The following is a 57,671-nucleotide window of genomic DNA, read 5'->3' on the forward strand; positions in this document are numbered from 1 at the left end:
ATTGTAGACTATATTGATTATTACAACAACAAACGAATTAAGGTAAAACTAAAAGGACTCAGTCCTGTGCAATACAGAACTAAATCCTTTGGATAAATTAATTGTCTAACTTTTTGGGGTCAATACACAATTATCCTAGCTTTTTGTTTATCAGTGAATCATGTTTCTACTTCTCAGTTTTTCGCTTTTTTATTTGTCTCCATTCATAGAGGAAAAAGAGAATAATTCCAACGAAAAAGGCAATGAGTCCCTCTATGAAGCCTTGAGGAACAAATGTTAAAGTAACTGTTCCTGATCCTTTCGGAACACGAACTCCCATCAATCCTTTCTGGATACGTTGAATTTTGATAGGTTTTCCATTTTGTTTAGCTGACCAACCTTTATCATAAGGCAATGTAAAAATAAGGGTAGTATCTCTATTTGCGTTATAAGCTGCTACCACTTTATTCTTCTTTTTGTGAATAGCAACTTCTTGCTGACGAATGGTGGTGATAGCTTGTGTATATTGGTCGAGATTTAGAGCAAAAAATTCTGGTGTATCAAAGGAAACCGTCGAATTTTCTGGAAAACTTATACGAATAGTAACCGTTTCCTCTGTGTCAAAATGGCCAATCGAAAAGAATGGAAAGGCATTATCAATGGTATAGCGTTGGGTCTGTCCATTGTAGCTGATTTCAATATCTTTTCGATCATCATTTGAAAAATGTAAATTTGGAACATTGACATACAGTTGACTATGGGCAGGAACCGTTACTTCATATTGAATACTTGCGTAAGATAGATGACTATCTTCTTCAATTTTTGCAGTTTGCAACGAAGATGTAGTATTTTGTGAAGTATGCGAGAGAATATTTAATTTCTTATAAAATTTATATTTTTCATCTGTGATTTGGTGGATGAATCGTGTTTGGTTATCAAGTGTTAAATTTGTAAAGGAAGTATGTTGATAAGGCTTAGCTGTCAAAAATGCGATTGGTAAGGCATATTCATTTTCTGAAAGTGAGATTCCATTTTTCGTTGCAATCTCTTTAAATCCAAATTTTTGAACAGGTTGTTGGCTTAAGTTATAGCGAACACCAAATAGACTATCCATTAAAATGGAATTGTTTTGGTATCGAAGGTTGAGGTTGGTTCCTTCAGATTTAAATCCAAGCTTGTCCAATGTTGAGCTAGTATCCGTATTTCGTACAGATGAAAATTGAGAGATACCATTATAACCATACTTCATACTATCATTACCAGTTTGGGGATGTAGAATCTCAGTCCGATAGTTTGAGTCTGTGTTCCCACTTACCAAGGTTTGAATAGATTTTAAGTCGCGATCGTAGGATGATCGAGAAGCAAATACCCATTCGTTTGCAATACCTTTCATTTGATAATAGCTATTTACCGATAATTCAAAGATGGAGAAAAAAAGAATCGAAAGATAGAAAAGTCTTGGTGGTATTTTTTTAAGAATGAATCCTAAACAGACTAAATAGAAGGCGACTAAAAATTCAAAAGTAACAATGAAATTGACAGCATCCAAAAATTTATAGTGATTTCTGTAAAGGACAGTTGCTCCAAATCCTAGGAAGAGGACAAAACTAGCGAGACTAAACCGAATCCAGGTAAGCTCTTCTATTCGATTTAAAACTTCTCCTGCCATCAGAATAATCGTTAAAGAAAAGATCCAGGAGTATCGATGAAGAAACATATTTGGCGCGTGCATACCTTGCCAAAGGAGATCTAATAATTGAAAACGAAAACTCAAAATAAGAATGGTCAAGAGTATAAAGTAAGAAAGTTTCACGTGAAACTTGATCGACTTTACAAAGAAAAAGGTAATCGCTAGTAAAAGCGGGAATAGTCCCACATAGATCATTGGGATTGATCCATATTTGGTAGTGTCAAAGCTGCCAATAAAATTTTTAGCAAAGACGTCGAGATACCAGCTTTTTTCTGTAAAGATAGTGTCAACCTTTGAAAAATTTTCTCCATGAGTTCGTAAATCTAAGAAGGTAGGATATAACATTACTAGACTTGTGATAACCGATAAAAGGGATACCATCACAAAGTGAAAGAAACGTTTCCCAATTTTTTTGATATGCCATGACAATTGTGTCAAGTACCATAAAATAAGAAAAATAGACATCATGAATCCAAAATAATAATTTTGGATAAACAAAATAGTCAAACTAACAAAGTAGAGAATCTCTCCTTCGCTATAAATTAGTTTTTTGAATCCATAAAGAATTAATGGTGCTAGGATAAAAACATCTAACCAGGTTTTTATTTCAAGCTGACTGATAGCAAAGCTCATCAAAGCAAATGATGTTGAAAGGGTAAGAACCAGGAATCTAGGGATTTTAGAAAACATTCCATGTAGACTAACATAGGTGCTTAACCCAATTGCTCCAAATTTCAGAAGTGTGACGAGATAAACAGCATCTGGCATGGATTGCGCATCAAAGAAGTATACAAGAGGAGAAAAGAAACTTCCTAGATAATAGCTACTGAGTGCATAGAAATTAATGCCTAATCCACTTTGAAAACTGAAAAATAGGCTATCTGTCCCATGTAAAATATTTCGAAGTGTGGTATCAAAAATGACATACTGATGATACCCATCTCCTAATAATGGGGATGTATCACTGTTCCAGTAGATTCCTTGTGAGAGGTAAATAAAGAACATAATAATAGCTGGAATCAGGAAAGAAGATACTATAAAAAGGGATGTTTTTAGCTTTGTTTTATTCATATATTTCTACTGAAAGAGCCTGAAATTATTATTTCAGGGCTCTTTATTTTTATTATTGACTCCAAAGTTCTTTCACTTTTGCTTGAACTTCTTCATTTTCAAGAAACTCATCATAGGTTTCATCAATGCGGTCAATCACACCATTTTTTGAGAGAACGATAATGTGATTGGCAAGTGTCTGAATGAATTCATGGTCGTGGCTGGCAAAGATAATGGATTCTTTAAAATTCTTTAATCCATCATTCAAACTTGAGATAGACTCCAAATCTAAGTGATTGGTAGGATCATCTAAAACTAGAACGTTTGATTTAAGGAGCATCAATTTTGACAACATGACACGAACCTTTTCTCCTCCTGACAAGACGTTGACAGACTTGTTAACTTCGTCACCAGAAAATAGCATGCGTCCTAGGAAACCACGAAGGAACGTGTTGTCATCTTCTTCTTTACTTGCAAATTGACGAAGCCAATCGAGAATGCTTTCTCCACCCGCAAAGTCTCGACTATTATCTTTCGGTAGATAAGATCGACTAGTAGTGACTCCCCACTTGACAGTTCCCTCGTATTCAATATCATCCATCAATGCACGGATTAATGCAGTTGTTTGAATATCGTTTTGTCCGATTAGAGCAGTCTTATCACCAGGACGTAAGATAAAGTTGATATTGTCAAGGATGGTTTCTCCATCGATCTTGACAGAGAGATTTTCAACTGTCAAGAGATCATTCCCGATTTCTCGTTCCGCTTTAAAGTTAATAAATGGGTATTTTCGACTAGATGGTACAATCTCTTCTAGTTCGATCTTGTCAAGCATTTTTTTACGCGATGTTGCTTGTTTTGATTTTGAAGCGTTGGCCGAGAATCGTGCGACAAACTCTTGCAATTGTTTAATTTTTTCTTCAGCTTTTGCGTTTCTATCTGCTTGTAATTTAGCAGCCAGTTCAGAAGATTCTTTCCAGAAATCATAGTTTCCGACGTATAGTTTAATTTTTCCAAAGTCTAGATCCGCCATATGGGTACAGACTTTATTCAAAAAGTGACGGTCATGGGAAACAACGATAACAGTATTTTCAAAATCAATCAGAAAATCTTCTAACCATGTAATAGACTGAATATCCAGACCGTTGGTCGGCTCGTCCAAAAGAAGGACATCTGGTTTACCAAAGAGGGCTTTAGCTAAGAGAACTTTCACTTTCTCACCATTTGCTAACTCACTCATAGTCTGATAATGAAGGTCTTCTGAAATATTTAGATTTTGAAGCAATTGAGATGCTTCACTTTCTGCTTCCCATCCACCGAGTTCGGCAAATTCCCCTTCAAGTTCAGCTGCACGGACGCCGTCTTCATCAGAAAAATCTTCTTTCATGTAGATAGCATCTTTCTCTTTCATAATGTTGTAGAGCTTTTCATTTCCCATGATTACAACATCGATAACACGCTCTTCTTCATAGTCAAAGTGATTTTGACGCAGAACGGACAAACGTTCATCTGGACCAAGAGAAATATGACCAGTGGTTGGTTCGATATCTCCAGCTAAAATTTTTAAAAAGGTTGATTTTCCGGCACCATTGGCCCCAATGAGACCGTATGTGTTTCCCTCTGTAAAGTTGATATTGACATCGTCAAACAATTTTCGATCACTAAAACGTAGTGAGACGTCTGATACTGTAAGCAATGATTTTCTCCTCTTTCTATAATGTCTTCATTTTACTAGAAAAAAGAGGAAAATTCAACTTTTTTACTGTCAATTTATTTTTACAAACTTGTAAATTAAGTTGACAAGTTTGTAAAGAGTTATTTCATCACAAACATAGAGAAGAGACTAACATTTTCAACTAGAAAGTGCTATAATGATAAGGATAACGATTAAGGAGAAGAGTATGACAAAACCTATCATTTTGACAGGAGATAGACCAACAGGAAAACTTCATATTGGCCACTATGTTGGTTCTTTAAAAAATCGCGTTTTGCTACAAAATAAAGATGAATATAATATGTTTGTTTTTCTAGCAGACCAGCAAGCTTTGACAGATCATGCAAAAGATCCAAAAACGATTGTAGAATCTATTGGAAATGTTGCTTTAGATTATCTTGCTGCAGGATTGGATCCTGAAAAGGTTACAATTTTCATTCAAAGTCAGATTCCTGAATTAGCAGAATTAACCATGTATTATATGAATCTGGTATCTTTGGCACGACTTGAAAGAAACCCAACTGTAAAAACTGAGATTTCTCAAAAAGGTTTTGGTGAGAGTATTCCAACAGGATTTTTGGTATACCCTATTTCACAAGCAGCTGATATTACAGCATTTAAAGCAAATTTTGTTCCAGTAGGAAATGACCAAAAGCCGATGATTGAACAAACCCGGGAGATTGTTCGTTCCTTTAACCATGCATACAATACAGATACTTTGGTGGAACCTGAAGGAATTTATCCCGAAAATGAAGCAGCAGGACGCTTACCTGGTTTAGATGGAAATGCTAAAATGTCTAAATCCTTGAATAATGGAATCTACCTAGCTGATGATGCGGATACTTTAAAGAAAAAAGTGATGAGTATGTATACCGATCCTGATCATATTAAAGTAGAAGATCCAGGGAAAATAGAAGGTAATATGGTGTTTCATTACTTGGATGTATTTGGTCGACCAGAAGATGCAGATGAAATTGCAGAAATGAAAGAACACTATCAACGTGGTGGGCTTGGTGATGTAAAGACCAAACGGTATCTTTTAGAAATTTTAGATCGTGAATTAAGACCGATTCGTGAAAGACGCCTTGAGTTTGCAAAGGATATGGGGGAAGTATACTCTATTCTTGAAAAAGGAAGTGAGCGCGCTCGAAATGTAGCAGCTCAAACATTGGATGAAGTAAAATCTGCGATGGGAATTACCTATTTTAAAAAATAAAACGACTTCATTAATAGCGAACATTTCTTTACTGTTCATTGATAATTTACCAATAAATGATTGACAAATTGCGATAGAATGGTATGATATTAACAATAAAAATTCGAGCCTTGCTCAAAAAAAAGAAAAGAGGATCCAGCTAATGTCTAATTGGGACACAAAGTTTTTAAAAAAAGGGTTTACATTCGATGATGTGCTTTTGATTCCAGCAGAAAGTCACGTATTACCTAATGATGCAGATTTAAGTACACAATTAGCAAGTAATTTACGCTTGAACATCCCAATCATTACTGCTGCTATGGATACAGTGACGGAAAGTCAAATGGCAATTGCTATGGCACGTGCTGGTGGACTTGGTGTGATCCATAAAAACATGTCAATTGAGCAACAGGCAGATGAAGTACGGAAGGTAAAACGTTCTGAAAATGGTGTTATTATTGATCCTTTCTATTTGACCCCGTCTCATACAATTTCAGAAGCAAATGAGCTTATGGGACGATACCGAATCAGTGGTGTTCCAGTCGTTGAAACACTTGAAAATCGTAAATTAGTTGGTATTCTTACGAATCGCGACCTGCGTTTTATTTCTGATTACAATCAACCTATTTCAAATCACATGACAAGTGAAAATTTGGTGACTGCACCAGTTGGTACTGATTTGGAAACAGCTGAGCGTATTCTACAAGAACACCGCATTGAAAAATTACCATTAGTAGATGAAAATGGTCGTCTTTCTGGTTTGATTACGATCAAAGATATTGAAAAAGTTATTGAGTTCCCAAATGCGGCTAAGGATGAATTTGGTCGTTTGCTTGTAGCTGGTGCTGTAGGGGTTACTTCGGATACCTTTGAACGTGCAGAAGCCCTTTTTGAAGCAGGTGCAGACGCAATTGTTATCGATACTGCTCATGGACATTCTGCTGGGGTTCTTCGTAAAATTGCAGAAATTCGTGCTCATTTCCCAAATCGTACCTTGATCGCTGGAAATATTGCAACAGCTGAAGGCGCTCGTGCGTTATTTGATGCAGGGGTAGACGTTGTTAAAGTCGGAATTGGACCAGGTTCTATCTGTACAACTCGTGTTGTAGCAGGGGTTGGTGTTCCTCAAGTGACTGCAATTTATGATGCAGCTGCCGTAGCTCGTGAATATGGTAAAACTATCATTGCTGATGGTGGTATTAAGTATTCAGGAGATATCGTCAAAGCTCTTGCAGCTGGTGGTAATGCGGTTATGCTTGGATCAATGCTTGCAGGCACAGATGAAGCACCAGGTGAAACAGAAATCTTCCAAGGTCGTAAATTTAAAACCTATCGAGGTATGGGTTCTATTGCAGCAATGAAGAAAGGTTCTAGTGACCGTTATTTCCAAGGATCTGTCAATGAAGCTAATAAATTGGTCCCTGAAGGAATTGAAGGACGTGTTGCTTATAAAGGTTCCGTAGCAGATATGGTCTTCCAAATGATCGGTGGTATCCGTTCAGGTATGGGATATGTTGGTGCAGCAACTATTCAGGATTTACACGATCATGCTCAATTTGTTGAAATGAGTGGCGCAGGATTGAAAGAAAGTCACCCTCATGATGTACAAATCACAAATGAGGCACCTAACTACTCAGCACAATAAGTTTACAAAAATGTAAATATAATTAACAACACCTTGACAATATTGTCAAGGTGTTGTTTTGATATGTCCAGATTGAATGGTGAAGATTTTTAATTCTTCGGGTAGCTCTTTTAAATGATCAAGAGTTGTCGTTGTAATAAATGTCTGAATACTATTGGAGATAGTTTCAAGAAGTTGAAGTTGACGATAATTGTCAAGCTCACTCATAACATCGTCAAGTAGTAAAATCGGCTTTTCTCTAGTGATTTCTTCCATTAATTCGATTTCTGCTAATTTTAGAGAAAGAACAACACTCCGATGCTGGCCTTGACTACCAAAATTTGCATTCATTTCATTAATAAAGAATGCCAAATCATCTCTGTGGGGTCCAATGCTTGTTGTTTTTCTAAAAAGGTCCTTTTGGCGATTTTTTTTCAACATACGGAAAAATTGCTCTTCTAAATCATCTACTTCTTCTGAAAAAACAGATGACTGATATTGAATTGTCAGGTCTTCCTTGTTGTTAGAAAGTAGAGCGTGTTTTTCTTTGGATTTAGCTTCTAATTTTTGAATAAAATCCAGTCGATGGTGGATGACGCGACTTCCAAAACTAGCGAGTTGTGAATCTAATACGTCCAAAAATGTTTCATCAATTTTTTCGGAATTTTTTAGATAGCTATTTCTTTGTTTCAGAACATGGTTGTATTGAGATAAATCGGATAGATAAATAGGTTTCATCTGTCCCAATTCAATGTCAATAAATTTTCGACGTCCTGCAGGCGCCCCTTTGATTAACTGTAAATCTTCCGGTGCAAAAAGGACGACATTCATATGGCCAATATAGTTTGATAATTTAGCTTGTTTTAGATGGTTGACTTTAGTCATCCGGCCTTTTGGTGTTAAGGAAATTTCTAATGGAAGCGGTCCAGTTTCTCTTTGTAATAGACCAGAAACTTTAAAATCTGTGGATTCGAAGTAGACGAGATCTTTATCATTTCGTGTTCGATGGCTTCTGGTTAAGGCCAGAAAATAAATCGATTCGAGAATATTGGTTTTTCCTTGAGCATTTTGTCCTAAGAAAATATTCAAGCCAGGATGAAATTCAACTTCAAGTTCTTGGTAATTACGAAAATGTTGAATGGATAACTGTTTTAACCACATTACGAGATACCAGGAAAGCGAATTGCTTTTTCTTTTTTGTTAGTCTTTGTCGGTTGTTTTTTTTGTTGTTGATTGAGTTGCTTGACAAGTTTAGCCACACGTTCCTTTTCTTCCTTCTCTTTAAGATGCTCTTCTATTTCTGCTGGAGAAGGTTCAAGAATGGTGATAGTCATGCTCAGTTCAGGGATGTCAATTTTATCATTGACACGAAGTTTACGGCCTCTCCGTTGTTCTAATTCACCATTAACAAAGACTTCTTTTTCTTGAAGAAAGGCTTTGATTGCACCACCACTCTGTATAATACCGAGTTCTTTTAAGATTGCTTGTAATGTAATAAAGTCATCAAATAATTTGTAATTCATAGTTCACCTCTTTGCGTGTTATTATACCATATTTTTAGTTTTTCTAGGGTAGAGAATCTTGAGTGAAGTGAGAACCTTTTTTCTCAGTTTGAATTAGGATTTTAGCGTGATTTCGTGTTATAATGAAAGTTACTATTGATTAGAACGAGGATGAAAATGGAATTAGTTAAGGGTGTGAATCTTCACTTTCTTCAGTCGAAAAAATTTAAAACAAATAAAATTAAGGTCCGGTTTACAGCGCCATTGAATGAAAATACAGTGGCTGCACGTGTTTTAGTAGCTTGTATGATGGAAACTGCAAACCAAAAATATCCAACCTCACAATTATTCCGTGAAAAATTAGCGAGTCTGTACGGAGTAGAATTGTCTACTTCAATTTCTAAAAGAGGGCCCGTTCACTATGTTGATTTGAATATTTCCTTTGTACGCGATGATTTTTTGAGTAAGAAAAATGTACTGACAGATGAGATTTTGGATATTCTAGAAACTGTCTTCTTTTCACCTTTAGTAGTAGATGATCACTTTGATTTTGAGACTTTTGAAGTTGAAAAGAAAAATACGATTTCAGACTTGGAATCTGAGATTGAAGAGCCTTATTATTATGCGCATGGACAATTGAATCAACTATTTTTCGAAGATGAAACTATCAGAATGTCAAGATTGGGAAAAGTTGATTTAGTAAGACAAGAGACCGCTCAAACCACACTCTCACAGTTTCATCAGATGCTTCATTTCGATAATATTGACTTCTTTTTCGTAGGTGATTTTAATGAAGTTGCTATTGTGGATCGAGTAAACCAGTTTGAATTCAAACCACGTGATAACAACTTGTCTATCAACTATCAACAAACTTTTTCAAATGTAGTTCGCGAGAAATTAGAGCAAAAGCAAAATCAACAATCTATTTTAGAATTAGGCTACCATTTTTCTACCCAGTATGGAGATCCTCTTCATATTCCCTTAGTTGTGTTAAATGGGATGTTGGGAGCTTTCTCGCACTCGAGACTTTTTCAAATAGTTCGTGAAAAAGAAGGTCTTGCTTATACCATCTCTAGCCATTTCGATATTTTTACAGGCTTTATGAGAATTTTTGCTGGTATTGATAAAGAACATCGCACCAAGGTAATGACCATGATTATGAGGCAGTTGAATGATTTAAAACGAGGAAAGTTTACAGAATCTGAACTTCAATTGACAAAAGACATGTTGGTGAATACGACTTTATTAGCCCAGGATCGACAAAACACCTTAATCGAAAGAGAATACCTGAAAACGATCCTAGGAACAAAGGTTCTTTCTTTAGAGGAATGGTTAGAAGCTATCAATAAGGTTAGTAAAGAAGAAATTATCGAAACGGCAAAAACCATTAATTTGCAGTCGGTTTATTTTATGGAAGGAAAGTAGTGTAAAGATTGAAAATTAAAGAAAAATATTATGAAGCCGTAGGTGAGCAGGTTTACTTTACACGTTTGTCAAACGGCTTGACCATTCATTTAATTCCAAAAGAAGATTATTATGAAACCTATGGGATGCTTACAACCAAGTTTGGTTCGGTGGATACACGAATTTTAGTGAATGGTGAAGAAAAACAATATCCTGCAGGAATTGCTCACTTTTTGGAACATAAAGTGTTTGAAGATGAGAAAGGTCAAGATTTTCTAAAAAAATTCGTTCAATTAGGATCGGAAAGTAATGCCTTTACAAGTTTTACAAAAACCAGCTATCTTTTCTCAACAACCTCAAGGGTCTCTGAAAATATCAAGTTGTTATTGGAGATGGTCTCAAAAGCTTCCTTTACAGAAAAATCAGTTGCTAAGGAAAGAGAGATTATTCAACAAGAGATAGGAATGTATCAAGATAGTCCAGATTATCGATTATTTTTTGGTGCCTTAGAAAACCTATATCCTGGAACACCGTTAGCAGATGATATTGCTGGAACAAGAGAGTCAATTTCTGACATTACAATAGACAATCTCCGTGAGAACTTTGATTTATTCTATCATCCAACTCAGATGCATCTATTAGTGATTGGAAACTTTGATCTTGATGCAGTATTACAAGTTGTAAACGAATATGATCAACTTCCCCTTCAGCCTTCAATCCAGGTAGAACGATTTCCTGTAGAAAAAAACGAAGTAAAATTGAATCAATCCTGTAGAATGGATGTTGCCAGTCCTAAGTTGGCAATTGGAATTCGAGGGAATGATGTCATCAAGGAAGAGGAAAAATTTCGTTATAAATTAATGCTGAAATTATTATTTTCGATGATGTTTGGGTGGACTTCACAACGTTTTCAAAGTTTATATGAAGCTGGTAAAATTGACAACTCCTTGACACTAGAAGTAGAGGTTGAGGAAGTCTTTCATTTTGTTATTTTGACAATGGATACCCAAGAACCAGTTTCTCTATCTCATCAATTTAGGTCAGCCATCAAACAATTTGATAAGGATCCAGATGTGAATCAGGAACATTTAGATACGATTAAAAGCGAAATGTTTGGTGATTTTTTACAGGGTTTAAATTCGCTTGAGTATAGTGCGACTCAGTTTGAATATTTTTCAGATGGTTGCACTTCCTATGATCTTCCAAAGATTTTACAGAGTATTAGTTTACAAGATATCATCAAATTAGGACATCAATTCATTGATCAGTCTGAGATGGTTGACTATATGATTTTTCAGAAGTAGTAAACAATGTGTCAAGAAGGGAAAATATGAAGAAGAGAACGATTGGTCAAGTGTTGAGATTGTCAAGAGTTAATTTACATTTAAGTTTACAGGATGTGTCAAAAAAGACAGCTATAGAAGCTCCGTATATAGAAGCGTTGGAAAACGATGAGTTTGATTTACTACCGAGTCCCTTTTACGCCCAAATCTATTTAAAGAAGCTATCGTGGGCTTTGGGATTAGATGAATCCATTTTATTGACAGCTTTTCGTGAAGGAAAAGAGTTGTTATTTGATGAGGAAATCTTAGTAGATGATGAAGAGCTTCATTCAAGAAAATTAAGGCAGAAAACAAGCTGGTTACCGATCTTGTATTATCTACTAGTTAGCTTTGCTATTCTTGGATTTGTGATTTATATCGTATATTTTTATAAGTTTACAGCGTGAGTAAAACAGCTGTAAAGATAGTTTATTTTTTGGAGGAAGTATGAAAAAAGAAAATATTCCTAATGCGTTGACATTAATTCGAGTTGTGATGATTCCTATTTTTATTGCCATTTTAAGTCTAAGCCATTCTTATCTTGGCCATATTGTAGCAGCAGTTATTTTTGCTATTGCAAGTATTACAGATTATTTAGATGGCTTCCTTGCACGAAAATGGAATGTAGTGAGTAATTTTGGTAAATTTGCCGATCCAATGGCAGATAAATTATTGGTCATGTCAGCCTTTATCATGATGATTGAATTAAAGATGGTTCCTGCTTGGATTGCGGCCGTTATCATTTGTCGTGAGTTAGCTGTCACTGGTTTGCGTCTTCTACTTGTTGAGACAGGTGGTACAGTTTTGGCTGCAGCCATGCCTGGTAAAATTAAGACCTTTAGCCAAATGTTTGCTATTATCTTTTTGCTTTGTCATTGGACCCTTCCAGGGCAAGTATTACTTTATATCGCACTGATTTTTACAATTTATTCTGGTTACGACTACTTTAAGGGAAGTAGCTATCTCTTTAAAGACACATTTAAATAAATGAAACATATTATAGAGCTAAAAAATGTATCCTTTCGATACGATAAAACAATAGAAGAGTATCAAATTGACACTGTTTCGTTTCACGTGAAACAAGGGGAGTGGCTTTCAATTGTTGGGCACAATGGTAGTGGGAAATCTACCGTTGTACGCTTGATGGATGGTCTTTTAGAACCTGAGTCTGGTGAGATTTATATTGATGGGCAACAGTTGACTCGTGAAACGATATGGGAAATCCGCAGTAAAATTGGGATTGTATTTCAGAATCCGGACAATCAATTTGTCGGTGCAACAGTGGAAGATGATGTCGCCTTTGGCTTGGAAAACCAAGGAATTCCACGGGAAGAAATGATTCAACGTGTAGAGAAGGCTATTGACCAAGTAGGCATGCTAGAGTTTAAAGATCGAGAACCTTCTCGATTGTCGGGTGGTCAAAAACAACGAGTAGCCATAGCGGGTATTATTGCCTTGCGACCAACTATTATTATCCTTGATGAAGCAACTAGTATGTTAGATCCAGAAGGCCGAGAGGATCTAATGGCAGTAATGCGGGAACTCCAGAAAAAGTTTCAATTAACGATTATCTCCATTACTCATGATTTAACTGAAATCGCCCTAAGTGATCGAACACTCGTGTTTCAAAAAGGAACATTAGAGTCTTCTATGACGCCGCGGGAATTGTTTTCAAGAAATGATCTGCACGAGATTGGATTGGATAAGCCTTTTAGTAAACAAGTCCAAGAATCTCTGAGCTCGCATTTCCCGCTAAAACAGGATTATTTAACAGAAAGTGAGTTATTAGACCAACTATGGGAATTTCTTTAAAGAATGTCTATTATACTTATCAAGAGGGAAGTCCTTTTGAAGGACGAGCGCTTTCTGACGTCACTTTGGAAATACAGGATGGCTCTTATACTGCCATCATTGGACATACTGGTAGTGGCAAGTCCACTTTGTTACAATTACTAAATGGTTTACTTCGTCCGACTGAAGGAACGATTCAATTCGATGATTTTGTTTTAGATAATCATTCTGAGCCAAAAGAAATGAAGTACTTGAGAAAAAAAGTTGGCTTAGTTTTTCAATTTCCAGAAAGTCAGCTGTTTGCGGAAACTGTTCTAGCTGATGTAGCCTTTGGCCCACAAAATTTTGGGGTACCTAAGGATAAAGCGGAGGAAATAGCCAAAGAAAAATTAGCGATCGTTGGTTTAGAAGAGTCTATCTATGATAAAAGTCCATTTGAACTATCTGGTGGACAGATGAGACGGGTTGCGATCGCGGGTATTTTAGCTATCGAACCAGAGATTTTAGTATTGGACGAGCCGACAGCAGGGCTAGATCCTGCTGGAAGAAAGGAATTGATGGCGCTGTTTGAGACGTTGCATAAAAATGGGATGACTCTTGTTTTGGTGACTCATATGATGGATGATGTAGCAAACTTTGCTGATACTGTATTTGCTTTGGAAGCGGGAAAACTTGTCCTAAACGGATCCCCAAGGGAAGTGTTTCAACAGGTAGACTATTTACACAAACTTCAATTAGGAGTTCCACAAGTCACGAATTTTGCTCTTCAATTGAAACAAAGAGGAATGGATCTAGAGAGGTTACCAATCAAAATTGAGGAATTAAAGGAGATGTTACTTCATGAATAATATGATTTTAGGAAGGTATATCCCTGGAAATTCTATCATCCATCAACTGGATCCTCGTGGAAAATTGCTCTCGATGTTTTTGTTCATTTTTCTTCTTTTTTGGGCTAATAACCTGCAGACCAATATTCTTCTCTTTTGTTTTATCTTTGTTTTAATGTATCTAACAAGGATTTCTATCGGTTTTTATGTCAAAGGCCTAAAATCAATGATTTTTATCATTGCGTTTACAACTGTTTTCCAATTATTTGCTACCTCTCAAGGAACATTGTTATATCAATGGTGGTTTTTTAAATTAACAGATCAAGGATTGGCGCAAGCTGCAATCATATTTTGTAGATTTATCTTAATTATTTTTTATTCGACGATTCTAACCGTGACAACGACACCATTAAGTTTAGCAGATGCTGTTGAAAAGATCCTCACACCACTAAAAATTATTAAGGTTCCGGCTCATGAGATTGGGCTAATGCTATCTATGAGTTTGCGATTTGTTCCAACCTTAGTAGATGATACGAATCGAATCATGAATGCTCAAAGGGCGCGTGGTGTTGATTTTGGTGAAGGAAATCTATTAAAAAGGATCCGTTCCTTTATTCCTATTCTCATTCCTCTATTTGCTTCTAGTTTTAAACGAGCAGATGCATTAGCAATTGCGATGGAAGCGAGAGGTTACAAAGGTGGGGAGGGACGAACACGCTATCGGATACTTCAGTGGGGAGTGAAAGATACCCTAGCATTGCTCGTTATTCTGTGTTTAATGTTATTCGTTTTTTATCTAAAAAATGGATAGAAAAGCTCCTACCGGTTCAAAAATAAGGAAAAAGCGCTACACAAAGCGCTTTTTACATTAAATTCACATATTCTTGTAATATTTGTAATACATTCTACAAGAAACTGTAACATTTTGTGTGTATGATAGAATTATGTTCGAAAGGAGAATAAAATTCATGAACAGTAAAAAGTTCCAATGGACAGTCACTTCCTTGCTTTCAGCAGCATCGCTTTTCATTTCTGGTATTGCTACAGTGAATGCTGAAACTTACGAAGTGAAGTCTGGAGATACTCTATCAAAAATTGCACTTGAAAATAACACTTCAGTAGAAAATATTATTGCATCTAACAATTTGACCAATGAAGATTTAATTTATGCAGGTCAAATTATTGAATTGGGGGAGCGTTCTAAATCAATGCTTGATAAGATTGCTCCAAAAGAGCAAGCAAAACCTGCTGAAAGTGCAACTCCAGTAACTGAAGCAACCGCACAAACTGCTCAAAAACAAACAACTTATGCTGCGAATGCTACAGTCACTTCTACGCAACCAACAAGTGGTGGAATTGTTTTAGCAAATGGGAATACTGCTGGTGAGCAAGGCTCTTATGCAGCTGCTCGTATGGCTGAAATGACTGGCGTACCCGCTTCTACTTGGGAAGCAATCATTGCCCGTGAATCGAATGGACAAGTGAATGCAGCAAATGCTTCTGGTGCAAGTGGTTTATTCCAAACAATGCCAGGTTGGGGTTCAACTGCAACAGTTGATGATCAAATCCAGGCAGCATACAATGCATATAGCTCACAAGGTTTATCAGCTTGGGGTTATTAAAAAAATAGGTTTACAAATTTGTAAACCTATTTTTTTAATGTTTCGAGGATATCAAGTGGAGAATGACAAATATAATCCGGTGAGTAAAGGAGTAATTCTTCAAGATTTCCAAAACCCCAAGTGACTGCCATGGTTTTAATTCCAACTGTTTGACCTCCAATAAGGTCAAATTTCGTATCTCCAATAATCAGAGCTTCCTCTTTTGGAATGTTATTGATTGACAAGGTGTGTTGAATAACATCGGCTTTATGGACGCACACAGGACTTGAACCATAAATTCCATTAAAGTAGTCAGCTATTCCTAGATCTTGACACATTTGTAAAGCTACGGGTTCATATTTTGAAGTAGTTACATAGAGCTCAAAACCGTTATTTTTTAGAGATTCTAAGGCATCTACTATCTGAGGAAAGAGGGTTGTTTTGTATTGGCCCTTTTCATGATAATACTGGCGATAGATGGTTACTGCTTGATCTACTAAGGTTTCAGGAAGAGTAGACTCAAAACTAGAAATTAAAGGTGGTCCCATAAAACTTCGGATAGTTTCAAGATCAGGTTGGGAAACCTTTAAGGTGTCAAATGTGTGTTGAAAACTTTCGGCAATTCCTTTAGAACTGTCTACTAATGTCCCATCTAAGTCAAAAAATAAGGCTTGCATGTTATTCTCCAAATATCTCTTTCTGTAGGTTGCGTCCAGTAGGAGTCGCTGCCAATCCTCCTTCAGCTGTTTCTCTAAAGGCAGTTGGAAGACTAGAGCCAACTTGGTACATGGCATCAATGACTTCATCGACAGGAATTTTTGATTCAATCCCTGCTAAGGCCATATCAGCCGCAACAAAAGCATAGCTGGCTCCCATTGCATTTCGTTTGACACATGGGACTTCAACGAGTCCCGCTACTGGATCACAGATGAGGCCAAGCATATTTTTGATAACGAAACAGACGGCTTGACTGGCTTGATAAGGAGTTCCGCCAGCAGCTATTGTCAGTGCAGCAGCACTCATAGCTGAAGCAGAACCAACTTCTGCTTGACAGCCACCTTCTGCACCTGAAATAGAAGCATTGTTAGCGATCACTAAACCGAATGCTCCAGCTGTCAGTAGAAAATCTAATTGTTGCTGACGGTTTAACCCTAATTTTTGAGTTGCTGCAGTAAGTACGGCAGGAAGACATCCTGCAGATCCTGCTGTAGGTGTTGCACAGACTAGCCCCATTTTGGCATTGTGTTCGTTGACAGCAATGGCGTTTTTTGCAGCGGTCAAGACGGTTAAATCAGATAAGGTTTTACCAGATTTAATGTAGCGATCTAATTTTGCGGCGTCTCCACCTGTTAATCCACTACGAGAGTGGTTTTCATTTAACCCTAACCTTACAGAATCAATCATCACTTCTAAATTACGGGTCATTAATCGTAGGACTTCTTCGCGTTCACGACCTGTTAACTCGAATTCAGTAGCAATCATTAACTCTGCGACGTTTCCTTCGTATTGCGTACTTGCTTGTTCTACGAGGTCTACAATTGAATAAAACATACGAACTCCTTATTTGAAAAAGTTGACATTATGAAGATGAGGAATTTTACGAATATCTTCGATAGCTGCTTCACAACTTCTTGAATCAACTTCAATAATCATAATGGCTTTTTCTCCAGCTTTTTCCCGCGTCACATTCATTTGTGCAATGTTAATATCATAGCGAGAAAGGGCTTCTGTTACATGAGCGATCATCCCAGGGACGTCTTGGTGCACAATGATAATGGTTGGAGTATTCATATTTAGAGAGATGGCAAAACCATTTAACTCAGTAACCTGTATGTTCCCACCACCAATTGAGATTCCAGTGACAGAAATCGTTTTATGATCATTTTTTACAGTAATGGTCGTTGTATTTGGGTGAGGAGCATTGCTCTCTTTTTGAATAGACCAAACAATCCGAATGCCTCGTTCATGTGCAATTTTTAGACTATCTGGGATTCTAGGATCATCTGTGTCCATTCCTAAGATGCCTGCGACTAAGGCTAAATCTGTTCCATGACCACGATAGGTTTTTGCGAAGGAATTAAATAATTGGAACTCAACCTCTTTGGGCTCTTCTCCAAATATAGAAGAAACAATTTTACCAATTCGAACAGCACCTGCAGTATGGCTACTAGATGGGCCTATCATCACAGGTCCAATGATATCAAAAACTGATTGGAATTTTAAAGAGTTCATTCTTTGCTCCTTTGCGATCACTTTACTTCATTATATCAGATATGGCTGATGATTTCTTGTATTTCTCCCTAAATATGGTAGAAATCTTAAAGGGTGCTTAAAGCATTTATATTATCCTGAAATTTTAGTATTTCTAACATCTGATTGCAATAATTGACACACGATTTCAATAAATATGAAATATTTCTTTTGTAGGATAGAGTTATACCAATTAAGGAGTAAAAACAATGAATAAAAAACAGATGATGAAACAGATGGTTGGAATCGGATTACTTGCAGGACTTTTCTTTCCAATTGCAGTAAATGCGGATTCTTATACTGTAAAGTCAGGTGATACCTTATCAGCTATTGCTAAAGAGAAGAATACAACGGTTGATGCGATTGCTAAGAAAAATAAGATTAGCAATGTAAATCTCATTACAGTTGGTCAGGTTTTAGAGATTGAAGATGAGAAGGCAACAACTAATACTACAGAGCAAGCTGCGACTAGTAAAGCTAACACTACACAAGCAACAACTACGGTATCTGCTTCAGATGGCTTGAGTTCCGAAGATGCAGCGGCTAAAGAATGGATTGCCCAGAAAGAATCAAGTGGCAGTTACACAGCGCAAAATGGCCAATATTATGGTCGTTATCAGTTATCCCTTTCTTATTTAAACGGTGATTTATCCGAAGCAAATCAGGAAAAAGTAGCCAATCAATATGTTGTCAACCGCTATGGTTCATGGTCGGCAGCTAAAAACTTCTGGCTGGCCAATGGTTGGTATTAAAGTAGATGAAAGAGTTCAGCAATTGGACTCTTTTTGATTTACATACTTGTAAACGTCTAGATACAATAGTCAATAAGTAGAATGGCATGATGCTTGTTTTCTACTATAAAGCGTGTTACAATTGATAATGCTCAAAACGACCTTCAATCGTTGAAGCAAACCACGACCTTCAATCGTGAGAAACGAAAAGATGGGAGAAACCTATGAGTGATAACTCGAAAACACGTGTTGTTGTTGGTATGAGTGGCGGTGTCGATTCATCTGTAACGGCTTTGTTGTTAAAACAACAGGGCTACGATGTCATTGGCATCTTCATGAAAAACTGGGACGACACAGACGAAAATGGCGTCTGTACAGCTACGGAAGATTACAAAGATGTAGCAGCAGTTGCAGACCAAATTGGCGTTCCTTACTATTCTGTCAACTTTGAGAAAGAATACTGGGATCGCGTCTTTGAATACTTCCTTGCAGAATACCGTGCAGGCCGCACACCAAATCCGGATGTCATGTGTAATAAAGAAATCAAATTTAAGGCCTTCTTAGATTATGCCATGACACTTGGTGCCGATTATGTAGCCACAGGACATTATGCACGCGTGGCGCGTGATGAGGATGGCATTGTCCATATGCTACGCGGCGTTGACAATGGAAAGGATCAAACTTATTTCCTAAGCCAGTTGTCACAAGAACAACTTCAAAAAACCATGTTCCCATTGGGACATTTGGAAAAGCCTGAGGTTCGTCGTTTAGCAGAAGAGGCAGGATTAGCAACAGCTAAAAAGAAAGATTCCACTGGAATCTGCTTTATCGGAGAAAAGAATTTCAAAGAGTTTCTAAGTAACTACCTCCCTGCCCAACCAGGTCGAATGATGACCGTAGATGGACGGGATATGGGCGAACATGCCGGTTTAATGTATTACACGATCGGTCAACGGGGTGGTCTTGGAATTGGTGGTCAACAAGGTGGAGACAATGCCCCTTGGTTTGTCGTTGGTAAAGATCTGAGTCAAAATATTTTGTATGTCGGTCAAGGTTTCTATCATGAAGCGCTGATGTCAACAAGTTTACAAGCTAGTCAAGTTCACTTTACACGAGAGATGCCAGAAGAGTTTACACTGGAGTGTACAGCTAAGTTCCGCTATCGCCAGCCAGATTCCAAGGTGACGGTTCATGTCAAGGGTGACAAGGCTGAGGTTATTTTTGCAGAACCTCAACGGGCCATTACGCCAGGTCAGGCTGTTGTCTTTTATGATGGTGAAGAGTGTCTCGGTGGTGGACTAATTGACAATGCTTACCGAGATGGTAAAGTTTGTCAGTATATTTAAATTGACAAATATTCTCAATTTGCTACAATAATAAAAGCAATAGAAGTGATGGTCAAAGCTCATGGATGTTGCAGGCTTTTTTGTCCTGCGCTTCTCAGAGTTTTGACTATTTTTGTGTCGTTTCGAAAGGATGTAAAATGCAAAAACGGGATTTTCGGACCAAGTTGAATCAGACAGTTTTTGGTGTGAGAGCGACTGCTTTGATTGTAAAAGACAATCGCTTGTTAGTCGTAGAAGATGAAGACGGTTTTTATACAATTGGAGGTGCCATTCAAGTGGATGAAGCTACTGAAGATGCCGTAGTTCGAGAAGTAAAAGAAGAACTGGGTGTCGCGTCTAGAGCTGTTCAGTTAGCTTTCATTGTTGAAAATCGCTTTGAACAAGCTGGAATCCACTACCATAACATTGAATTTCATTATTTGGTGGACTTGCTGGAAGATGCACCGTTAACCATGCAAGAAGATGCGAAGTCATTACCTTGCAGATGGCTTGCTTTAGATGATCTACATACTGTAAATCTGAAGCCGGCATTTTTGAAAACTGCCTTACCAGATTGGGACGGACAATTACGACACATCCATCTTGAAGAATAGGAGAAAAAATGACTTATAATTTTATAGAAGAATACGATATTATTGTAATCGGAGCGGGGCATGCTGGGGTAGAAGCCTCCCTTGCTGCGAGCCGAATGGGTTGTAAAGTTTTACTTGCAACCATCAATATCGAAATGTTGGCGTTTTTGCCATGTAATCCTTCGATTGGTGGTTCTGCAAAAGGGATTGTTGTCCGTGAGGTAGATGCTCTCGGTGGAGAGATGGCCAAGAATATTGACAAATCCTATATTCAGATGAAGATGTTGAATACAGGAAAGGGACCAGCTGTTCGTGCGCTTCGTGCTCAAGCAGATAAAGAGCTCTACTCTAAGGAAATGCGTAAGACAGTTGAGAACCAAGAAAACTTGACCCTTCGCCAAACCATGATTGATGAAATTTTGGTAGAAGACGGGAAGGTTATTGGTGTTCGAACTGCGACTCACCAAGAATATGGGGCCAAGGCTGTTATTGTGACGACAGGAACAGCTCTCAGAGGGGAAATTATTATTGGGGATCTTAAGTATTCGTCAGGACCTAACCATAGCCTTGCTTCTATTAATTTGGCTGAAAACCTCAAAAATCTTGGACTAGAAATTGGACGGTTCAAAACGGGTACGCCACCACGTGTAAAGGCATCGTCAATCAATTATGAAGAAACGGAAATTCAACCTGGTGATGAGAATCCAAATCACTTTTCTTACAATTCGCGTGACGAGGATTATTTAAAGGATCAAATCCCTTGTTGGTTAACCTATACCAATAGTCAAAGCCACGAGATCATCAACAGCAATTTACACCGGGCCCCTATGTTTACAGGTGTTGTAAAGGGTGTTGGCCCTCGTTATTGTCCATCTATTGAAGATAAGATTGTTCGCTTTGCTGACAAGGAACGTCATCAGCTTTTCCTTGAACCAGAAGGACGCAATACAGAAGAAGTCTATGTCCAAGGCTTGTCAACCAGTTTACCAGAGGATGTGCAACGAGATCTTGTCCATTCTATTAAGGGATTGGAAAATGCTGAGATGATGCGAACGGGTTATGCGATTGAGTATGATATGGTTCTTCCACATCAATTGCGGGCAACTTTAGAAACCAAGAAAATTTCAGGTCTCTTTACAGCAGGCCAAACCAATGGAACATCTGGCTATGAGGAAGCTGCTGGCCAAGGAATTGTGGCAGGGATTAATGCTGCCCTAAAAATTCAAGGAAAACCAGAGCTCATCTTGAAACGGAGTGATGGTTATATTGGAGTCATGATTGATGACTTGGTAACCAAAGGGACAGTTGAGCCCTATCGTTTGTTAACAAGTCGTGCTGAATATCGTTTAATTCTTCGTCATGATAATGCAGATATGCGCTTGACAGAAATCGGTCGCGAGGTTGGTCTAGTTGATGACGAACGTTGGGCACGTTTTGAAACCAAGAAGTATCAGTTTGAAAATGAAATGAAGCGCCTTGACAGTATTAAGTTAAAACCTGTAAAGGAAACGAACGAGAAGGTTGCAGCGCTAGGCTTTAAACCATTGACAGATGCTGTCACAGCCAAAGAATTCTTGAGAAGACCAGAAGTATCTTATCAAGATGTTGTTAACTTTATCGGACCAGCTGCTGAAGAGTTAGATGATAAGATTATCGAGTTGATCGAAACTGAAATTAAGTACGAGGGTTATATCTCAAAAGCTTTAGATCAGGTTGAAAAAATGAAGCGAATGGAAGAAAAACGAATTCCTGCCAATATTGACTGGGATGATATTGACTCCATCGCAACAGAAGCTCGTCAAAAGTTCAAACTGATTAATCCAGAGACCATTGGTCAAGCTAGTCGGATTTCAGGTGTCAACCCAGCCGATATTTCTATCTTGATGGTTTATCTTGAAGGCAAGAGTCGGAGCATTTCAAAAAATAAATAAAATTACTAATCTCATGGGGCTGAAATAGTTTTTCAGCCTCAATTTTATAGTTTGCAATCCTTTCTGTTTGTTGACAAGTTTGTCAATGAGGTTTACAGATAAGTGGACTGTGAAAAAGCTTTTTGCCTGTCTATCTTCTCTTTAATAATAAAGAGAAACCTCGCTTTTTACCTCCATTTATGGTATAATTCCGTGAAGAGGTTTATGATGAAAAAATTTCGTTTATCGTTCATCCATTATGTGTTAATTGGTTTTATTTCATTTGCAATTTTAGCAATTTTTTTAAGAATCTTTGGCAAAGGCTATGTAACTCTTATTGCAATTTTTCTAGTCTTAGCTGCTTTGATTGCTTTATTTGAATACCAATTACAGATTTCAGAGTTAGATGAACTCGAACAAATACAGTATGTTAACCATCAGGCAGAAAGTGGATTAGCATCTCTACTTGATAAAATGCCTGTAGGTGTTATTAAGATTAATAAAGAAACTCAGGAAGTCGAGTGGTTTAATCCCTATGCAGAATTGATTTTTTCAACAGATGATGGTGATTTTAACGTTGAATTATTGAAAAAACTACTCAACACCTTGTTTGAAGATAAAGGCCATTATGTCACTGTAGCCGATAAGAAATATTCGGTTTACTTTGATCAGACATCAAGTGTTGTATACTTTTTTGATGTTTCAAGTGAGTATGAAGCAACTGTCGGATTAGTGACGACTCGGCCAGTGATTGGTATTATCTCTGTTGATAATTACGATGATCTAGAAGATGTCATTTCTGATTCGGATATTAGCAATATCAATAGTTTTATTGCCAATTTTGTGGAAGAGTTTACAGCTCACTACCATATGTTTTACAGACGTGTGGGGATGGATCGTTTCTATTTGTTTACGGATTACACGGTCTTGGAGCAATTGATGGAATCGAAATTTTCTGTTATTGATCAATTTCGTGAAGATGCCAAAAATCGTGAACTACCTATTACCTTAAGTATGGGATTCTCATATGGTGATGGAGAGCATGATGGTATTGGTAAAGTGGCTCTATTGAACCTGAACCTTGCGGAAGTTCGTGGTGGGGATCAAGCAGTTGTCAAGGAAAATAATGAACAGAAAAATCCTATTTTCTTTGGTGGGGGAACGGCCTCGGCTGTAAAACGCACTCGAACTAGGACACGCGCTATGATGACAGCCATTTCGGATAAGATCAAATCTGTTGACCAAGTCTTCATTGTTGGGCATAGAAATTTAGATATGGACGCATTGGGTGCCTCTGTGGGAATGCAATTTTTCTCTAGTAATATTTTGGCCTCATCCTATGTTGTTTATGACCCACATGCGATGGCCAGCGATATTTCACGAGCGATTGAGAAATTAGAAGATGAACAAGTTACGAAAATCCTTACCTTAGAGGAAGCCATGCAAATGGTAACGGATCGCTCCTTGTTGGTTATGGTTGACCATTCTAAGACAGCCTTGACTCTCTCTAAAGATTTTTATCAACAATTTCAACAGATTATTGTCATTGATCATCATCGTCGAGATGATGATTTCCCTGAAAATGTTCTGATCACCTATATTGAAAGTGGAGCAAGTAGTGCGAGCGAATTGGTAAGTGAACTTATTCAGTTCCAGAAGTCGAAGAAAAATCGATTGACGAAGATTCAAGCTAGTGTCTTAATGGCTGGAATCATGCTGGATACTAAGAACTTCTCCACACGTGTTACAAGTCGGACCTTTGATGTGGCTAGTTACCTTCGTTCCAGAGGTAGTGATAGTGTAGCTATTCAAGAGATCTCTGCTATCCAGTTTGATGAGTACCGTGAAGTAAACGAATTGATCTTAACAGGTGAAAAGATTTTGCCACATATCATAGTGGCTTGTGCCAACACGACTAAAGCCTATGATTCAGTAACCATTAGTAAGGCTGCTGATAGTATGCTAGCCATGTCTGAGGTAGAAGCAACCTTTGTCATTGCTTGTAATCAAAGTGGGACTGTCTCGATTTCTGCACGAAGTCGAAGCAAAGTCAATGTACAGCGTATCATGGAACAACTTGGCGGAGGAGGTCATTTCAATTCGGCAGCCTCTCAAATTGAGGGTCAAGATTTGATGAGTATTCGTCAACAACTGATTGAGACGATTGAAAACGAAGTAACTATTGAAAAGGAGAATGTAGAATGAAAGTTATTTTCTTAGCGGATGTAAAAGGTAAAGGTAAAAAAGGCGAAATTAAAGAAGTGCCTACTGGTTATGCACAAAACTTTTTGATCAAGAAAAATCTTGCGAAAGAAGCCAATGCCCAAGCAATCGGTGAACTTCGTGGAAAGCAAAAGTCAGAAGAAAAAGCGCATGCTGAGTTGTTAGCAGAAGCGCAAAAGATTAAAGCGAAATTGGAAGAAGAAGCAACTGTTGTTCAATTCACTGAAAAAATTGGGCCAGATGGCCGTACTTTCGGCTCTATTACTAATAAAAAGATTGCAGAAGAACTTGAGAAACAATTTGGCATTAAAATTGATAAACGTCATATCCAAGTTGCCTCCCCAATTCGTGCAACAGGTTTGATTGATGTCCCTGTAAAAATTTATCAAGATGTTACAAGTGTGATTAATATTCGTGTAAACGAAGGGTAAACACGATCGATAGAAAGGTTTTTTTATGGCTGAGATAGAGGAATTACGAACACAACCTCAAGATATCCAAGCTGAACAATCAGTGTTGGGAGCCATCTTTATTGATGAGGGAAAATTGGTCTTTGTTCGTGAATATATCGAACCTGGCGATTTCTTTAAATATTCGCACCGTTTGATTTTTAAAGCCATGATTGATCTAGCTGACCGTGGGGATGCGATTGATGCGACGACTGTTCGAAATATTTTAGATGGTCAAGGAGATCTCCAAAATATTGGTGGTCTCTCCTATTTGGTAGAAGTCATTAATTCGGTACCAACTTCAGCTAACGCGGAGTATTACGCGAAGATTGTAGCCGAAAAAGCTGTCCTACGTCGTTTGATCTCTCGATTAACGGAAAGTATTAATCAAGCTTATGATGGCGCAAGTCCTTCAGATGAAATCATTGCGGGTGCTGAAAAAGCTCTGATTGATGTTAGTGAAAACGCAAATCGTAGTGGATTTAAAAATATCCGAGACATCTTGAATAGTAACTTTGGTAGCTTGGAAGCCCGCTCGCTTCAAACCTCTGATATCACGGGTATTGCGACAGGCTATCGCGATTTGGACCATATGACGACGGGGCTACATGAGGAAGAGTTGATCATTTTAGCAGCTCGTCCTGCAGTAGGGAAAACAGCCTTTGCTCTAAATATTGCACAAAATATCGGAACCAAGTTGGATAAGACAGTGGCTATTTTCTCATTAGAAATGGGTGCTGAAAGTTTGGTCGACCGGATGTTAGCAGCTGAAGGCTTGATTGAATCCCATTCGATTCGTACAGGTCAATTGACGGATGAAGAGTGGCGAAAGTATGCCATTGCTCAAGGAAATTTGGCCAATGCGAGTATTTACATCGATGATACGCCAGGAATTCGGATCACTGAGATTCGTTCGAGAGCAAGAAAATTAGCGCAGGAAACAGGCAATCTCGGTCTTATTCTGATTGACTACCTGCAGCTGATTACAGGGACTGGAAGAGAAAACCGTCAACAGGAAGTTTCAGAAATTTCCCGTCAGTTAAAGATTTTGGCCAAGGAACTAAAAGTACCTGTTATTGCTTTGAGTCAGCTGTCACGTGGTGTGGAACAGCGCCAAGATAAACGTCCTGTTCTTTCTGATATTCGTGAATCTGGATCCATTGAGCAGGATGCGGATATTGTTGCCTTCTTGTATCGAGATGATTATTATGATCGGGCTGGTGAAGAGGAAGAAGATGGTATTCCCAATAATACGGTTGAAGTGATTATAGAGAAAAACCGTTCAGGTGCGCGTGGAACAGTAGAATTAATTTTCCAAAAGGAATACAATAAATTTTCAAGCATTTCAAAGAGAGAGGATCAATAAGATGAGTGATGCATTTACAGATGTTGCAAAAATGAAAAAAATTAAAGAAGAGATCAAGGCTCATGAAGGACAAGTGGTTGAAATGACACTTGAAAATGGACGGAAACGTCAAAAAAATAAATTCGGACGCTTGATTGAGGTCTATCCTTCTTTATTTATTATCGAGTATACGAACGACAATAGCTTACCAGGTGAACCGGCCAATACATACGTGGAGTCTTACACCTATTCAGATATTTTAACAGAGAAGAATTTAATTCGTTATTTGGATTAATTTCTTGCTTTTATCGTCTAAATCAGTTATTATAATAAATACATATGGGAGTCTGTGTACAGTCTGAGAGGAAGTGTAAGCTTCGACCGCACCTGATCTGGGTAATGCCAGCGTAGGAAACAAATGAAATTTATTTTTCGTTTTAAGTGACCTTGTGCAATCCGTCTCCTATTTTGGAGGCGTTTTTTATTTGTGAGAAAGGAGGTTACGATGTCTCTTGTAAATAGATATTCAAAGCAGTTAATAGGGATTGCAGGATTTACTGCTCTTCTTGTTTTATGGCAGTTGGCAGGAGTTTTAAACATCTTACCAAAATTTGTATTGCCGACGCCACTTGAAATTGGGACTGCCTTTGTGCGAGATCGAGTGCTTCTGATGCATCACAGTTTGTCTACCCTTCAAGTGGCCTTGATCGGACTTGTTATAGGGGTTCTTTTGGCTGCTGGCTTAGCAATTCTCATGGATAGTTTTCAATGGGTGAATGATTTGGTCTATCCCTTTATGGTTGTTATTCAAACCATTCCGACGATTGCCTTAGCCCCCATATTGGTCCTTTGGTTTGGGTATGGTATGCTTCCAAAGCTTGTCTTGATTATTATTACGGTAGTGTTTCCCATTGTAGTTAGTTTCTTAGATGGCTTTCGACATTGTGATCAAGACATCTTGAGATTGTTTCAGATTATGCAAGCCAACCGTTTTCAGACCTTAGTCCACTATAAAATTCCTGCAGCACTTCCTTATTTTTTTGCAGGTTTACGCGTAAGTGTCTCCTATGCCTTTATCAGTACGGTTGTTTCAGAATGGTTAGGAGGGTTTGATGGATTGGGAGTTTATATGATCCAATCGAAGAAGTTGTTTCAGTATGATACAATGTTTGCGATCATTGTATTAATTTCTGCTATTAGTTTACTCGGTATGTTTCTCGTTGACCAATTAGAAAAACGCATTTTGAAGTGGAAAAAGGGTTGACAAACTTGTAAATAGTGTAAAAATAAATTGACAATAATGTAAAAGAGGTATTTCTTATGAAGAAGCAGTTAGCTTTGGCTTTATCAATTATTTGTGGAGTTGTTTTTTTGGTTGCTTGTCAAAATTCTGTCAAAAAATCGTCAAGTAATGAAACGAAGATTGATTTTATTCTAGATTGGACCCCGAATACCAATCATACAGGTCTCTATGTAGCAAAGGAAAAAGGCTACTTTAAAGATGCAGGACTGGATGTAGATATAAAACTTCCCCCGGAAGACAGTAGTTCTGATTTGATTATCAATGGGAAAGCTCCATTTGGTATTTATTTCCAAGATTCTATGGCCAAGAAATTGGATAAAGGTGCGGGTATTACCGCTGTTGCAGCTATCGTCGAACACAATACGTCAGGGATTATTTCAAGAAAAGATGCAGCGATCACAAGTCCAAAAGATTTGGTTGGTAAGCGGTATGGCACCTGGAATGATCCAATTGAGTTGGAAATGATCAAATCGATGATGAAAAAAGAAGGGGCTGATTTTAATCAAGTAAAATTGGTTCCAAATAGTGATTCAAATTCCATTACTCCGATTGAAAATAAGCTCTTTGATGCTGCTTGGATTTATCATGGTTGGGATGGAATTTTGGCTGAGCAAAAGGGAATGAAGACGAATTTCTTCTATATGAAAGATTTTGTTCCTGCATTTGACTACTATTCGCCTGTTATTATTGCTAACAATGACTATTTGAAGTCTCATAAAGAGGAAGCAAAAAAATTCATTCAAGCGGTGAAAAAGGGCTACCAATATGCTATAGAGCATCCAGAAGAAGCTGCGGATATCTTGATCAAACAGGCCCCTGCCTTGGCAAATCAGCGTGATTTTGTCCTGGCTTCCCAAAAATATCTTTCTAGTCAATATGCTTCAGACAAGGACAAGTGGGGGCAGTTTGATCCTAAACGTTGGAATGCTTTTTATGCTTGGGCAAAAGAGCAAGGATTGGTTTCAAATGACTTAAGAGACAAAGGTTTCACAAATGAATTGGTAGGTGACTGATATTTTAACAGTAAAAGATGTAAGTTTCACATTTGGAGATAAAGCAGTTTTAAATAATGTATCACTAGAAGTGCAAAAAGGAGAAATCGTATCTATTTTAGGTCCCAGTGGGGTTGGCAAATCAACCTTGTTCAATTTAATTGCTGGGATCCTTCCCTTGCAAACGGGATCTATAGAAGTAGATGATGCCCCGATCTCTTTTGGGAAAGTCAGCTATATGTTACAAAAGGATCTTTTGTTAGAACATAAGACAGTATTGGGAAATATTATTCTTCCCCTTCAATTAAAAAAAATTCCTAAGGAAGAGGCGACATCTACAGCTCTAAAATTGTTAGAGGAATTTAAGCTAAGAAGTATCGCCAACCTTTATCCCAATGCGCTGAGTGGGGGGATGCGGCAACGGGTGGCGCTATTGAGAACCTATCTTCTGGGCCATTCTGTCTTTCTACTAGATGAAGCTTTTAGTGCTTTAGATGAATTGACAAGGCAGGATCTTTATCAATGGTATCTGGAAAGCAAGGAACGTCTTGGTCTCACCACTCTTTTGATCACTCATAGTATCGAAGAAGCTTTGACATTGAGTGACCGGGTCTATATCTTGAATCATAATCCTGGAGAAATTGTTGCAGATCTTCCTTTAAAATGGGATCCAGCAACGGATAGAGACTGGCAACAATTGCAATATAAAAAACGAATCATAGAATTATTGTCTGAATTTCATTGAAATTGTTTTGAAGTACTTTACAAAGTCTCTATTCCGTGATAAAATAGAATTTGTGCGAAATGACAGCAGGACAAAATGAAGCTCGTCAACAGGAAGTCAGCTAGAAAAGTAACCTTTGCTGTTTGGGCGAAGGCTTTCTGAACGAATCAGGTTTGTCTAAAACGTTATTTCCTACAAAAATTATTTTTATAGGAGGACATTTCACATGTCACGTTATACAGGACCATCTTGGAAACAATCTCGCCGTCTTGGCTTGTCACTTACAGGTACAGGTAAAGAATTGGCACGTCGTAACTACGTACCAGGACAACACGGACCAAATAACCGTTCAAAATTGTCAGAATACGGTTTGCAATTAGCTGAAAAACAAAAACTTCGTTTCTCTTACGGACTTGGTGAAAAACAATTCCGTAACTTGTTCGTACAAGCTACTAAAGTTAAAGAAGGAACTGTCGGTTTCAACTTTATGCTTCTTTTGGAACGTCGTTTGGACAACGTTGTTTACCGTCTTGGACTTGCGACTACTCGTCGTCAAGCTCGTCAATTCGTTAACCACGGTCACATCCTTGTTGATGGAAAACGCGTTGATATCCCTTCATACCGTGTAACTCCAGGTCAAGTGATCTCAGTTCGCGAAAAATCAGCTAAAGTTCCGGCTATCCTTGAAGCTGTTGAAGCTACAGTTGGACGCCCAGCATTCGTATCATTCGATGCTGACAAATTAGAAGGTTCATTGACTCGCTTGCCAGAACGCGATGAAATCAACCCAGAAATCAACGAAGCACTTGTCGTTGAATTCTATAACAAGATGCTTTAATTTTAAGATATACCTTACAGAAAGCCTACAACAGTGGGCTTTTTGTTTTGTCTTAAAGGGTTGAATTCTGGGTTTGCTCCCTTTTTGCTCACTTACAAGTTTTCTAAAGCTGTTTCATTGTTTCATTAAATGAGACAGTTTTTTGTTTTCTTAAAACCTAAACCTGCTAATAAAAAAACTCCTGATCTATCTAGATCAGGAGGCACAGTTATCGTAACATTTTCATTAAAAACTCAGTCATTTGTTGAGGGCTTTCTTTTTTTCCGCGAGAAACCCACATCTGACACACTCCGAAGAAGGCATTGGCCAGATAAACAGAACTGTAGACTCTTTCAATATCTGTTAATAATTTATGACTATAGCGCTCTTGCAAGCTATCAACCAGAAGAATCTGCAATTTATGTCGTAAGAAGGTTTGAATCTCCTTGGTTCCATTCTCTGTCAAAAGAACCGCAAAGAGGGGCTCCTTGGTTAGAAATTCAAACACCTCTGTAATCGCTTGGCGCTTGTCGTCTTGTTGTTTGTCAAAGATGTATTCAAGTTTGTGAAAGAGTGCTTGTTGGTAGCGCTCGATCATATCGTACTTGTCTCGATAGTGGGTATAAAAGCTAGAGCGACTAATGCCGGATTCTTGTGCTAACTCAACCGTTGTGATTTGGTCAAATGATTCCTTTTCGAGTAGTCGAACCATCGCTTCCTCAATATTTCGTTTTGTTTTTAATCGTTTATTGCTCTCAGTCATCTGTTAATCCTTTTTGCACAAATTTATACACAGTGTCTAAAAAATAAAATTCCTACTTGTGAAATTTTCTAGAAACTGTATAATCTATTATATCAGAAATTTAGACATTGTGTATAAAAAGGAGACAAAAAATATGATGAAAGAATGGAAGGCTATTCTTAAAAAGCCGACATTTATCATTGTCATGATTGGAGTTGCGTTAATTCCAGCTCTTTATAATATTATTTTTCTATCTTCCATGTGGGATCCATATGGTCGGGTTTCAGATCTTCCTGTAGCAGTTGTTAACAAGGATCAATCTGCTACATATAATGGACAAAAAATGGAAATAGGAAAAGACATGGTGTCCAATTTAAAGGACAATGACTCACTGGATTTTCATTTTGTAGATGAGAAAGCTGCGAAAGATGGTCTAAAAAATGGCGATTATTATATGATTGTAACCCTACCTGAGGATCTTTCAAAAAAAGCTAGCTCCATTTTAACCAATCATCCGGAACAGATGACCATTGATTACCAAACGTCCAGTGGTCATAGTTTTATCGCAGGAAAAATGAGCGACACTGCGATGACTAAAATGAAGCAGTCAGTGGCTGAAAAAGTGACTAATACTTATACAACAGCTTTATTTTCCAAAATGGGATCGCTTAAAACGGGTATGGGGACAGCGGCAGATGGAAGTGCTCAATTAGCAGATGGCGCAAGTAAATTGGAATATGGTAGTCAAACACTGTCTACTAATTTGAATACATTGGCTCGTTCAAGCTTAGCATTTTCAAATGGTGCAACCACCCTTCGTACAGGTCTAACGGCCTATACAGATGGTGTTGGTCAATTAGGAAATGGTCTTAATCAAATGGCTGGTCAACTTCCAAACTTGGTATCTGGAGTCAATCAATTAAATAATGGGTTTGGTACTTTTAATACAGGATTGATGGCTTACGCTACCGGAGTGGATCGATTAGGAAATGGTCTCAATCAAATGGCGAGTCAAACCCCTCAGTTGGCCTCAGGAGTTGGTCAGTTAACCAGTGGTATGGGGACACTTAATGACGGTCTTGGGAATTATACCAATGGCGTGCGTCAATTGAATTCGGGTCTATCTAACTTTTCAAATGGTTTAGTGACCTATACAAATGGAGTCGCTACTTTATCAGAGGGAGCTGGTCAATTAAGTAGTCAATCTGCTACCCTTCGAAATGGGATTTCACAATTAGAATCAGGTATTCAAACCTTATCAAGCCAGCTACAAGCTTCTACAAGTCAATCTGGACAGATTGAGCAATTGGCAACTGGTTTAAACCAATTAAATGCAGCGATTCAAAATGCTTCAGTAGATACCAGCCAACTTTCATCTGGCTTGACGAGTATTGCGAATTCAGCTCAAGCGATCCTTGCTTCAGCCCAAGCGGATCGTGCAAATGCCCTTGGAAGTGTGCAAGGGACAGCAGCTTATCAAGCAATGACAGCTGATCAACAAGCGGAAATCAGTGCAGCGATCTCATCGAGCCCAAGCTCGAGTGAAACAGCAGCTCAAGGGATCTTGACAACGATCCAAACGATCCAAGGTAGTTTCAATACAGGAAATAGCTTAACACAGTTGCAAACTGCAGCCAATCAAGTTTTACCAACAGCTTCTTCTACCTTGACAGACTTGTCAAGTGGCTTGTCTAAGATCCAATCCGCAGTTAGTGGACAATTGTTGCCAGCTAGCCAAACCATCAGTCAAGGGATCGGCGCTTATACAGCTGGTGTTGATAAAATCGCTAGTGGGGCAAGCCAACTTCAGACCAATAGTAGCACTTTAACAGATGGTGCTAGTCAGTTAGCAGCAGGTGTTGGCCAACTAGATAGTAAATCATCGGAATTGCTTGCAGGAAGCAATCAATTAGCTTCTGGACTAGGTGAGTTAAATGGTAAGATGCCTGCTTTGACATCAGGTATGAATCAACTGGCTTCAGGAGCAACACAATTAACAGGTAAGTCTAGTGAATTGGTTGTTGGAGCTGAAAAATTAGCTGATGGTGTAGGGCAATTGAACAGCAAAACTCCAGAGTTGGCAGGTGGTGTCAACAAACTTGTCACAGGTGTCAACCAGTTGACAGAGAAATCAGGACAATTGGTGACGGGGGCTGATAAACTAGCTGACGGAGCAAATCAAATCTCAGAAGGATCCAGCAAATTAGCAACGGGTGGCCAAACATTGACAAACGGTTTAGGTGAATTAGCAACAGGAAGCCAAACCTTGAGTCAAGGATTAAACGATGCTAAGGGACAATTGAATGTGGCTACAACTGAAAAAGAAAACGCAAAAACCTTAGCCAATCCTGTTACGACTTCTAAAACAGACCATGATAATGTTCCTGTGAATGGTGTCGGAATGGCTCCTTATATGATCTCGGTAGCACTCTTTGTTTGTGCCTTGTCAACCAATATGATCTTTGCAAAATTGCCATCCGGTCGTCATCCTGAAAGTCGTTGGGCATGGTTTAAATCTCGCTTTGAGGTCAATGGAACCATTGCGGTGGTTGCAGGAATCTTGGTCTATGGTGCTGTTCACTTGATTGGTTTATCTGCCAATCATGAGATGGCTACCCTCTTCCTTTGTGTGATCGGTAGTGTAGCCTTCATGTCTATCGTGACCGCTTTAACAACATGGCAAAGAAAGGTCGGTGCTTTCCTCTCTTTGATCCTCTTGCTTTTGCAATTGGCTTCTAGTGCAGGAACTTATCCTCTTGCTTTGACAAATGGCTTTTTCCAAGCCATTCATCCATTCTTGCCAATGAGCTATACCGTCTCTGGTCTTCGTCAAACGATTTCGATGACAGGAGAAATTGGAAATCAAGTCGTCTTTCTTCTGATGACTATTGCTCTTTTTGCAGGTCTCGGAATGTGGTTTTATAATCCAAAAAAATATGAAGAGGACTAATCTTCAGGAACTCCCAACAATGAATGTGTTGGGAGTCTTTTGTTTCATGTGAAACAAAAATTCTCGCTTGTTTAAGCGAGAATATTCATTATTTAAAGAAGACAACATCAGGATTTGGCGTAATATAGAGAAGTTGGTCGTTTTCAAAGACCAACTGGATAGTATTGTTTTTATAGGTGTAAATGGTGTAGTCTATTCCAAATTTAGAAGCTTGTTTCAGATCAACGGCTCCCATTAAAAAGGCATGGGCTTGTTCTTCTGTTATTTTTCCCTCATGGTAGAGCTTTTTAATATTTTCTAGTTCAATATTTTGAAAAGATTCGTTAATATAAGCAGGGTCTGTTACTTGTTTCTCAGGATTTCCAAGGATTTTTTTGACAAGTGCAGTGGTATACCCTTCATAGTCCGGTGTCTGGACAAAAATATTGTCGTCATTTCTAGAGTAGGCTACTTTTAAGTTCCCTGTTGCATAAATTTTATCATTAGGCGCTTCTTGGGCATTTCTAGGGAGCCCTTCGGTGGTGATGAGTTCACTAGTGGTATTTGTATTTGTTGAAGGAGAGCTAGATGAATGGCTTGAACTACTTGAATTATTTGAAGGATTCGAACTGCTAGATCGATTTGAGCTACTTTTTTTAGTGGTTTTCTTTTTTGAGCTGGTAGTAGTAGGCTCTTTTTTAAAATTGATCTTAAGGTCCGGCACACAGGCTGAGAGAAAAAGGAGAGACAGCGAGAGTGTGAAGAAAAGAGGTAGTGTCTGTTTTTTCATAATGTTCCTTTCGACAAGTGGATTGATTTTCCATTCTATCATAAAAAGAGTAATAAAAAAAGGTCAGGAAGAAATCCTGCCTTTATTTGTTATTATGGATGTCCGCCTTGAGGCCCGCCACCGCCTTGAGGTCCGCCACCGCCGGGAGCCCCACCGCCTCCAGGCATGGAATTGACAATTTCCGTTTGTTTTTCACCGTTGATATAGATATCCCCGCCTGTGTAGGTGGCTGTTCCATCAAAGTCAAAGCCGGATTGCCCCGTCAAATTGATGGTTCCTCCAGTCACAGTGACATTGCCGTTAGAGTCGATTGGATCGGTATCCCCTTGGCCAACTTCAACGTTGAGAGTTCCACCGTTCATGGTGAAGAAAATTTCATCTTGGTTAGCATTGGCATTGGCCGCATTGACACCGTCATCGGTTGAGTAGATGGTGATATCTCCTCCGTTGATGGTGATCGATTTTCCTTCGAGACCTTCGACTGACTCGCTTACCTTGTAGGTTCCGCTATCGATGACCAGATCACCAGAAGCATGGATGCCATCGTCCCCAGCTGAAATGGTCATGGTATTGTCAGACAGATACATGGTTCCAACAGAAGTGTCTTCATCGTTATCCACCTTGACGGCATCTTCATCTGCATCGATGGTCATGGTCGTACCGGTGATATTGAGTTCGTCATTGACGTTGAAGGCATCCCCTACAGCTGAGATCTTATAGGTTCCACCTGTGATGTGGAGGGTATCATTGGCCTTGATCCCGTTGTTCTTCTTGGCATCAATATTGAGCGTACCTGAACCATTGATGGTGAGATCTCCTTTAGAGAAAATGACCGCATCGGCATCTTCATCATTGTTTGAACTTGAATCAGACAAGGTATTGGTCGTGCCATCTGCTAGAGTCAGGTAGACATGCCCTGCTTTCGTAGCAGAGATTGGTGCGTTGGTGTTGGTCATGGTAACCCCTTTTAAGATGATATGAACATCATCTGAGTCACCTGCTTCGACCTTGATTTGAACCCCATTAGATTCACCAGAGATGACATAAGTTCCGGCCTTCGAGATGGTCACAGTGGATCCAGAAACAGCTACGCCGTCACCCGATACACTTGCAGAAGATCCAGACAGTTTGACAGTAGAGGCGGTACTTTCATCGTAAGAAGTGTCCTTGTCCTTATCTGTAAAATAGTTGGAATTGTTTGTTTTATTTTTTGAAGTAGAAGTTGCAGTTGTTTGAGCAGTATTGCTTGTTGTAGCTGATTGAGATGACGCTTGGGTACAAGCTGTCAGTAAGGTGAGGGTCGCGGCCCCCGTTAATAAGAATTTCCATTTGTTTGATTTCATGAGCTTTTCCTCTCGTTCCATTGATATGCTCCTAGTCTAAAGTTGCTAGCTGAAAGTTTCCTAAAGTTTTTCTGAAAGGAGCCTTAACTTTAGTTTTCTTTAAGTTTGGCTTAATGAAAGCTTAAGAAAAGGCCACTAAACTAAGGAACAAGTAAAGCGACTCGTGGCTTTGCAACAAATAACGATAAAGAAAATGACCAACTTTTTATAGAACAAAAGGAGAAAAACATGAAAAAAACGCTAGAGACAAGCTTCAAGCGGATTGAAACCAAATATGTAGTGAATAAAGAAGACTTGGATGATTTATTGAAAGATTTGAAGAAATATGTTGTTGAAGACGATTATCCAGTCTCCACGATTTCGAATGTCTATTTTGATACCGAAGATTTTGATGTGATTCAAGATGCCCTTGCTAAACAGAACCGTCGTGAAAAGATCCGGATGCGGACCTATGTAGAGCATCCAACAGTGGAGAGTCCGGCCTTTCTAGAAGTAAAATCAAAGGATGCAGAAGGTATTGGTCACAAGTTCCGCCTGGTCTCGAACCCCTCCTCTATTACCCGCCTCATGACGGATGGAATAGTGGATCAGACCATTCAAGATATGGACTTGGTTCAAGAAATCCAAGCTTTACGCCAGCGCTATGATAACCGACTACAGCCTCAGATGTACATCTATTATGATCGTTTGTCCTTAAAAGAAAAGAAGAGCATCCAAGGCTATCCTTACAATAAGATTCGGGTCACCCTGGATCAAAATCTAGTCTATCGTGATCAGCAGGTCAGTCTCCTTCGTGGGAAAGCTGGTGAGCCTTTGTTAGAAGAAAATACCATCATTATGGAAATCAAGGCCCCAGGTGAAGAAACTCAGTGGCTGAAGGACATTCTGGATAAGTACGGACTGGTCAAACAGAAATTTTCGAAATACAGTTGTGCCTACCATAAGTCACAAGGCTTAGACTATGCACCAACGCCAATTCAGGAAAGGACAGGTGCTGCCTATGTCTAATCTATTTGATTCTATTTTTAATAACGCTACGGCAACCGTAGATCCGGTGCGCCTGATGCTAGCCTTGCTGGTCAGCCTGGTGCTCGGGATGGCCCTGTCTTGGACCTACAAATACCGTACTCTCTATACGCGTGAATTTATCGTCAGTCTCACCTTGCTTCCCTGCATGATGACCCTGGTGATTTTCCTGGTGAACGGGAGTCTGGGGACCTCGATTGCAGTAGCGGGAACCTTTAGCTTGATTCGTTTCCGGTCTGCTACCAGCGGCTCGAGAGAATTGATCGCGATTTTCCTAGCCATGATTATTGGTTTAGCAGCGGGGTCGGGCTACCTCTTATTGGCAGTTTTGTTTACGGCCTTTCTGTTAGCTATCTGGCTCTTGCTAGAAACCAAGCAAAGTAAGACCGACCACCAACGGCGCCGTCACCTGACGATTGAGCTAGAAAATCAGGCTAGGATTGCAGATAAGATCAGCCGTTTGCTGGATCGCAATTGTACAGAAGTCGACTTGATTTCGGTTAATACAAGCCAAAATGGGGAAAAGATTACCTTGGATTATGAAGTGGATCTGAGACCAGAAGTTGACGATTTTGCAATGACGACCCTTCTAACAGAAGAAATTTATCATTGCGATGTATCCTTGACCAAGAAGGCCAAGAAAAGAAAGAATTTATAGACGAGAGTGGGACAGAAATCGGTAATTCGTTAGAATTCGATTTCGTCGTCCCACCTCCGCACAGTTGAGTAGGGCTGTAAAAGCTGATGAAATCAGCGTAGTAGAGCCCACTCAACCACTGCGTCTTGCTCGACAATCCAAAGACAACTGAGAGGCTAGGACTTTTGTCCCAGCCCCTTTTTAGGCTTTTAAGAACTTTTTAAGGAAAAGTGGTATACTGTTTCTAAAAAATTGAAGGGATCCTTTATGAAAAAGACTGCTATTTTTGAAGATGTCGTCTCTATTATGACTCACGATTCATCTACCATCAAAGATAGAAAAGGATGCGATCCAGAGCCTTTTCGAGAAAAAATTACAGATGATATGACGGATGATGCCTTTCTTTATCAAGTCAGGTCCTACCTAGCTAGTTTTGGAGTGATCGGCCATATTTCTTTTGGAAAGAAAAAGGCCCCTAACAAAGGTTTTTTATTGCGCTCGACAGACGACGGTCTCTTTGTAGAAGGGGCAAATGAAGATACGGGACTTCAAGTAGGAGATCAGGTCTTAGCTTTGGATGGAAGTGACTTGGAGCAGGTGGCGTCTCTTCATAAGGACTATTTTATCAGTAAGACCCCTGAAAGACACTACCGAGAATGGGCGGATTTGGTCTCTCAGTCCACAAGGGTCACCCTGCTTCGAAAAGGGGTAGAAAAGACCATTGAAGTAGCACCCAGTCGAGAACCAATCCAAGATCAGATTTTTTGGAAACGATTAGACGATGAGATTCTTTATCTTCGTCTGGATAATTTTATGGATGAAGGAGCCATTAGTCGGGTATATGAAAAGTGTTTACCCATGATGACGGAGGTCAAGTTTCTTCTCATTGATGTCCGACAGAACGGCGGAGGGACAGATTCTTTATATCTTCCTCTGTTACATCTAGGCTTAGAGAAGGATCAGGGTTATGATTCGCTTGACTGGGACGATGATGGCATGGAAATTCTCTACACGGAACGTAATGTTGATCTGCGCTTGAAAGACTTTGAGGACTGGATGCAACAGGAAGAAATTAGTCCTGAAACAGCTAAACTACTTGAAGCTATGAAAGAGGAGTTACTCCGCCATCGGGGAAAAGGCTATGTGCCATATCAGCAAGAAAGCGAGGAATTCTTCCCAGAGGTTAGAGGTGGCCAATATCCCGAACAGATCTTTATCTTATCAGATATTTATTGTCGATCATCTGGTGATAATTTTATCCAGATGATGAAGCAGTTTAAGAAGGTAACGGTGGTAGGTAGACCAACTCTAGGAATTTTAGACTATTCTAATTGTTGTAGCCTTGATTATGGCGATTATCAATTGATGTTTCCTACTTCTCGTTGTCTATGCGTAGATCAAGGGAAAGGAATGACGGATCAAGGTGTGGAGCCGGATATAGAGGTTCCATGGAGTCCCGAACATTTTGAAAGAGATGTAGATCTAGACAAGTGTTTGGAGTTGATTCGTCAGAGCAACATAAAATAAAAAGAATTCCCATCAGAAAATGTAAAGAAGAAAATTGCTTTGGTTAGAAGGCTTTAATGATTCGAAATGATAACGTTTTCTATGACATTCTCACTATGTTTAAAATTGCTTACTTGGTATAAAAAATGGTAAAATAGACATTGACAATCAAAATGAAGAGTGAAAAAGATGAAACATAAAACACTTTATAAATTTATAGGGCAAACAATCTTGTATTTTGCTATTTTCTTAGCCCTACTCTATTTCTTTAGTTACCTTGGTCAAGGTCAAGGTGGCTTTATCTACAATGAATTTTAAAGGAGATCCCTACCGTGTCAAACCAACCAATTACTGATATGATCGAGGCGATTGAGCGCTTCGCCCAACTGCAACCAGACTATCCTGTCTACAATGTCCTTGGAGAAGAGCATACCTATGGCCAATTGAAGGCAGACTCAGATAGCTTAGCAGCTCACATTGACCAAATGGGACTTCCTGAAAAGTCACCGGTTGTGGTCTTTGGTGGCCAAGAATATGAAATGTTGGCAACCTTTGTGGCCTTGACCAAATCTGGCCATGCCTATATCCCAATTGATAGCCATTCTGCTTTGGAGCGCGTGTCTGCCATTCTTGAAGTGGCTGAGCCAAGCTTAATTATCGCCATCAATGAGTTCCCAATTGAAGACCCAGCTGCTCCAATCATGTCCTTGGAGCAAGTGCGTGAAGCTTATGCGGCTCAGCATGCTTATGATTTGCAACATCCAGTCAAAGGGGATGATAACTACTACATCATCTTTACCTCTGGAACAACTGGAAAACCAAAAGGGGTGCAAATTTCGCATGATAACTTGCTCAGCTTCACCAACTGGATGATTACGGACAAGGAATTTGCAACGCCAGAGCGTCCGCAAATGTTGGCGCAACCACCCTATTCCTTTGACTTGTCTGTCATGTATTGGGCACCGACCTTGGCTCTTGGAGGAACACTTTTTGCCCTTCCATCAGCCATCACTCAAGACTTTAAACAACTCTTTGCGACCATCTTTTCACTTCCGATTGCTATCTGGACTTCGACGCCATCTTTTGCAGATATGGCCATGCTGTCTGAAGATTTCAATGCTGAAAAGATGCCAGGAATCACCCATTTCTACTTTGATGGGGAAGAGTTGACCGTGAAAACAGCTCAGAAATTGCGCGAGCGTTTCCCAAATGCACGCATCATCAATGCCTACGGCCCAACGGAAGCAACTGTAGCTCTTTCAGCTGTAGCCGTAACAGATGAGATGTTAGCGACTCTTAAACGCTTGCCAATCGGCTATACCAAAGAAGATTCTCCAACCTTCATCATTGATGAGGCAGGCAATAAATTACCAAATGGAGAGCAAGGGGAAATCATCGTATCTGGACCAGCCGTTTCAAAGGGTTATATGAATAATCCAGAGAAGACAGCAGAAGCCTTCTTCGAATTTGAAGGTCTTCCAGCCTATCATACGGGAGATGTTGGAACCATGACAGATGAAGGCCTCCTTCTCTATGGTGGACGGATGGATTTCCAAATCAAGTTTAACGGCTACCGTATTGAGCTTGAAGATGTTTCTCAAAACTTGAACAAATCTCAGTACATCGACTCGGCTGTTGCAGTACCGCGCTACAACAAAGATCACAAGGTTCAAAATCTCTTGGCCTATGTTATCTTAAAAGAGGGTGTCAAGGAACAGTTTGAGCGAGAAATTGATATCACGAAAGCCATTAAGGAAGATTTGGAGCACATCATGATGTCTTATATGATGCCCTCAAAATTCCTCTACCGTGACAGCTTGCCGCTAACTCCAAATGGGAAAATCGACATCAAAGGGTTGATTAGCGAGGTTAACAACCGATGATCGAGTTTTTGAAACAGCTCCCTCATTTAGAACACTATGGAACACCGATCTATTTTATCTACCTTATTCTAGCTTTTTTGCCGATCTTTGTGGGTCTCTTCTTCAAAAAGAGATTTCCAATATATGAAGGACTTGTGAGCCTGATCTTTATCATTTTGATGCTGACTGGTTCGAATCTCAAGCAAATTTATGCCTTACTCTTTTACGTAGTCTGGCAAATCTTGATTGTCTATTCCTACAAGTTTTATCGTCAGAAGGCGGACAATAAGTGGGTTTTCTATCTTCATTCCTTCTTATCTGTCTTGCCCCTGATCTTTGTAAAGGTAGAGCCAGCGATCAAAAATGGGCACCAATCCTTGTTTGGATTTTTAGGTATTTCTTATTTAACCTTTCGAGCTGTCGGGATGATTATCGAAATGCGTGATGGTGTTTTGAAAGAATTCACTTTCTGGGAATTCTTGCGATTCATGCTCTTTATGCCCACCTTCTCAAGTGGGCCGATCGATCGTTTCAAGCGTTTTAATGAGGATTATAGAGCCATTCCTGAGCGCGAAGAATTATTGGATATGTTGGAGCAAGCTGTTAAGTACATCATGTATGGCTTCCTTTATAAATTTATCCTAGCTCATATTTTTGGCCACTTATTATTAGGTCATGTGCAGACCTATGCCTTGTCTCAAGGTGGATTCTTCAACATCGGAACGCTGGGAGTCATGTATGTTTATGGCTTGGATCTCTTCTTTGACTTTGCAGGGTATTCCATGTTTGCTTTAGCGGCTTCCAATTTGATGGGGATTAAAAGTCCTATCAACTTTGACCGTCCTTTTAAATCACGTGATTTAAAGGAATTCTGGAATCGCTGGCATATGAGTTTATCTTTCTGGTTCCGTGATTTCGTCTTTATGCGTCTCGTAATGGTACTGATGCGCAATAAAGTCTTCAAGAGCCGGATTACCACCTCAAATGTTGCCTACATTATCAATATGTTGGTCATGGGCTTCTGGCATGGAGTGACTTGGTACTACATCGCTTATGGTCTCTTCCATGGACTTGGACTGGTCATCAATGATGCTTGGATTCGCAAGAAAAAGACCATCAATAAAGAAAGAAAAGCAAAAGGATTGGATCCGATCCCGGATAATCGTTGGACCAAGGCTTTGGGGATCTTTATCACCTTTAACACAGTGATGCTGTCCTTCCTGATTTTCTCAGGATTCTTGGATCAACAATGGTTTCCAAAATTGAAATAAAAGGAGAATAGAAAAATGGATGTAAAATCACAAGTAATTGAAATTATTGACGAATTGTTTATGGAAGATGTCTCAGACATGATGGATGAAGACCTCTTTGATGCGGGTGTCCTTGATAGTATGGGAACAGTGGAATTGATTGTGGAATTGGAAAATCGCTTTGGCATCCGTGTTCCTGTATCTGAATTTGGACGCGATGATTGGAACACTGCCAACAAGATCGTAGAAGGTGTAACGGAGCTTCAGAATGCTTAAGCGTTTATGGCTGATTTTGGGGCCTGTCTTTTGCGCCCTCCTTATGGTAGCAGCCTTACTGTTCTTTTATCCAATCAATCATAAACACGACTATACAGAAGAGAAAAAAGCTGCGGTTAGTCTCAATGCAGAAGGCTTCAAGAGTCGTACAAAGAAACAAGAAGCACTTTCTGATCCACGGCATCGCTTTGTTCCTTATTTCGGCTCAAGTGAGTGGTTGCGTTTTGATGTGGTGCATCCAGCAGTTTTGGCTGAAAAATATGACCGTAATTACAGACCCTACTTTTTAGGAGAACGTGGTGCGGCTTCTTTGAACCAGTATTTTGGAATGCAACAGATTTTGCCAGAACTCAAGGACAATACAGCTGTTTATGTGGTTTCTCCGCAATGGTTTACCAAGAAGGGCTATGATTCCTCTGCCTTTCAACAATTCTTTAATAGCGATCAGTTGAATAGCTTTATTGCCAATCACCAACAGGATGCTGCATCCCAGTATGCTGCGAAACGCCTCTTGCAACAGTATCCAAATGTCGCCTTTCAAAGTATTGTGACCAATATTTCTCAAGGAAAGAAAATTTCAGGATTTGATCAGTCTTTGAACCAGCTTGTTTCCCATCTTGTTCAGCGCGAAGATGCCTTATTTAGCAATCTTGCCACTCGTACAAACGGGAATTATGATAAGAAGGTCAAAAAACGTCTACAAGATTTGCCAGACCAATTCTCATATGAGAAATTGGAGGAAATTGCAACGGCTGAAGCAAAAGTCAAAACCAATAACAACGACCTTGGCATCAGCAATCATTTTTACAATACCCGTTTAAAAATGAAGTTGAAGAAACTAAAAGGTTTCCAAAAGAACGAATCCTATGTCCAATCGCCGGAGTACAATGACTTGCAATTGGTTCTAGACCAGTTTGCTAAATCTCGGACCAATGTCATCTTTGTCATTCCGCCAGTCAATGCCAAATGGATGAAATATACAGGCTTGAGCCAAGAAAAGTATGAACAGGCTGTTCAAAAGATTCGTTACCAATTGGAAAGTCAAGGATTCACCAATATTGCAGACTTTTCTAAAGATGGGGATCAGCCCTACTTTATGGAAGATACGATTCATATGGGATGGAATGGTTGGCTAGCTTTTGATAAAGCGGTTAATCCCTTTGTCACAAAGGCTGAAAAAGCGCCAACTTACCATCTGAATGATCGCTTCTTTAGCAAAGACTGGGCCCAGTATAAAGGGACACCGGATCAATTTAAATAATGCCGGAACAAGGAGGCAGGATCGAATCCTGGCTCCTTGATTTATGAGCTAAAGTGATAGGAAAGTCACAGGAAATCTAGAGAGTTATCCACAAGCTGTGGGAAACTTAGGTGCAAAATGATGAAAACAAGTCCTGATGCTGTTGTATACTCCTATTTTGAGGAGAAAACGGAAGGAAGTTATCCACATTTTTGTGGATAACTTATAGAAAACAGTGGATAAGTCAGAAAAGAATGAAAAAAGGAGAACAGTTGTGAGAAAAATTTGGTTTTACGCGATCGTCCAGGGAATTAGCATTTTTCTAATTGTGGGTGTGATTACCTACATGATCAGAGGGGATTTCTTTTTCCGCTACTTATCCCTTATTTTTGGGTTAGTAGCAGCTGTCTTGCGATTTGGGACGGCGACTTTAATGAAGGTGCTAGCACCCACTCTTTATGATGATCCTAAAAAAGAAGGAAAAGACCTTCATAAAAACTGAATTGCTCAGCTTCTGAAAAAGTTGAGCTAAAGGCCGCTTTCTGCTGGTCTTTATGGTAAAATAGAAGGAAGAATATTAGTTTGGAGATAAATGAGAAATGAAACGTTCAATGTATGCTGGACGTGTTCGTGAAGAACACGTTGGAACTCACATTACTTTGAAAGGATGGGTTAGTCGTCGTCGTGATTTAGGTGGTTTGATCTTTATCGATTTGCGCGACCGCGAAGGAATCATGCAATTGGTGATCAATCCAGAAACAGTTAGTGCAGAAGTGATGGCTACAGCTGAAAGCATCCGTAGTGAATATGTACTAGAAGTAATAGGTCTTGTGGAAGCTCGTGAACAAGCCAACCCAAACTTGCCAACAGGTGCAGTAGAACTTAAGGTGGAAGCTATTACAGTTCTTAATACTGCCAAAACAACTCCGTTTGAAATCAAGGATGGAATTGAAGCCAATGATGACACTCGTCTTCGTTACCGTTACTTAGATCTTCGTCGTCCTGAGATGTTGGAAAATCTCAAACTCCGTGCGAAAGTGACCCATTCGATCCGTAATTATTTAGATGAATTAGAGTTTATTGATGTTGAAACACCGTTTCTTTCTAAATCAACTCCGGAAGGAGCACGTGACTACTTGGTTCCTTCTCGTGTCAACAAGGGGCATTTTTATGCCCTTCCACAAAGTCCTCAGATTACAAAACAATTGTTGATGAATGCCGGTTTTGATCGTTATTATCAAATCGTGAAGTGCTTCCGTGATGAAGATTTACGGGGAGACCGTCAACCTGAGTTTACGCAGGTTGACTTGGAAACTTCTTTCTTGAGTGATCAAGAAATTCAAGATATCACAGAAGGATTGATTGCACGTGTCATGAAAGAAACCAAGGGAATTGAAGTAACACTCCCATTCCCACGCATGAAGTATGATGATGCTATGGCCTTGTATGGTTCAGACAAACCAGATACACGCTTTGAAATGTTACTACAAGACTTGACAGATCTTGTCAAGGGTGTAGACTTCAAAGTCTTCTCAGAAGCTCCTGCAGTCAAGGCGATTGTTGTCAAAGGTGCGGCGGATCAGTATTCTCGTAAAGACATCGATAAGTTGACAGAAGTTGCGAAGCAATACGGTGCAAAAGGTCTTGCTTGGGTGAAATATTCTGAGGGTGCTTTGAACGGTCCTGTTGCGAAGTTCTTGACAGACTTGACAAGTGACTTGACAGATGCTTTACAATTGCAGGAAAAAGATTTGGTTCTCTTTGTTGCAGATACTCTTGAAGTGGCCAATGCAACGCTTGGTGCTTTACGTGTTCGTCTGGCTAAAGAGCTTGACTTGATTGACAACAATCAATACAATTTCTTGTGGGTAGTCGATTGGCCAATGTTTGAATGGTCTGAAGAAGAAGGCCGGTATATGTCTGCCCACCATCCATTTACACTCCCGCAAGCTGAAACGGAGCATGAATTGGAAGGTGATCTTTCAAAAGTTCGTGCTATTGCCTATGATATCGTTTTAAATGGTTATGAATTAGGTGGAGGAAGCCTTCGGATTAATCATAAAGACTTACAAGAACGGATGTTCAAGGCCCTTGGATTTACAGCAGAAGCTGCAAATGAACAATTTGGTTTCTTGTTGGAAGCCATGGATTACGGCTTCCCACCACATGGAGGATTGGCGCTTGGCTTGGATCGTTTGGTTATGCTTCTTGCCGGTGAGGACAATATCCGGGAAGTCATTGCCTTTCCTAAGAATAATAAAGCGACAGACCCAATGACACAAGCTCCATCTGTCGTTTCTGAAAAACAATTAGAAGAGTTACAGCTTCAAGTAGAAGTAGCAGATCAAGAATAGGACAAGATTAAAAAAGGAAAGTCTTGAAATTAGTTGCTCTAAGATTTTCCTTTTCTTCTAATCAATGGATTAAAAATGAAAAAAACTCGCTTTTACAAGATCTTTCGTTATAATATGCGGAGATTAGCATATAACATCAAATTATTGCGCGTGATGAAGAGTATCTCCCGGGAGAAATACGATGAAAAAGTATCGGCGTCCTTGCTGTATGGGTTCCTATCGGCAATTGCTGTCAACTTTTTCTTCCAACCAGGACATGTCTACTCCAGTGGTGCTACAGGACTAGCTCAGATTTTATCTGTCTTAAGTCAACGCTTTATTGGTTTTACGATACCGGTCTCATTAACCTTTTATGCCATTAATATTCCCTTGATGATTGTAGCATGGTATCAAATTGGCCATAAATTTACCATCTTTACTTTTATTACGGTTTCGATGAGTTCCCTCTTTATTCAGCTTGTACCGGTGGTCACTTTGACCAATGATCCGATTATGAATGCTCTATTTGGTGGGGTTGTCATGGGGACAGGAATTGGTTTTGCCCTTCGGAGCAATATCTCCAGTGGGGGAACAGATATTGTCAGTTTGACGATTCGAAAACGCACTGGAAAGAATGTTGGGAGCATCTCCTTTTTTGTCAATGGGACCATCATGTTGATTGCTGGTCTGACGTTTGGTTGGAAGTATGCTCTATACTCTATGATTACCATCTTTGTATCAAGTCGCGTAACAGATGCTGTTTTCACCAAGCAAAAACGCATGCAGGCCATGATCGTGACGAGCCATCCAGATGCTATTGTTGAAAAGATTCATAAAAAATTGAATCGAGGAGCGACGATCATCCACAATGCAGAAGGAACCTATAACCATCAAGAAAAAGCGGTTCTACTGACAGTTATTACGCGTGCAGAGTTTAATGAATTTAAATACATCATGAAAAAAGCTGATCCTCAAGCTTTTATCACCATTTCTGAAAATGTTCATATTATTGGATACTTTTTGGAAACGGAAGAATAAAAACAAGGCCCCCACATGTTGTGGTGGCCTTGTTTTGTTTAACTGGCTTCGTAGAGTAAGATCCAACTATGGGCAGAAAGAGAAAGTTCTTTCCCTTTAGGAATAGGCGTGTGGAGCTTGGCTTGAGGATAGGCAAAAAGCAGTTGACTATCGCTCGCATGTTGATAGGTTATTTCTTGATCACCGATATTGACGAGAATTGTTATTTTCTTGCGATCTTTTTCAATGGTATAGATAAAATGATGATCAGACAACCATTTAAGATCACAGAAGTCTCGAATCTCTAGCCCTTTTCTCAAACGAAGGAGTGGCTGCGATTTTCGATAAGCAATCAATTCTTTAATAAAAGCAATTTCTTCTTGGCAGTTTGAAAGGGCTGTCCAGTCCAATCGGTTGAGATGATCTGGCAGGTTATAGGTGTTGTCTTCGAGCCCTTTTGTGCGATAGAATTCTTGACCAGCATGGATAAACGGCACTCCTTGCGCTAGTAACACTAAATGAAGAGCTAATCGTGAGAGAGCTTTTCTCTCCTCTAGACGAATCTGGTCCTTTTCAATTTGGAAATAATCAAAAACAGTTGCGTTATCATGACATTCGACGTATTGAATGGCTTGTTGGGGTTGGATGAAATGAGCAGGTCCCACCTTTCCGACATTTGCCGTTAGAATATTAGCGAAATCATTGGCTGGATGCTGACTGTCACGACGATGACCTGCTAGGAGTGTTCTCTTAACTGTATCCCGAAAATTATCACTGAAAAAGCCAAAGTCTGGTAATGCTTTTGCGTTGTACTGGTGAGCGAGCTGGTCTTCAGAGAGGCCTGTATCCATCTTCCAACCTTCTCCATAGAGATAGACGTTAGGATAGATTTCACGGAGCTCTTCTGCAATCTCTGTCATGGTTTGAATATCCAAAATCCCCATTAGGTCAAAGCGGAAACCATCAAAGCCGTATAGCTCTACCCATTGTTTGAGGGACTGTTTGATATAACGCCGAACCATAGCGCGTTCACTAGCTACATCATTGCCACAGAAGGTCCCATTGGTTCGTTGGCGGTCTTGGTCATAGCGATAGAAATAGCCTGGGACAATCCGCTCAAAAGCAAATTCATCTGCCTTGTAAACGTGGTTGTAGACGACATCCATGATGACACTGAGGTTGGCTTGGTGATAGGTAGCGATGGTATCTTGAAGCTCCAGGATTCGTGCATAAGGATCGTTGGGATCACTTGCGTAACTTCCTTCAGGAACATTGTATTGGACAGGATCATAGCCCCAGTTGTAGGCTTTCCATTGATCCTCTTCATCGACACTGCCGAAATCATAGACAGGAAGTAGCTGCACGTGCGTGACGCCAAGATGGCGAAGGTAATCAAATCCAAGTGTCTGACCATTGAGTTGAGGAGATTCTGTCAGGGCTGTAAATTTTCCAGGATGTTTAAAACCAGCCTCTTTTTGGACAGAGAAATCACGGACACTCAGTTCATAAATAATGGACTCAGTCGGATCCAATTGTGTCGTTGCTCTCTGAATGGGGCGTTCAATCTTGTGTCGGTCGATGACATAGCTAGCTCCTGAATTGGCTTCAGAAGAAAGAGCATAAGGATCATGAACGATATGGGTTACACCGTTGACCTGATGTTGGTAGTAGTAAGAGACTTTTTCCCAATCTCCCTCGAGTTCTAGACGCCAAACTCCTTTTTCTGTCCGCTCCATCGGGTAGGCAGTTTGGTTAATCAAGAGCTCAACCTCTTGAGAAATGGGAGCCCAGAAGGCAAAGGTCGTTTTTTCTTTTGAGTAATGAGCTCCTAAATCCTCTCCATCATAAGCATATAGCTGATCAAAGATGGGTTGGCGGACAATATCGCGGTAGTGGAGGAGGCAGGTTTCTCCTTTAGCGTTGGAGAGAGTATAGCTTTGACTCATGTCGATGGGAAGGGGGCTTCGAAGAGTTTTTTCTTCCTCTGTCGGTAAGAGTTCAATCGTTTTCGAACCAGACGTCAAGGTAAAAGGAAGAAAGGCCGTTACGCTCTCTCTTCCTTCCATGCGAATCAAGTCTTGGTCATCTAAATAAGCAGCAAAGTGTGTGGTCATAGGTTCTCCTAAAGTTCAATAATCGAGTGTTCAATGAGCTGTCTGTAGCAAACAGTTTTGTTTTCCTTGTTGTCTTTAATAATTTGGAGTAAGGTTCTGACAGATTCGCGTCCCAATTCAACCGTATTGATATCAATATAGGCGTCAATAGGGATCCGCGGTTGAATGGAGTCGAAGGAAATAATCGGAAGTTCGACTTGTTTGTCGCTCAGATATCTCCGAACCCCTTCGGCAACTAGAATATCCGTTGTCATGAGTGCTTCAAGTTCTTCAAAAGGCAGGGTATCCATGATTTGGTAAGAATTTTCTTCCAGCAAGAAACCAAAGGAGAACTTGACCAATTCCTCACGAAGAGGGATCTGGTGGCTGGCAAGAGCTTCTTGGTAGCCCTTGTAGCGGTCTTGAGAAACGGCCAATTCCTTATTTCCTCCAACAAAGGCGATGTGTTGGTATCCCTTATTGATAAAATATTCGGTCGCGTCAAAGGCTGCCTTAACATTGTCGTTATCGACTAAGGATACAAAAGGTGAAGTTGCTTTCCCTAAAATCAAGAAAGGAAATTTATCTTGAATACAGAAGTCAACCAGAGAATCATTCAATTTGGAATAGAGGAAGATGAGCCCATCTACCCGCTTACCATAAATCATTTGTTTGAGTTGATCGAGGCGGTGGGTTTCATTCGCCCCTGTACAAATCTGAATGGCATAGCCATAATCAGAAGCAACCTGACTAATCCCACGTAGGACCGTAGGGAAGAAGGGGTTTTGGAAGAACACATCACTCTCATCAGGCAAGACAAGGGCAATCACCTGACTGGACTGGCTCACTAAGCTACGAGCATTGAGGTTTGGATGGTAATCTAGTTCTTTCATGGCAGAACGAACCCGTTCTTTAGTGGCTTCACTGATGGTAGATTTATTTTGAATCACTCGTGTAACGGTAGATGGTGCAACGCCAGCAAGTTTGGCTACATCTTTGATGGTGACACGCATAAAGGACCTCCCTAAGGTTTGTAATCTGGATCCCGAAAATGAGTCTTATAGAAAGCAAGTGCGAGGAACAAGACAAATAGGATATTTTGGATCAAGACGGTTGTCGTAAAGACTTGGTGGAATACTAAACTGATCAGGACGCTCGCAAGAATAGGCAATCCAAGACAGTTGAGAGTGAAGTTGAAGCATTCTTTGAAGGTCTTGAGAGAGAAGAGACGGGACTTCCGTGTCAAGAAGAGGAAGAAGGAAGCTCCAAATACTAAAATTGCAAAATTTACAGCAGATAAGAAACCTGAGAAGAGGACGAGGAAGAGACTAACTGCCAATCGATTGGCTTGGAACCAATCTTTGGAAATGGCTTGGCTTAAAGCATCTTTGTTTTCAAGACTCTTTTGATTGATTGCCTGATAAGGAATGCTTGCAAGTTCTTTATTTTCTCTGCTGATCACTAGTTTGGTCTTATCGAAATAGAGGGTTAATTTTTCACCTAATGGAGTCCCTTCGTGATGACCAATGATAACATGGCCAGCTTTGTTCTTATGAACTCCAAAATGACTGTTATAGACTAGTTCATGCTGTTCAATACGGACATTTTCTTTCAAGTCTGTCATAACATCCTCTGTTAAGGGATCAAAGACATCGCTAACAAAGGTGGTTAAGGGGTAGGTCTGTAATTCCGCATTTTGAACGGCAACAGGAATCAGGGTCAAGGAAAGAAGAAAGAGTGAGGTAAAGATCATTTGGAACCAGTTGAGTTGTTTGCGGTTCGCAAATGCTTTTCTTACCTGAAAAAGGCTGGAAAAATAATTAAATGGATAGGGCATGAAGAGACCTTTCTAATCTCCGGGATGGATTTCCCTTTTATGGAGAGCATAACAAGATTTTATCCTTAACCAAAGATGGGAGAGAGACCGGTAGCAAATCAATCAACTTGCTATCCTTGTCCCACTCCCATCCTTTCCTTAAAGATAAAATTTATGTGACTGGGAGAAAAGCACGAGAGGAAACTTCGTTCTTTTCATCATTGCTGGAAGGTTATAGAAAAGTTTATTTTATCCTTTATCCCCACCAGCGGTCAAGCCTGAAACAAAGTTCTTTTGAAGGAAGAAGAACAGCACACAGATTGGGACTGCAATCAGAATCGCACCTGCCGCAAAGAAGGCAATCTTTTGATTTTTTTGGTCGCTGATAAAGGTCTGAAGACCAACAGCTACCGTGTAATTGATTTCATCGCGAAGCAAGAATTTAGACAAGATGTAGTCTCCAAAAGGTCCCATGAAGGCCCAAAGAGCTTGGACCGCAATCATTGGACGAACAAGAGGAAGGACGATTTGCCAGAAGCGACGGAAGTGTCCAGCTCCATCCAATTTCGCAGATTCATCGAGGGAAATTGGAACAGTATCAAAGTATCCCTTCATCAACCAGGCATTCATTGGAATACCACCACCAACATAAAGGAAGATCAAGAACCAAGGTTGGTTCAAGGCATTCAGCATCAAAGCCATAACGAAGAAGGCTGTGAGGGCTGCCATGGTTGGGACCATTTGAATAATCAAGAAGAAGACCAAACTTTGTTTACGCGCCAAGAAATTGTAACGGCTGTATGCGTAACCTGCGAAGGTAACGATACTTGTTTGTACAATCATGGTGATAATGGCGATAACCAAGGTGTTCATATACCAAGTGCCATAATGGGTTTCAGAGAAAAGTTTTGAGAAGTTATCAAAACTAAGATTGCCACTAAAATCAAGTGTAAAGGCACTGACATTCCCTGATTTGAAGGCTGATAGAACCGTAATCAACAATGGATAAATGATAACGATTGAAAGAACCACCATGTACAGGTAAGTCAAGAAATGATTGAGGCGGCGTTTAAATTGAACTGAATTTTTCATTTTATACATCCTCCATATCAAATGCATGTAGTTTCTTGAAGGCAACCATAGAGATTGAGATCACAATCACAGAGATAATCAAGGTTACCGCTGCAGCCATTGAATATTGAGGAGAAGAATTGGTTGTCAACTTGTAGATCCATGAGATCAAGATATCTGTAGATCCGGCGTTTCCTCCGACAGAACCAGGTCCCCCATCGTTAAACAAGTAAATGATGGAGAAGTTATTAAAGTTGAAGGTATATTGACTGATCAAAGTTGGAGCTGCAACAGCCATAATCATTGGGAAAGTGATGCTGCGGAATTTTTGCCAACCGTTGGCACCATCAATATAAGCAGCTTCGTAAAGATCGTTTGGAATAGATTGAAGAATCCCTAAAGTCAGGACGTAGATGTAAGGGAAGCCGAGCCAACCTTGCATCATAATCAAAGCAATTTTTGTCCAGGTAGGATCTGTTTTCCAAGGAATCAAAACGCCATCTAAGAATGGGAAGATCTTCGCAAACAATGGGATAACTTGTGCATTGATAGCACCGACACTATCGTTAAACATATTTGAGAAAGTTAGGATAGTGATGAAGGCTGGAACAGCCCAAGGAAGCAAGAAGATAACCCCAAAGATTCGTTTTCCTTTTACGAATGGTTGGTTTGCAACAATAGCGGTCAAGATACCGAGTACGATTTGAAGAGTAGAAGCTGCGAGGGCCCAAATCAAGGTCCAGCCAAGAACCGATGTAAAGGCTGAGCGGAAGGTACTCAAGGTCCACATATTAGTGAAGTTTTGGAACCCGATCCAATCAAGCAAGGTTGTTGGAGCGGTATGTTTGAAGTCGTAGTTGGTAAAGGCGATCATCAAAGTTACTAAAACTGGGAAGATAATCGCAAATGTCATAGCAATGTATGAAGGAATAATCAATAAATATGGGAAGCCATTTTCATAGATGGCTTGAACCATTTCTTTCAAGGTTTTTGGAACGGCAATCCCGTTGTTGATGCGTTTAGCAACTGTTCCAGCATCCTTAATATTTAAGGCATAAAATAGGAAGTAAACAACAGTGATGATCAAGTGGAAGGCGCCACGAATCAAGATAAAGAGAGAATTATCTTGTCCACGGACGGTTCCAAGTGTAACCAATTTCGCTAATTCTCCAGCTCCAATTCCTAGGAAATAGGCGAGAAAGAGAATGGTTACGGCAAGAAAAATATAGCCTTTGGTTTTTTGTTTGTTATAAATTTGCCCAAGACCCGGGATCAAAGAGAGCCACATAGCCTTTTTAGGGTTTTGTTCTGTAGTCATTCAAATCTCCTTATAATGTCCTTGCTAGAGAGCAAGAAGACAAGTCAGACAGTAAGTTGTGCTTGAAAATTGAACATAAGAGGTTGGGACTTTGTCTCCAACCTCTTACTCACACCTAAAAACTGTCTTATTTGCTACCGAATTTTTGTTCGATGGTTTCTTTAATCAATTTCACTGCATCGTCAGCAGATGCTTTTGCAGATTTTTTACCACTTACAGCATCGAAAAGCATAGTAGCAGCTGGATCCCAAACAGCACTCATTTCTGAGATATTTGGCATTGGTTGAGCATTCTTGAATTGATCAACAACGGCAGTTGTCAATTCATCGTTTTTGCTAACCGCATATTTACGAGCTTCTGTGTTGGCAGGAACTTCATTGGTCTTGTCAAACAAAGCTTTTTGTTGGTCAGTACTTGTCAAGAAGTCAATGAATTTTTGAGCGCCATCAAGGTTTTTCGCACCTGCAGGGATAACCCAAGCTTTACCACCACCAAAGGCAGAGTATTGTTTTCCGTTTGGAAGAGTTGGAATCGTTGCGACACCGTAGTTTACTTTAGCTTCTTTCAATGAAGCAGCTTTCCAAGGACCATCGATGATAGCAGCTGTTTTACCTTCTTGGAATTGTGTTTGGATGAAGTTAGCAGCAGCTTTTGTATCTTGCAAACCTTTTGGCCATTTAGCATACCAAGTTTTTGCATATTCGATACCATCGATAGAACCTTGGTTGTTCAATCCAATATCTTTAGGATCTGTACCGTCTTTACCAAACACATAACCGCCGTTACCTGAAAGTAAACCGTAAGTGTAGTAGAAGTTTGTCCAGTCAGCTAAGAAGGCAGTTGTTTTACCAGGTTCGCTAGCGAAGTCGTACTTGCTATCTTTTGCAAGATTTTCAAGATCACCAAATGTTTTTGGAGCTTCGCTTACAAGATCTTTGTTATAGTAGAGAACCAATGTTTCGATGACAGCAGGTGCACCGTAAACTTTACCACCGTTTGTTACAAGAGCTTCAGTTGTTTTATCTGTATGGCTATCTTTGTTTAATGTCACTTCAGCCAATTGACCATCGCTACCAAGACCACCTACACGGTCGTATGGAGCCATCATTACGTCTGGAGCTTTTTTAGATTGGTTATCAAGAGAAAGGTTATCCAATCCACCAAGAGCATCACCAGTCTTGATGTTAATTTTTACGCCATTTTCTTTTTCAAAAGCTTTTGCAGCTTCTTCAACATAAGATTTGTAGCCTTTGTCTACATAGACGTTGATTTCTTTACTTGCCTCAGAAGAACCTGATGAGTTATTGCTACAAGCAGCAAGTAAGAAGCCGGCAAAACCAACTGTACCAAGTACAGCAGCACTACGTAAAATTGTACGTTTCATGATTTATTCCTCCTAAAGAATAAAAAAAGATAATAATTAGAAACCGTTTTAGACAAACGTTTTCCTAAAACGTCTTAAGTATATCACAAGGCGAAAACGTTTGCAAGTAGTTTTAAACAATTTTTTTAAAAATATTTTAATTCTAAACTTTCTTCTATAAAAACCGCTAATTCATTGACATTGCTAATAATAAATACTAAACTAGTGATAAGGGGCTTTTTTAAAAAAGATATAAAGTTTTTTAAGAAACCCCTTGCAGAAAATATGGAAAAAGTTTATAATGACATGGTACGCAAACGTTTTCGCAAAAATTGCGTAAACTGAGTTGCGCCTGTTCGATTTTAACAAAGAGTAGAGCCGCTTGAGAGCTGGATACGACTCTGCAACGATACCCATACCGTGCACCGAATCGCAGGCTTCAAAGAAATAAAAAGAGGTGGTAACCCATGAAAAAACGTCAAAGTGGTGTTTTGATGCACATTTCTTCCCTTCCTGGACAATACGGAATCGGATCATTCGGTCAATCAGCATATGATTTTGTTGATTTCCTCGTTCGGACCAAGCAACGTTACTGGCAAATCTTGCCGCTTGGTACAACTAGTTATGGAGATTCTCCATACCAATCTTTCTCAGCTTTTGCTGGGAACACTCATTTTATTGATTTCGATCTTTTGATCGAGCAAGGTTTGTTGACAGAAGCAGACCTTAAAGGAGTGGACTTTGGTCAAGATCCTACTCAAGTGGATTATGCAAAGGTTTTCGAACAACGTCGTCCCTTGCTTGAAAAAGCAGTTGCGAATTTCTTAAAATCAAGTGATCAAAAAGAATTCCAAGAATTTTGTGAAGCCAATGCTTCTTGGTTGGAGCTCTTCGCAGAATACATGGCTATTAAAGAACACTTTGATTTGAAAGCTTGGACAGAGTGGCCAGATGCAGCTATTCGTGCGCGTGAGCCAAAAGCTTTGGCTAAATACCGTGAAGAATTGGCTGATAAATTGACTTACCATCGTGTAACTCAATTCTTCTTCTTCCAACAATGGTTGGCCTTGAAAGCTTATGCCAACGACCACCACATTGAAATTGTGGGAGATATGCCAATCTATGTAGCGGAAGATTCAAGTGACATGTGGGCTAATCCTCATCTCTTCAAAACAGATGAAAACGGAAAAGCAACTTGCATTGCAGGATGCCCGCCAGATGAGTTCTCAGCAACTGGTCAACTTTGGGGGAACCCAATCTATGACTGGGAAGCAATGGACAAAGATGGCTACCAATGGTGGATTGAACGCTTGCGTGAAAGCTTCAAGATCTATGACATCGTTCGGATCGACCACTTCCGTGGTTTCGAATCATACTGGGAAATCCCTGCTGGTTCTGAAACTGCAGCACCAGGTAAATGGGTCAAAGGTCCTGGCTACAAACTCTTTGCAGCCGTGAAGGAAGAACTCGGTGATTTGAACATCATCGCTGAGGACCTTGGCTTCATGACAGACGAAGTCATCGAACTTCGTGAACGCACTGGCTTCCCAGGAATGAAGATTCTTCAATTTGCCTTCAATCCTGACGATGAAAGTATCGATAGCCCTCACTTGGCACCAAACAACTCTGTGATGTACACTGGAACACATGATAACAACACAGTTCTTGGATGGTACCGCAATGAAATCGACGATCCAACTCGTGAGTATCTTGCTCGTTATACCAACCGGAAAGAGTACGAATCTGTACCGCATGCTATGCTTCGCACCGTCTTTGCTTCCGTCAGCTTCATGGCGATTGCTACGATGCAAGACTTGCTTGAGTTAGATGGCTCAGCTCGGATGAACTTCCCATCTACTCTCGGTGGTAACTGGTCATGGCGCATGACAGCGGATCAATTGACTCCAGCGGTCGAGCAAGAATTGCTTGATTTCACAACGATCTATCGTCGTGAAAACAAAGACTTGAAAAAAGAAGTAAAGAAAGCAGAAAAATAATCTTTCCCCCTATTAAAATTGTTGAAACAAAGGAGACTTTAAAACATGGAATCATTACAAAAATATGTGATTGATCATCATCAAAAAACAATTGCAGAATGTTCAAATGAAGAATTGTACATTGCTTTGCTGAATTACACCAAGCAAGCAAGTGCTCAAAAGAAATTAAATACTGGTAAGAAAAAAGTATACTACATCTCAGCTGAGTTCTTGATCGGTAAACTCTTGTCTAATAACTTGATCAACTTGGGTCTTTACGACGATGTTAAAAAAGAATTGTCAGATGCTGGTAAAGACTTGATCGAAGTCGAAGAAGTGGAATTGGAACCATCACTTGGTAACGGTGGTTTGGGACGTTTGGCAGCCTGCTTTATCGACTCTATCTCAAGCCTTGGTTTGACAGGGGATGGGGTTGGTTTGAACTACCACTTTGGTTTGTTCCAACAAGTCCTTAAAAACAACCAACAAGAAACGATTCCAAACGCATGGTTGACTGACCAAAGCTGGCTCGTTCGTTCAAGCCGTAGCTACCAAGTGCCATTTGCACACTTCACATTGACTTCTACCCTTTATGATATCGATGTCCCTGGTTACAAGATTGATACCAAGAACCGTTTGCGTTTGTTCGACTTGGATTCAGTTGATTCATCTATTATTGAAGATGGTATTAACTTTGACAAGACAGATATCGCTCGCAACTT

General features: G+C 39.6%; 53 protein-coding genes and 1 riboswitch (1 of these 54 running past the window's edge). Of the genes, 37 read left to right on the forward strand and 16 right to left on the reverse strand.

Annotation, left to right across the window (positions count from 1 at the left end; all coding sequences use genetic code 11):
• On the forward strand, positions 1–96 hold a 96-nt coding region (locus QM830_RS08760; RefSeq protein WP_133162783.1), incomplete at its 5' end, for an IS3 family transposase.
• A gap of 70 nt (positions 97–166) precedes the next feature.
• Here the strand turns inward: QM830_RS08760 and QM830_RS08765 are convergent.
• A complete protein-coding gene (locus QM830_RS08765; RefSeq protein ID WP_414326533.1) occupies positions 167–2,740 on the reverse strand; it encodes a YfhO family protein in 2,574 nt (857 codons plus the stop codon).
• 52 nt (positions 2,741–2,792) lie between these two features.
• Positions 2,793–4,415 carry an ATP-binding cassette domain-containing protein gene (locus tag QM830_RS08770; protein WP_414326535.1) on the reverse strand — a complete coding sequence of 541 codons (1,623 nt, stop codon included), beginning with the start codon at positions 4,413–4,415 and terminating at the stop codon, positions 2,793–2,795.
• Between the two features lie 205 nt (positions 4,416–4,620).
• On the opposite strand from QM830_RS08770, the gene trpS reads away from it, so the two are divergent.
• Positions 4,621–5,649, forward strand: coding sequence for a tryptophan--tRNA ligase (trpS, locus tag QM830_RS08775; protein ID WP_414326536.1), 1,029 nt, complete (start codon positions 4,621–4,623; stop codon positions 5,647–5,649).
• Positions 5,650–5,791: 142 nt separating this feature from the next.
• Complete coding sequence (guaB, locus tag QM830_RS08780; RefSeq protein WP_009731925.1) at positions 5,792–7,273, forward strand: IMP dehydrogenase; 1,482 nt, start codon at positions 5,792–5,794, stop codon at positions 7,271–7,273.
• Positions 7,274–7,318: 45 nt separating this feature from the next.
• On the opposite strand, the gene recF is transcribed toward guaB, so the two are convergent.
• Both recF and yaaA read right to left on the reverse strand, forming a co-directional pair.
• Positions 7,319–8,413, reverse strand: coding sequence for a DNA replication/repair protein RecF (gene recF / locus QM830_RS08785; RefSeq protein WP_414326537.1), 1,095 nt, complete (start codon positions 8,411–8,413; stop codon positions 7,319–7,321).
• Positions 8,413–8,775 (reverse strand): S4 domain-containing protein YaaA, encoded by a 363-nt coding sequence (yaaA, locus tag QM830_RS08790; RefSeq protein WP_414326539.1) that lies wholly within the window; start codon positions 8,773–8,775, stop codon positions 8,413–8,415. The genes recF and yaaA overlap by 1 nt, the downstream gene beginning before the upstream one ends.
• 156 nt (positions 8,776–8,931) lie before the next feature.
• On the opposite strand from yaaA, the gene yfmF reads away from it, so the two are divergent.
• From yfmF to QM830_RS08830, 8 genes are all read left to right on the forward strand, one after another.
• Positions 8,932–10,179: an EF-P 5-aminopentanol modification-associated protein YfmF gene (yfmF, locus tag QM830_RS08795; RefSeq protein ID WP_414326541.1), complete on the forward strand. Its 1,248-nt coding sequence runs from the start codon at positions 8,932–8,934 to the stop codon at positions 10,177–10,179.
• A gap of 8 nt (positions 10,180–10,187) precedes the next feature.
• Positions 10,188–11,462, forward strand: coding sequence for an EF-P 5-aminopentanol modification-associated protein YfmH (yfmH, locus tag QM830_RS08800; RefSeq protein ID WP_414326543.1), 1,275 nt, complete (start codon positions 10,188–10,190; stop codon positions 11,460–11,462).
• 26 nt (positions 11,463–11,488) lie between these two features.
• Positions 11,489–11,887 carry a helix-turn-helix domain-containing protein gene (locus tag QM830_RS08805; RefSeq protein ID WP_009731920.1) on the forward strand — a complete coding sequence of 133 codons (399 nt, stop codon included), beginning with the start codon at positions 11,489–11,491 and terminating at the stop codon, positions 11,885–11,887.
• Between the two features lie 40 nt (positions 11,888–11,927).
• Entirely contained in the window at positions 11,928–12,467 is a 540-nt protein-coding gene (pgsA, locus tag QM830_RS08810) for a CDP-diacylglycerol--glycerol-3-phosphate 3-phosphatidyltransferase (protein ID WP_003009208.1), read from the forward strand.
• Positions 12,468–13,292 (forward strand): energy-coupling factor ABC transporter ATP-binding protein, encoded by an 825-nt coding sequence (locus tag QM830_RS08815; RefSeq protein ID WP_414326545.1) that lies wholly within the window; start codon positions 12,468–12,470, stop codon positions 13,290–13,292.
• Entirely contained in the window at positions 13,277–14,119 is an 843-nt protein-coding gene (locus QM830_RS08820) for an energy-coupling factor transporter ATPase (protein WP_414326546.1), read from the forward strand. The genes QM830_RS08815 and QM830_RS08820 overlap by 16 nt, the downstream gene beginning before the upstream one ends.
• Positions 14,112–14,909 (forward strand): energy-coupling factor transporter transmembrane component T family protein, encoded by a 798-nt coding sequence (locus QM830_RS08825; RefSeq protein ID WP_009731916.1) that lies wholly within the window; start codon positions 14,112–14,114, stop codon positions 14,907–14,909. The genes QM830_RS08820 and QM830_RS08825 overlap by 8 nt, the downstream gene beginning before the upstream one ends.
• A 157-nt stretch (positions 14,910–15,066) precedes the next feature.
• On the forward strand, positions 15,067–15,720 hold the full coding sequence (locus QM830_RS08830) for a LysM peptidoglycan-binding domain-containing protein (RefSeq protein WP_414326548.1): 654 nt from the start codon (positions 15,067–15,069) through the stop codon (positions 15,718–15,720).
• Positions 15,721–15,746: 26 nt separating this feature from the next.
• Here QM830_RS08830 and QM830_RS08835 read toward each other — a convergent pair whose 3' ends face one another.
• Genes QM830_RS08835 through sdaAB form a run of 3 tightly spaced genes read right to left on the reverse strand, consistent with a single transcriptional unit; the run spans position 15,747 to position 17,931 of the window.
• On the reverse strand, positions 15,747–16,376 hold the full coding sequence (locus QM830_RS08835; RefSeq protein WP_414326550.1) for an HAD hydrolase-like protein: 630 nt from the start codon (positions 16,374–16,376) through the stop codon (positions 15,747–15,749).
• A gap of 1 nt (position 16,377) precedes the next feature.
• Positions 16,378–17,250 (reverse strand): L-serine ammonia-lyase, iron-sulfur-dependent, subunit alpha, encoded by an 873-nt coding sequence (gene sdaAA / locus QM830_RS08840; RefSeq protein ID WP_414326551.1) that lies wholly within the window; start codon positions 17,248–17,250, stop codon positions 16,378–16,380.
• A gap of 9 nt (positions 17,251–17,259) precedes the next feature.
• On the reverse strand, positions 17,260–17,931 hold the full coding sequence (gene sdaAB, locus QM830_RS08845) for an L-serine ammonia-lyase, iron-sulfur-dependent subunit beta (protein ID WP_003002135.1): 672 nt from the start codon (positions 17,929–17,931) through the stop codon (positions 17,260–17,262).
• A gap of 227 nt (positions 17,932–18,158) precedes the next feature.
• Between sdaAB and QM830_RS08850 the strand changes: the two genes are divergently transcribed.
• From QM830_RS08850 to rpsD, 12 genes are all read left to right on the forward strand, one after another.
• The gene (locus QM830_RS08850) at positions 18,159–18,701 is read left to right on the forward strand and encodes a LysM peptidoglycan-binding domain-containing protein (protein ID WP_009731912.1); all 543 of its coding nucleotides are present in this window, start codon (positions 18,159–18,161) and stop codon (positions 18,699–18,701) included.
• 203 nt (positions 18,702–18,904) lie between these two features.
• On the forward strand, positions 18,905–20,026 hold the full coding sequence (gene mnmA / locus QM830_RS08855) for a tRNA 2-thiouridine(34) synthase MnmA (RefSeq protein ID WP_009731911.1): 1,122 nt from the start codon (positions 18,905–18,907) through the stop codon (positions 20,024–20,026).
• A gap of 137 nt (positions 20,027–20,163) precedes the next feature.
• The gene (locus QM830_RS08860) at positions 20,164–20,619 is read left to right on the forward strand and encodes an NUDIX hydrolase (RefSeq protein ID WP_009731910.1); all 456 of its coding nucleotides are present in this window, start codon (positions 20,164–20,166) and stop codon (positions 20,617–20,619) included.
• Between the two features lie 8 nt (positions 20,620–20,627).
• Positions 20,628–22,529 (forward strand): tRNA uridine-5-carboxymethylaminomethyl(34) synthesis enzyme MnmG, encoded by a 1,902-nt coding sequence (mnmG, locus tag QM830_RS08865; protein WP_009731909.1) that lies wholly within the window; start codon positions 20,628–20,630, stop codon positions 22,527–22,529.
• 204 nt (positions 22,530–22,733) lie between these two features.
• Complete coding sequence (locus tag QM830_RS08870; RefSeq protein ID WP_037613974.1) at positions 22,734–24,713, forward strand: DHH family phosphoesterase; 1,980 nt, start codon at positions 22,734–22,736, stop codon at positions 24,711–24,713.
• Positions 24,710–25,162 (forward strand): 50S ribosomal protein L9, encoded by a 453-nt coding sequence (rplI, locus tag QM830_RS08875; protein ID WP_009731907.1) that lies wholly within the window; start codon positions 24,710–24,712, stop codon positions 25,160–25,162. The genes QM830_RS08870 and rplI overlap by 4 nt, the downstream gene beginning before the upstream one ends.
• Positions 25,163–25,187: 25 nt before the next feature.
• On the forward strand, positions 25,188–26,546 hold the full coding sequence (gene dnaB / locus QM830_RS08880) for a replicative DNA helicase (RefSeq protein WP_009731906.1): 1,359 nt from the start codon (positions 25,188–25,190) through the stop codon (positions 26,544–26,546).
• 1 nt (position 26,547) lies between these two features.
• On the forward strand, positions 26,548–26,820 hold the full coding sequence (locus QM830_RS08885; protein WP_003009183.1) for a Veg family protein: 273 nt from the start codon (positions 26,548–26,550) through the stop codon (positions 26,818–26,820).
• A 34-nt stretch (positions 26,821–26,854) separates the two neighbouring features.
• A riboswitch (TPP riboswitch) is annotated at positions 26,855–26,956 on the forward strand.
• A gap of 74 nt (positions 26,957–27,030) precedes the next feature.
• The gene (locus tag QM830_RS08890; RefSeq protein WP_009731905.1) at positions 27,031–27,789 is read left to right on the forward strand and encodes an ABC transporter permease; all 759 of its coding nucleotides are present in this window, start codon (positions 27,031–27,033) and stop codon (positions 27,787–27,789) included.
• A gap of 56 nt (positions 27,790–27,845) precedes the next feature.
• Positions 27,846–28,841 (forward strand): ABC transporter substrate-binding protein, encoded by a 996-nt coding sequence (locus QM830_RS08895; RefSeq protein ID WP_009731904.1) that lies wholly within the window; start codon positions 27,846–27,848, stop codon positions 28,839–28,841.
• The gene (locus tag QM830_RS08900; RefSeq protein ID WP_009731903.1) at positions 28,834–29,565 is read left to right on the forward strand and encodes an ABC transporter ATP-binding protein; all 732 of its coding nucleotides are present in this window, start codon (positions 28,834–28,836) and stop codon (positions 29,563–29,565) included. Before QM830_RS08895 ends, QM830_RS08900 begins: the two co-directional genes overlap by 8 nt.
• 205 nt (positions 29,566–29,770) lie before the next feature.
• On the forward strand, positions 29,771–30,382 hold the full coding sequence (gene rpsD / locus QM830_RS08905) for a 30S ribosomal protein S4 (RefSeq protein ID WP_003002210.1): 612 nt from the start codon (positions 29,771–29,773) through the stop codon (positions 30,380–30,382).
• A 208-nt stretch (positions 30,383–30,590) separates the two neighbouring features.
• Here the strand turns inward: rpsD and QM830_RS08910 are convergent, their stop codons facing one another.
• Entirely contained in the window at positions 30,591–31,124 is a 534-nt protein-coding gene (locus QM830_RS08910; RefSeq protein WP_414326555.1) for a TetR/AcrR family transcriptional regulator, read from the reverse strand.
• Positions 31,125–31,257: 133 nt separating this feature from the next.
• On the opposite strand from QM830_RS08910, the gene QM830_RS08915 reads away from it, so the two are divergent.
• On the forward strand, positions 31,258–34,053 hold the full coding sequence (locus QM830_RS08915; RefSeq protein ID WP_414326556.1) for a YhgE/Pip family protein: 2,796 nt from the start codon (positions 31,258–31,260) through the stop codon (positions 34,051–34,053).
• Positions 34,054–34,141: 88 nt separating this feature from the next.
• Here the strand turns inward: QM830_RS08915 and QM830_RS08920 are convergent, their stop codons facing one another.
• Both QM830_RS08920 and QM830_RS08925 read right to left on the reverse strand, forming a co-directional pair.
• Positions 34,142–34,822, reverse strand: coding sequence for a DUF4947 domain-containing protein (locus tag QM830_RS08920; protein WP_414326557.1), 681 nt, complete (start codon positions 34,820–34,822; stop codon positions 34,142–34,144).
• Positions 34,823–34,914: 92 nt separating this feature from the next.
• A complete protein-coding gene (locus QM830_RS08925) occupies positions 34,915–36,165 on the reverse strand; it encodes a carbohydrate-binding domain-containing protein (RefSeq protein WP_414326677.1) in 1,251 nt (416 codons plus the stop codon).
• Between the two features lie 228 nt (positions 36,166–36,393).
• Here QM830_RS08925 and QM830_RS08930 point away from each other — a divergent pair, with 228 nt between their 5' ends.
• The 11 genes from QM830_RS08930 to QM830_RS08980 all read left to right on the forward strand — a co-directional run bounded on the left by QM830_RS08930 (position 36,394) and on the right by QM830_RS08980 (position 47,333).
• Complete coding sequence (locus QM830_RS08930; RefSeq protein ID WP_414326559.1) at positions 36,394–37,173, forward strand: polyphosphate polymerase domain-containing protein; 780 nt, start codon at positions 36,394–36,396, stop codon at positions 37,171–37,173.
• On the forward strand, positions 37,166–37,849 hold the full coding sequence (locus tag QM830_RS08935; RefSeq protein ID WP_414326560.1) for a DUF4956 domain-containing protein: 684 nt from the start codon (positions 37,166–37,168) through the stop codon (positions 37,847–37,849). The genes QM830_RS08930 and QM830_RS08935 overlap by 8 nt, the downstream gene beginning before the upstream one ends.
• Positions 37,850–38,095: 246 nt before the next feature.
• Entirely contained in the window at positions 38,096–39,355 is a 1,260-nt protein-coding gene (locus tag QM830_RS08940; protein WP_414326562.1) for a S41 family peptidase, read from the forward strand.
• Between the two features lie 168 nt (positions 39,356–39,523).
• Positions 39,524–39,652 carry a teichoic acid D-Ala incorporation-associated protein DltX gene (locus QM830_RS08945; RefSeq protein ID WP_006595368.1) on the forward strand — a complete coding sequence of 43 codons (129 nt, stop codon included), beginning with the start codon at positions 39,524–39,526 and terminating at the stop codon, positions 39,650–39,652.
• A gap of 14 nt (positions 39,653–39,666) precedes the next feature.
• Positions 39,667–41,217, forward strand: a complete 1,551-nt coding sequence (gene dltA, locus QM830_RS08950) for a D-alanine--poly(phosphoribitol) ligase subunit DltA (RefSeq protein WP_414326564.1) — start codon at positions 39,667–39,669, stop codon at positions 41,215–41,217.
• On the forward strand, positions 41,214–42,467 hold the full coding sequence (dltB, locus tag QM830_RS08955; protein WP_414326566.1) for a D-alanyl-lipoteichoic acid biosynthesis protein DltB: 1,254 nt from the start codon (positions 41,214–41,216) through the stop codon (positions 42,465–42,467). The genes dltA and dltB overlap by 4 nt, the downstream gene beginning before the upstream one ends.
• Before the next feature lie 15 nt (positions 42,468–42,482).
• A complete protein-coding gene (gene dltC / locus QM830_RS08960; protein ID WP_003002265.1) occupies positions 42,483–42,722 on the forward strand; it encodes a D-alanine--poly(phosphoribitol) ligase subunit DltC in 240 nt (79 codons plus the stop codon).
• Positions 42,715–43,983 (forward strand): D-alanyl-lipoteichoic acid biosynthesis protein DltD, encoded by a 1,269-nt coding sequence (gene dltD, locus QM830_RS08965; protein ID WP_414326568.1) that lies wholly within the window; start codon positions 42,715–42,717, stop codon positions 43,981–43,983. Before dltC ends, dltD begins: the two co-directional genes overlap by 8 nt.
• Positions 43,984–44,236: 253 nt before the next feature.
• Positions 44,237–44,464, forward strand: a complete 228-nt coding sequence (locus QM830_RS08970) for a hypothetical protein (RefSeq protein WP_414326569.1) — start codon at positions 44,237–44,239, stop codon at positions 44,462–44,464.
• Positions 44,465–44,561: 97 nt separating this feature from the next.
• Entirely contained in the window at positions 44,562–46,316 is a 1,755-nt protein-coding gene (gene aspS, locus QM830_RS08975) for an aspartate--tRNA ligase (RefSeq protein WP_414326571.1), read from the forward strand.
• A gap of 75 nt (positions 46,317–46,391) precedes the next feature.
• Entirely contained in the window at positions 46,392–47,333 is a 942-nt protein-coding gene (locus tag QM830_RS08980) for a YitT family protein (protein ID WP_009731890.1), read from the forward strand.
• A 38-nt stretch (positions 47,334–47,371) separates the two neighbouring features.
• On the opposite strand, the gene pulA is transcribed toward QM830_RS08980, so the two are convergent.
• The 6 genes from pulA to QM830_RS09010 all read right to left on the reverse strand — a co-directional run bounded on the left by pulA (position 47,372) and on the right by QM830_RS09010 (position 54,994).
• Positions 47,372–49,426 (reverse strand): type I pullulanase, encoded by a 2,055-nt coding sequence (pulA, locus tag QM830_RS08985; RefSeq protein WP_414326573.1) that lies wholly within the window; start codon positions 49,424–49,426, stop codon positions 47,372–47,374.
• An 8-nt stretch (positions 49,427–49,434) separates the two neighbouring features.
• Positions 49,435–50,418 carry a LacI family DNA-binding transcriptional regulator gene (locus tag QM830_RS08990; RefSeq protein ID WP_414326575.1) on the reverse strand — a complete coding sequence of 328 codons (984 nt, stop codon included), beginning with the start codon at positions 50,416–50,418 and terminating at the stop codon, positions 49,435–49,437.
• 11 nt (positions 50,419–50,429) lie between these two features.
• Positions 50,430–51,242 (reverse strand): DUF1189 domain-containing protein, encoded by an 813-nt coding sequence (locus QM830_RS08995; protein ID WP_414326577.1) that lies wholly within the window; start codon positions 51,240–51,242, stop codon positions 50,430–50,432.
• Between the two features lie 228 nt (positions 51,243–51,470).
• Positions 51,471–52,313 (reverse strand): sugar ABC transporter permease, encoded by an 843-nt coding sequence (locus QM830_RS09000; protein ID WP_414326579.1) that lies wholly within the window; start codon positions 52,311–52,313, stop codon positions 51,471–51,473.
• Between the two features lies 1 nt (position 52,314).
• On the reverse strand, positions 52,315–53,610 hold the full coding sequence (locus QM830_RS09005; RefSeq protein ID WP_023919930.1) for a sugar ABC transporter permease: 1,296 nt from the start codon (positions 53,608–53,610) through the stop codon (positions 52,315–52,317).
• Between the two features lie 127 nt (positions 53,611–53,737).
• The gene (locus QM830_RS09010; RefSeq protein WP_023919928.1) at positions 53,738–54,994 is read right to left on the reverse strand and encodes an extracellular solute-binding protein; all 1,257 of its coding nucleotides are present in this window, start codon (positions 54,992–54,994) and stop codon (positions 53,738–53,740) included.
• Positions 54,995–55,440: 446 nt separating this feature from the next.
• Between QM830_RS09010 and malQ the strand changes: the two genes are divergently transcribed.
• Together malQ and glgP are read left to right on the forward strand one after the other, a co-directional pair.
• A complete protein-coding gene (gene malQ / locus QM830_RS09015; protein ID WP_049474154.1) occupies positions 55,441–56,970 on the forward strand; it encodes a 4-alpha-glucanotransferase in 1,530 nt (509 codons plus the stop codon).
• A gap of 45 nt (positions 56,971–57,015) precedes the next feature.
• Positions 57,016–57,671, forward strand: partial view of a glycogen/starch/alpha-glucan family phosphorylase gene (gene glgP / locus QM830_RS09020; RefSeq protein ID WP_070589838.1) — the 5' portion only. Its footprint extends 1,603 nt past the window's final position; only the first 656 of its 2,259 coding nucleotides appear in the window; it begins with the start codon at positions 57,016–57,018; its stop codon lies beyond the right edge, outside the window.

The sequence above is a fragment of the Streptococcus sp. OMI750 genome, from assembly GCF_047463895.1.
Classification (GTDB): Bacteria; Bacillota; Bacilli; order Lactobacillales; family Streptococcaceae; genus Streptococcus.

Bases quoted from the DNA above. Each gene is read 5' to 3' on its own strand.
- QM830_RS08765 (WP_414326533.1), bottom strand. From the start codon at position 2,740: ATGAATAAAACAAAGCTAAAAACATCCCTTTTTATAGTATCTTCTTTC.
- trpS (WP_414326536.1), top strand. From the start codon at position 4,621: ATGACAAAACCTATCATTTTGACAGGAGATAGACCAACAGGAAAACTT.
- guaB (WP_009731925.1), top strand. From the start codon at position 5,792: ATGTCTAATTGGGACACAAAGTTTTTAAAAAAAGGGTTTACATTCGAT.
- recF (WP_414326537.1), bottom strand. From the start codon at position 8,413: ATGTGGTTAAAACAGTTATCCATTCAACATTTTCGTAATTACCAAGAA.
- yaaA (WP_414326539.1), bottom strand. From the start codon at position 8,775: ATGAATTACAAATTATTTGATGACTTTATTACATTACAAGCAATCTTA.
- yfmF (WP_414326541.1), top strand. From the start codon at position 8,932: ATGGAATTAGTTAAGGGTGTGAATCTTCACTTTCTTCAGTCGAAAAAA.
- QM830_RS08805 (WP_009731920.1), top strand. From the start codon at position 11,489: ATGAAGAAGAGAACGATTGGTCAAGTGTTGAGATTGTCAAGAGTTAAT.
- pgsA (WP_003009208.1), top strand. From the start codon at position 11,928: ATGAAAAAAGAAAATATTCCTAATGCGTTGACATTAATTCGAGTTGTG.
- QM830_RS08815 (WP_414326545.1), top strand. From the start codon at position 12,468: ATGAAACATATTATAGAGCTAAAAAATGTATCCTTTCGATACGATAAA.
- QM830_RS08820 (WP_414326546.1), top strand. From the start codon at position 13,277: ATGGGAATTTCTTTAAAGAATGTCTATTATACTTATCAAGAGGGAAGT.
- QM830_RS08825 (WP_009731916.1), top strand. From the start codon at position 14,112: ATGAATAATATGATTTTAGGAAGGTATATCCCTGGAAATTCTATCATC.
- QM830_RS08830 (WP_414326548.1), top strand. From the start codon at position 15,067: ATGAACAGTAAAAAGTTCCAATGGACAGTCACTTCCTTGCTTTCAGCA.
- QM830_RS08835 (WP_414326550.1), bottom strand. From the start codon at position 16,376: ATGCAAGCCTTATTTTTTGACTTAGATGGGACATTAGTAGACAGTTCT.
- sdaAA (WP_414326551.1), bottom strand. From the start codon at position 17,250: ATGTTTTATTCAATTGTAGACCTCGTAGAACAAGCAAGTACGCAATAC.
- sdaAB (WP_003002135.1), bottom strand. From the start codon at position 17,931: ATGAACTCTTTAAAATTCCAATCAGTTTTTGATATCATTGGACCTGTG.
- QM830_RS08850 (WP_009731912.1), top strand. From the start codon at position 18,159: ATGAATAAAAAACAGATGATGAAACAGATGGTTGGAATCGGATTACTT.
- mnmA (WP_009731911.1), top strand. From the start codon at position 18,905: ATGAGTGATAACTCGAAAACACGTGTTGTTGTTGGTATGAGTGGCGGT.
- QM830_RS08860 (WP_009731910.1), top strand. From the start codon at position 20,164: ATGCAAAAACGGGATTTTCGGACCAAGTTGAATCAGACAGTTTTTGGT.
- mnmG (WP_009731909.1), top strand. From the start codon at position 20,628: ATGACTTATAATTTTATAGAAGAATACGATATTATTGTAATCGGAGCG.
- QM830_RS08870 (WP_037613974.1), top strand. From the start codon at position 22,734: ATGATGAAAAAATTTCGTTTATCGTTCATCCATTATGTGTTAATTGGT.
- rplI (WP_009731907.1), top strand. From the start codon at position 24,710: ATGAAAGTTATTTTCTTAGCGGATGTAAAAGGTAAAGGTAAAAAAGGC.
- dnaB (WP_009731906.1), top strand. From the start codon at position 25,188: ATGGCTGAGATAGAGGAATTACGAACACAACCTCAAGATATCCAAGCT.
- QM830_RS08885 (WP_003009183.1), top strand. From the start codon at position 26,548: ATGAGTGATGCATTTACAGATGTTGCAAAAATGAAAAAAATTAAAGAA.
- QM830_RS08890 (WP_009731905.1), top strand. From the start codon at position 27,031: ATGTCTCTTGTAAATAGATATTCAAAGCAGTTAATAGGGATTGCAGGA.
- QM830_RS08895 (WP_009731904.1), top strand. From the start codon at position 27,846: ATGAAGAAGCAGTTAGCTTTGGCTTTATCAATTATTTGTGGAGTTGTT.
- rpsD (WP_003002210.1), top strand. From the start codon at position 29,771: ATGTCACGTTATACAGGACCATCTTGGAAACAATCTCGCCGTCTTGGC.
- QM830_RS08910 (WP_414326555.1), bottom strand. From the start codon at position 31,124: ATGACTGAGAGCAATAAACGATTAAAAACAAAACGAAATATTGAGGAA.
- QM830_RS08915 (WP_414326556.1), top strand. From the start codon at position 31,258: ATGATGAAAGAATGGAAGGCTATTCTTAAAAAGCCGACATTTATCATT.
- QM830_RS08920 (WP_414326557.1), bottom strand. From the start codon at position 34,822: ATGAAAAAACAGACACTACCTCTTTTCTTCACACTCTCGCTGTCTCTC.
- QM830_RS08925 (WP_414326677.1), bottom strand. From the start codon at position 36,165: ATGAAATCAAACAAATGGAAATTCTTATTAACGGGGGCCGCGACCCTC.
- QM830_RS08930 (WP_414326559.1), top strand. From the start codon at position 36,394: ATGAAAAAAACGCTAGAGACAAGCTTCAAGCGGATTGAAACCAAATAT.
- QM830_RS08935 (WP_414326560.1), top strand. From the start codon at position 37,166: ATGTCTAATCTATTTGATTCTATTTTTAATAACGCTACGGCAACCGTA.
- QM830_RS08940 (WP_414326562.1), top strand. From the start codon at position 38,096: ATGAAAAAGACTGCTATTTTTGAAGATGTCGTCTCTATTATGACTCAC.
- QM830_RS08945 (WP_006595368.1), top strand. From the start codon at position 39,524: ATGAAACATAAAACACTTTATAAATTTATAGGGCAAACAATCTTGTAT.
- dltB (WP_414326566.1), top strand. From the start codon at position 41,214: ATGATCGAGTTTTTGAAACAGCTCCCTCATTTAGAACACTATGGAACA.
- dltC (WP_003002265.1), top strand. From the start codon at position 42,483: ATGGATGTAAAATCACAAGTAATTGAAATTATTGACGAATTGTTTATG.
- dltD (WP_414326568.1), top strand. From the start codon at position 42,715: ATGCTTAAGCGTTTATGGCTGATTTTGGGGCCTGTCTTTTGCGCCCTC.
- aspS (WP_414326571.1), top strand. From the start codon at position 44,562: ATGAAACGTTCAATGTATGCTGGACGTGTTCGTGAAGAACACGTTGGA.
- QM830_RS08980 (WP_009731890.1), top strand. From the start codon at position 46,392: ATGAAAAAAACTCGCTTTTACAAGATCTTTCGTTATAATATGCGGAGA.
- pulA (WP_414326573.1), bottom strand. From the start codon at position 49,426: ATGACCACACACTTTGCTGCTTATTTAGATGACCAAGACTTGATTCGC.
- QM830_RS08990 (WP_414326575.1), bottom strand. From the start codon at position 50,418: ATGCGTGTCACCATCAAAGATGTAGCCAAACTTGCTGGCGTTGCACCA.
- QM830_RS08995 (WP_414326577.1), bottom strand. From the start codon at position 51,242: ATGCCCTATCCATTTAATTATTTTTCCAGCCTTTTTCAGGTAAGAAAA.
- QM830_RS09000 (WP_414326579.1), bottom strand. From the start codon at position 52,313: ATGAAAAATTCAGTTCAATTTAAACGCCGCCTCAATCATTTCTTGACT.
- QM830_RS09005 (WP_023919930.1), bottom strand. From the start codon at position 53,610: ATGACTACAGAACAAAACCCTAAAAAGGCTATGTGGCTCTCTTTGATC.
- QM830_RS09010 (WP_023919928.1), bottom strand. From the start codon at position 54,994: ATGAAACGTACAATTTTACGTAGTGCTGCTGTACTTGGTACAGTTGGT.
- malQ (WP_049474154.1), top strand. From the start codon at position 55,441: ATGAAAAAACGTCAAAGTGGTGTTTTGATGCACATTTCTTCCCTTCCT.